This is a genomic window from Thalassotalea sp. G20_0 (genome assembly GCF_017744175.1).
Classification (GTDB): domain Bacteria; phylum Pseudomonadota; class Gammaproteobacteria; order Pseudomonadales; family Endozoicomonadaceae; genus Endozoicomonas.
Genome location: NZ_JAGHQV010000039.1, coordinates 1 through 51,937, shown reverse-complemented (window position 1 = coordinate 51,937; position 51,937 = coordinate 1). Strand labels below are relative to the sequence as shown.

Below are 51,937 nucleotides of genomic sequence, written 5' to 3'. Positions count from 1 at the left end.
CCTGCTCTCTCAGCTCCGGGGTGACCCAGATATGCTGAAAAGCCCGCAAGAGGCGGGGTATGTCGTCCCTGGATTTGGGGTTGAAGGTGATGGCAGAGATATCGACCTCGCCTAACTGCATTTGTGGTTTGATGGTTTGGCGCATGAGTGAGACAACAGCCTGTCAGTGGAAATCTTCAATGATTAAGTTAGGTCATAGACTGCTGTTTTCAAGGGCTGATGGGTTTTCGGACAAGCACTATTTACTGAACGGTAGATCCTTTAGACAATCAATGGTGTTGCATTCGATTCTGTCAGTCTCTTTCCGGTATGCCTTTTTATGGGGCTCACCAAACGAGCGAATAACAAGCTTACCCCTGTTTTCCACCAGCCTTGCCAGGGCAGACTGCATATCCGAGGGCTTGAGTTTGCGAATTTCATCCGCAATCTTCACTCGATTGTCAAAATCCAGCTCGCCACTGGCAATTCCCTGCCAGAAACGACCATTACGTTCATCCATATTGTCATCTTTCTTCAGCAGGTCACCGATCAACCCCTGGCGATACTGTTCCAGCTCCTGGTCTGTCAGTCCTGCCACCACCGCTTTCTGATCGTTCAAAAACTGATCTACACGACCTTCCAGGCCAATAGGGTCCAGCTTGGGCGATTGCACCACAAAAATAACACCGGGGTGTTTCTCAAAGGGACGAGGTCCGGCAAACACCACATACCCCAGCTGCTGCTCCGTCCGCAGGCTATTAAAAAACGGATTTGCCAGCAGGCGACCAAGCAATGCGTATTGAGCCCGTTCCCGGTTATCCGTCTCGGGAATCTGGTAATAACTGATCAACATCGAGTCATCATGCTCAATAGCCATATTCAGAACACGGTTGGTGCCGCCCAGAAGGTGGAAGGGCAGATCAAAACGGTCCCGACGGTTATGGTCATTCAGTAATGCCGACTCCACCATTGACGACAGTGTTAGTGCTTCCTGCTGACTGTGGTTGCCATACACCAGCATTTCTATATGAATCTGCTGGTAGAAGTCATGGGCATACTTGATCAATTGCTCATAAGTGACCTTTTCAGCAGCATTCAACAGAACATCATCCTCAGGATAGGATGGATAGGTTGCCTGGCTAAGCGCATCCATTCCCAATCGGTAAGGGGCATGGAACTTCTTGTTTTTCAGCCCTCTGACCAGTACTGCCTGTTCCTGTTCAAACGTGCTCTTCTCAGGCTTAAAGGTTGTGACTGCCTTGAGAATGTCTTCCAGCAGTACGGCCTGTTTGTCCTGATATCCGGCAAGGCTGATTAACAGCCCGCGTCGTCCGGCAGTGATACTGTAATTGAGGCCCGCCTCCCTGGCCGGATAGCCATATTCATTGAGACTTCTTGACAGCAGGGACTTGTATATCTGGATCAAGACATTATCGTCAGGTGTCGCTGAAGCAGCCGGTGTAGAGATCATCACCCGTACATTGCCACGGGGCATATTGAAGCTGGTATCGGTCAGGCTCCATACCCGTAATCCCGGCTGTTCAAGAATAACCGATGGCTCAGTGACCTGGCCGCTGTCATGCAGTTCAAGGTTACTGGCGATAAACGGGTTAGGGTCAGGAATAGTCAATGACTGTCGGGCAATGGGCGTCTTCAGCCGTGTGACCAGCTCATCGGCAAGGGGCTGAATGCTGTATTGCGTCTCAAAATACGGCTCGACCTTATCCGTAGGCAGGTTCTGGGCAATGACCACCTGACGTAGATTTTCCGGGGTCATTCTGGCCAGATAACCTGAGATCAGCTCAGGGTCGTAGGAGTCATAGAGGTAATTTGCTTCCAGCAAATGCTCCGGTGGCAGATAGTGCATTCTGGCCGCCAGCCCTGAGGCAGTCTGCTGCGGGTTACGGTCTTCCTGATAGCGAAAGGCCAGCTCTGCAATTTGTTTGCTCTCCTCATAGAGCCATGGCTCAAGGCCTTCCCTGCGAATCAGATCAAGATAGTCAAATACCATTGCCGTGATCTCATCCACCCGGGCTAACCCTTCAGGCGTCAGTTCCATGCGAACGGTAAACTCACTGTACTCATTGGGCAGGTCACTGTTGTAGGCTGCCAGTGAATCAATCAGGCCTCGCTCTTTCAACAAACTGTGCAAACTGCCTTTGCCTTCGTAGCCAATGATTCGGGCAAGATAGCCCAGTGGCTTGATATGGTAAAAAGGCTGTGCACTGGGCATGGGAAAACCCAGTGACAGAACCCGGGTATCTTTTAATGGCACAATATTGATACGGGCCTGCAATTCATTCCGGGTATACGGCTGTTTACCAATAATCAAATCGGGTTTTGCGCCCGGAGGAACCATCGAAAAAGAGGAATTGACCCACTGTTCAAGCCTGTCCAGTGGCTCTTTGCCATAGACAACCACGCCCATATTGGCAGCAACATAGTACCTGTCATGAAAATCCTTTAACGACTGCCAGAGCTGCCCGTCACGATCATGCAGCGTGTCAAGGCTGCCGATATTAAACCGGCTCTTCGGGTGCTCCGGGTTCGACGTTGCATTGAGCGCCATAAAGAGACGCCAGCCATCCTCTCTGGCGTGCAGGCGATACTCTGAATCGACCGCATTTTTTTCCCGCTCTACGTAGTTCGGGTCCAGCCTGGGCGCGATAAAAAACTGGGCAAGGCGATCCAGCGCTGGCTGCAGCTGGTCGCTGTTAATATCAAAGTAGTAATTGGTTCGTACATCCGTCGTATAGGCATTACTGCTGCCACCATTGGCACGGATAAATTCAGAATAACTGTCTACGTCCGGGTACTTTTCCGTCCCCATAAACAGCATGTGTTCGAGAAAGTGGGCAAGGCCAAGACGGTCGTCGGGATCCTGGTAACTACCAACATTCACATCCACCGCAGCTGCCGACTTGTCGGTATCCGGGTCCGAGATCAGTAGTACCTTGAGACCATTATCCAAAGTGATATAGCGATAATGCCGGTCATCAGCAGGGCTTTTTATTACGTCTCCCGGGGTCACAAGGGCTTCTCTCTCCGTCGTCATTGAACAACCTGCTATTGAAACCATGGTTAATACTCCAGCAACCATTGACACCAGTTTTTTTAACATATCAGCTTTCACTGTCCGGAACATCATACAATCTTTTGATCTATCCTGTTTTATTCGGCTTGCCGACAAATCACCAACTATCCGCATTTTCTTACATTACTAAATCAATGCACTGAATGTCAGCATGGCGCATCTTCGTTTGGACTACAACAGCAATGCACCGTTTTCAATGCAGTGGCTTTAAGAATCGTCGATCATGAACAACAGATGATACCTGTGACACTATTAATTGATCTCATAAAAAAACGGATATGAGTAACAATTTTAACTTGCTTTACGATCATGGATACTTGAAACATGTGGAACTTACCTCAAGATTTCCATAAACAGGGCAATAAATTCACCCGGTTACTTTGGCTTTCCCAAAGTGCTTTACCCGGTTTTATCAAGGAAGACTTTGCAGGATTGCACTGGTTTTTCATTGTTTTTTCATGAATAATCAGCATCCCTTCCTGATACTTCATTTTCTTTGCTTTCATGAAATTCCCCGGCCGACGAAAGATCAAGCATTACTTCCCGGTCAATACCCACAATCGCTTCGATATGGAAAGCTCAGTGTTTGGCCAGGCCAACACCTATATCTGTGGTATTGACCAGAACCTGGTGGATATTACTGCCCGAGTCGATGACTCAGTACTACGGGATTTTGGCCTCGATAAAGGTGCCTCTCAATGGATAGATAACGACCAGGCCAATCGTCTGTACTGTTTTCTTAACGAGCAGCAGCTTATTGAAGACCAGTTTGCCGGTGGCACCATCGGTAACACGCTTCATAATTATTCGGTGCTGGCAGATGATCGTTCCGTTCAATTTGGCGTTATGAGCAAGAACATCCAGGTGGGTGACTACGCGTATCGCTACCTCTGCAATACCAGCAGTAAAGTCGATCTTACCTGGCTTCAGCCGGTTGACGGCCCTATTGGCCGATGCTTTGCGCTGATTACGGAAGATGGTGAGCGTACCTTCGGTATCAGCCCCGGTTTTATGAATCAGCTCAGTCCCGAGTTTATCGATGAAACAATCATCGCCGAATCCTCAGGCCTGGCGCTAAGCGCTTACACGCTGGCGAATCCTTCCCTGCCAATTTATCACGCCATGGTAAAAGCAGCACAGCTGGCAAAAAAACATGAAGTACCGGTCATTTTGACATTGGGCACCCGTGGACTGGTCAATGCCATCAAGCAACCACTGATCGAGTTTCTTAACGAATATGTCACCATTGCCGCCATGAACGAAGAAGAAGCCGAGGCATTGACAGGAGAACCGGACCCCCTGTCAGCATCTGAGCATATGCTGCAATGGGTTGATATGGTGTTACTGACGGCTGGCGCTGAAGGTCTTTATTTAAGTGGTTATACTGAAACAGCGTTGGCCAGGGAAACTGACAATCCTATCCGTTCCGGAGCGATCAGTGATTTCAACAGGTATGAATTCAGCCGCCCTCTGCTTCGCGCTCACTGTGAAGAACCACTGAAAGTATACTCACACATCAGCCCCTATCTTGGTGGCCCCAAAAACATAAAAAACACGAACGGTGCAGGCGACGGTGCATTGGCAGCACTTATTCACGATATGGCTGCAAACTACTATCACCGTCAGGTATTACCCACCTCAAGCAAGCACAATAAGCCCTGGGTTACTTACTCATCCTTTGCCCAGGTTTGCAAGTACGCCAACCGGGTCAGTTTTGAAGTGCTGGCACAAAGCTCTCCCCGTCTGTCCAGGGCATTGCCGGAACGGGAGATGAGCCTGGAAGACAGCTACTGGGACCAGTAAACGACCATATCCTCTCCTTTTAACGGTGCCAGGATCAACGGCATCGTTATTCTACCTGGCTGTCAACTGTCAGCTGCTATAGTTGTTCGATCATCCTATGCCAGAGAAACCACAATGAAGGATTGTGTCGTCTTTTACGGTGCCAGTGTAACCAGTCGGTCAAAAACTCAGGCCCGGGAAATTATTGACCGTGCGATACATATCTGCGAGTTGCTCAGAAACTATGGTTATCAATGCCATGCAGATGTAGTTCTGGATGACAAGCTGCACAGTCGATCAGCAGCATCCATAACCAATATCCCTGAAAAGTTTCTCAAGCTGAGTACCGAAGAACAGGTCAATAAGCTATACCCTTTTCGTTCATCTGATCCCAATGAGCTGCATAAAGAGCTGGCCTGCTACTACTGGGGACTGGACAGTTTGAGAAATGCCCGGTTCTGCCTCTGGGATTTGACTTACCCGTCCACAGGTGCGGGCTTCGAACTGGCAACCGCTCTGACACTGGGTAAAAAGTGCTTTTGTTTTTCAGAAAACACCCGAATATCATCCACCGTGTGTGGCTATCCACTGAATTCACTGATGATTAGCAACTATGGTGACGGATTTGAGCAACAGTTACTTGAATTCATAAAAGCCAGTGACCGGCATTTCAATATAAACCCCGGGGAACAGCCGGACAGCCTCTAAGGAATTGTCCTGAAATACCTTCCACATTTCTACAGACGCTGAACACTGTAAAGAATACTGTGACGCGGTTAAAATAAAAAATCATTTAACAGTAAAGTGCCGCCATGGATATCAGCCATTTAAGAGAAGAGTACACTCAGGCAGGGCTCAGTCGGGACAACCTGAAAACCAGCCCCTTTGACCAGTTTGAGCTCTGGTTCAAGCAGGCTCAGCACGCTCAGCTGGCCGAACCCAATGCCATGAGCCTTGCCACCGTTTCGGCATCAGGTATGCCATCCCTGAGAACGGTACTCCTCAAGTATTTCGACCAATCGGGTTTTGTCTTTTTCACCAACTACAGCAGTAATAAAGCCAGGGATATTACCAGCAATCCCCACGTTGCCATTATGTTTCCCTGGGTGGCCCTTGAACGACAGGTGGTCATCCAGGGCAAGGCAGAAAAAATTTCCACGGCCGAATCACTGCGTTACTTTACCAGCCGCCCTCATGGCAGTCAGCTCGGTGCCTGGGTATCACAGCAAAGCTCAGTCATTACCGGACGCAAGGTTCTGGAGTTGAAACTGGAAGAGATGAAACGCAAATTCAGGGAAGGAAAAGTGCCTCTGCCCGATTTCTGGGGTGGCTATCGCGTCGTGCCGGAGAGCATTGAATTCTGGCAAGGTCGCCCGAACCGCCTGCACGATCGCTTCCAATACACCCGGTTGTCCGCAGAGAAGGGCTGTGACTGGCAAGTCGACCGCCTTTCTCCCTGAAATCCCGTCAGTATTTTATGGGCACGTTATGAGTAAAGAAACCGCAGCACGAATCGCCGTAAGGGATGCGCTTATTCAACTGGTTGAACTGAATCGCTTATTCCGGGAAGCCATTGAATCGGACCATGGCTTACCCATCTGGATCATGGAGACGGAATCCGAATCCACAAACCACCGTGCCCTGGCAGCAGGTATTGCCACCCGACTGACCTATATCGAAGAGCAGAACAAGCAGGAGACCGCCCGCTTAACCGGATTGGTCGGCGTTTCTGAGCAGACCTTACAACTGGGCGAAGAACTGAACCTCTGTCGTGATCAGTTTAAAACGGCGATGGCCAACTTTCGCAAGCTGTTTGGCGACAGCATCGAGGCCATTGAACAGGCATCCGATGATTTGCGGGATGGTTTACTGGGAGGGCTGCAGGTCAAACACCTGCACTTTGTGCAATGTTACCGGCAACTCAAGCTCTTTCCAGAGCCCCCCAGACGGGTTGGCTTCAGTTGGGCTGCAAGTCACAGTGGCACGGTCAGGCTGACCGCCGAAGAAGCGATTGACCATTTCAGGAAGAAATACATAGCCTCCGTCGCCGTTAATGAAGACATTGGCCTGCTGGAGAAAATGCCCGCCAAAGAAGTGGTGGTGATCAAGCGTATACTGGCTCCCCACCTGAGGGCCAATATTACCTGGCCAAAGGATATTCAGGCGCTCAGGCAGGCGGACCCGGCATTGAAAAAACAGTATCCGGCACAGATTAACTCGCCACTCCCCCTGTTCATTCAGCTGCAGCCGGGAGAGCCGTTACCGGAGTTTAACCGGATTCGCCCCTATGACCCGTCTGCCAGACAGGAAAGACTGCAGCGCAGTGATGCCCGCCTGGTTAAAATTAACGACAATCCCCATTCAAGAATTTACCGTTATGCCTAGCCGTCTTTTTCCCTGAGATAAGCTTCCAGGTCCGTATAACCGCCAACGTACTGCTGACCATGAAAAATCTGGGGAACCGTTTCCACTTCCTTGCCGACGGTCTTGGACAGGTCAGCCTTACTGATCCCCTCTTCGTAGATATCAACGTATTTGAAAGGCAAACCTTTCATCTCCAGCAGCTGCTTGGCACGTACACAGAATCCACAGCCAGGACGACCAAACACAGTAAACCGATCCATTATTTATGCTCCATCAGGTTCATGGGAAAGCACCCAGTTGGTGCAGATAAGTATTGAAGCAGGCACTATAAATGCTGCCTGCTGTTCACAGAAATCACCTCTCTCAAACGTTGCCGGGCCTGCTTTTCTCCGGAAAAACTGCAGGCTGCAACCACCTGATGCCAGGGGTGATTCTGGATCACTCGAGTGACCAGCAGCCTTGCATCCACAGCATCTATATCACCCGTCCCAAGTATTTGAAAGGTCACTCTTTTGATGACATCAATGCAATTCTCATATTGCCTCTGCCCCTCTGTAAAGGAAACCAGCTCACGCTGATTATCGCCGGACAAAGCATAATCATCACTGCCCCTGATTATCGGTGCCATCATGGCAAAGATGGTGGCAACCACCTCAAAATCAAGCCCTTTGAGTTCATCCATCAATAACCACCGCAGCTGAGCCAGGCATTTCTTATGGGCCTGATCAACCAAGTGTTTTGCAGTGTGCGATAATGGCTTGAGCATCATGGCAGAATGGGTACCACTGGCGGCATCCCTGGACAAACCAACCCGCACAGGTACATAGCAAGAGTCCCCCCAGAACTTCAGAAGGTCATCAGTGGCACCAAACAGTGTGCCCAGGTAATCAATAGGCTTTTTTGCGGCATCCTGCTGGAGTTTATTAAGCAGCATTTTGCCCAGCCCTGTTCTCTGGCAATCAGGGTGAACCGCTATTCTGATGACCCGGAGTCCTTTCAGGAAGATAGCTTCCGGTAAGCCCAGATGATTACTCAGTGACTGCGGCAGCAAATGTCCGCGAACCCTGCGCCTGCCCAGCCAGATATCATCAGCCAGAATCGGGTCAATACCTCCTTCTCTGGCTGCCAGAAGCACGGCGATCAACCATTGCTGTCGATCAAAAAGACCGTAGACCTCCATGTTCCCACCATCCAGCAGATGCCGAAGGTCAAATGGCCGTGTCTGATAATGAGCGAGAACCAGCAAACCAAATAGCTGAGTTAACAAGTCTTCATTGAACAGTAATTCTTCAGATGATATCCGCCTGAAAGTGCACTGCTGCGAACGGATACTGTCCGGCTTATCAATGGCAGCGGGCACTGCATTGAGCAGCAGCGCCCTGAAGACAAAGTCTTCCAGGGGGTCTTCCGGCTGCCAGCGAATCGGCTCCGCCATTCTCAGCTCGTGCCACTGAGGTGTTTTGCTATCCAGAACCTTCCTGAAGCGTATGGCAAAACCCCGACCGGTTCCTTCGTAACCATGAATGGTTGTAGCATAGACAATCCGGCTATAGTGAGTCAGCATTTTTTCCAGCAAGGGTGTGGGAATGGCAGCGGCCTCATCAACCAGTAGTAACTGGGTTGCGGGCAGTGCCTGAACCAGATCGTCCGGAGGGATAAACTGAAGTCTGCCTGAAAGAGCAGCACGATCCTCACCCAGCACTTTCCCGGCATGGTGAAAGAACACCTCTGCGGCATTTCTTGACGGAGCAGTTATGATTATCTGCTCAACACCTTCCAGCAACAACTGTGCTGCTGCGATGCCCAGAGATGCACTTTTACCTCTGCCCCGATCGGCCGTCAGAACCAACGGGCGACGGCGATGCCCACGAAACACCTTGTGTATTCCCCGGACCGCCCGCATTTGTGAACGGGTTTTACAGGGGGCGGTGACCGTCTCGTCCTTGTCACCCGGTGTTTTTTTATCAGGCTTATTTTTAGCCTCCTGAATCCGTAATACCCCACCCTGAGTCAAGAGAGATAGCTGATTGGAGGCTTGAATAATTTGCGACAAGCGCTGCAAATATCGTCCGGAGATATCCTCAAATTGTTGAGGATAAACCTGCATCCGGCGATGTTCAGGGTCGTGGAAATATTGCCATTGGTCCAATGGCGGTATTAACAGTACCATAATGCCACCGGCACTTAACGTTCCACTAATGGCACCAAACGCATCGACATCAAAGCCTGCATGGGCATTAAAGATAATGTTCTGATGCTCCCTGCCTAACCGGGACAGACACTGTTTTGCCGCAATAACTTCTGAATTTGAGACTGCAAGCTCAGGCAAATCTGCTCCAATCAGAAGAACAGACTCCCCTGTCAGGGCTGGTACCATTTCCACCACTTGAGCCTTACACCAGTCTGCATTGCCTGCACATACCAGTAGACGCCGATGACCAGACAGCCTGCCGACTGATTTTAGCGCTCGAACAAGTTCAGAAGCGCTAGAAATGGCCTGTTTACTCATGGATATCAGGAAGCCCCAGGCTCGGCTTTCACCGACCTGCCACCCTCTTTCACGACATATGCTTTGTTGATAATAACGGAGTCAACGGGTACATCACCGTGTGGGCCTCGATAACCCGTCTTTACTCTGGCAATACTGTCTACCACATCCATGCCTTTGATGACATGGCCAAAAACGGCATAACCCGGCTTATAAGGTTTACCATTGAGAAATTCATTGTCTTTGAGATTGATGAAAAACTGTGAGGTTGCACTATCAGCGATCTGGGTTCTGGCCATGGCGATAGAGCCACGACTGTTTTCCAGACGCTGATTCAGCAGCGACTCATTTTTGATCGGAGCACGGGTGGCCCGCTGGCTCATATCCGCGGCAAAGCCTCCCCCCTGAATCATGAAGTTATTAATCACCCGGTGGAATACCAGGCCGTTGTAGAAGCCACTTTCAACATACTCGATAAAGTTGTTGACGGTGACGGGAGCCTCTTCGGGTGCCAACATTAAAACAATATCTCCTTTGCTGGTTTCCAGAACCACCTGAAACGCTTCGATCTTCTTCTCTGCAGCTTCAGCTGACTCTGTCGCTGCACCATTCGCCAGGGTAGTCAAAAAAAGGATAGTGCTTCCCAGCAGCCAGTTTCGCATCAAACGCATTGATTCTCTCCAAAGCAGAAAAAGTTAAAACCACTTTATGCAATACATACGGATAGACAGTAAAGGCTCTGAAGGAAGAAAAAAAGCCTATTCAGCATCATAGTATTTTCGATAGAGAAAAAAGCAAAAGAAATGCGCGAGGGCTTGCAAATAGTGTTTTTTAGGGTAATATACCCAGCGCCTGAAGGAGCAAAAGAAACACAATTTTTACCCTTCTTGTGTCGGAGCGTAGCGCAGCCTGGTAGCGCACCACAATGGGGTTGTGGGGGTCGGAGGTTCAAATCCTCTCGCTCCGACCAGACACTTTTTTACCTCAACTTTCTAACCCTACCTGAAAGCCCATTCCATCAGTTTACCCGATTACCTGACAAGCAAGCTCAAATCAGAAAATCCGGTTTTCTACCCTTTCATACCATCAAATATATCTTCAGGATCAATCTGAAAGATGCAAAGAACATCCCAATCGATCATGCTGCACTCTGAATAAAAGGATTTAATGCACCTGGGCTGGTCTTGCTTAATCTACCAAAGAGAGAAGCGGTAGAGTTTGAATAATGCCACTCGTCTAACAACGAGTGACATTTGTGCCAGGAAGGGATTTTATCGCAAATAACAGCTAATCACTTATCGGAAAGCGCTGCCTTCGGTGTTTCAGAATTTTCGTAAATCAACAGCGGCTCAGAGTCACCATTGATAACCGAGGCATCAATCACCACCTTGGAAATGCTCTTATCGGAAGGAATTTCATACATTGAGTCAAGCAGTACCGCCTCCAGTATCGAGCGCAAACCTCGAGCACCGGTTTTGCGCTCCATGGCTTTTTTGGCAACCGCACGCAGAGCATCCTGACGGAAATCCACTTCCACCTCTTCCATATCGAAGAGCTTGCTGTACTGCTTGGTCAGTGCATTCTTAGGCTCAACGAGGATGCGCACCAGCGCCTCTTCATCCAGCTCTTCAAGCGTTGCAATCACAGGCAGACGACCAACAAACTCAGGGATAAGGCCGAATTTCACCAGATCTTCCGGCTCAACTTCTTTAAAGGTTTCACCCAGATCTTTTTTATCATCCTTGCTGCTGACTTGTGCAGAGAAGCCAATACCAGACTTGTCAGTACGGCCACGAATCACTTTATCCAAACCGGCAAAAGCACCGCCACAGATAAAGAGAATATTGGAAGTATCAACCTGCAGAAACTCCTGCTGCGGATGCTTGCGCCCACCCTGAGGCGGAACCGATGCAACCGTACCCTCAATCAGCTTGAGCAGAGCCTGCTGAACACCCTCACCGGAAACGTCGCGGGTGATGGACGGGTTATCAGACTTGCGGGAGATCTTGTCAATTTCATCAATGTAGACGATGCCCATCTGAGCTTTTTCTACATCGTAATCGCACTTCTGCAGCAGTTTCTGAATGATATTTTCAACGTCTTCACCAACATAACCTGCTTCCGTCAGGGTCGTGGCGTCAGCAATGGTGAATGGTACGTTGAGCATACGCGCCAGCGTTTCAGCAAGCAGCGTCTTACCACTTCCGGTGGGACCAATCAGCAGAATATTGCTTTTACCCAGCTCGACTTCATCTTTCTTTTTGTCGCCCTTGGCATCGCCAAAGCGCAGACGCTTATAGTGGTTGTATACCGCTACAGATAAGACTTTCTTGGCCCGGGGCTGGCCAATTACATACTCGTCGAGAGTTTCCTTGATCTCGCGAGGGATTGGCAGCTTATCTGAAGACTCTTCGCCACTGCTGTCCTGAATTTCTTCACGGATGATGTCGTTGCATAGATCAACACATTCATCGCATATAAATACGGAAGGGCCGGCAATCAGCTTGCGCACTTCATGCTGACTCTTTCCGCAGAAAGAGCAGTACAACAACTTGCTGTCTTCACCCTTGCCGCTTGTTTCGTCGGTCATTCGATTACCCTGTTATACGGACAATGCCTGCCCTGCACTCTCCAGTGAAAATAGACAATGAAAATAGACCTGACAGTCAAACTAATCAAAGCCCATTTCATGATTCACGATTACATGCCTGATAAGATGCAGGCATCGAGGCATGTTTTCAAGTGCTTGATCCGCTTGATACCAGAATTCATGTCCTGACCATCCGGGACCATGCATGTTTCTGGAAAGCTATTCTGATAGAGTCCTCCATATCAAGAGAACCCATCCAATGAGTTAGTGTTCAACGACTTTGGATAAAAATCAACCTGCATGCGCTATAAATAATGAAAATAGCACACTGCACAGGGGCTATTTTCATTGATTGCGGAGCATATCGCCGGAGATCACAAAAGAGCCATCAGCTCAACCGCCCAGCTTATTTTTTGTCTTTATTGCCGCCTTCACCACGACGATTCATAACCTGGTCGATCAGGCCATACTCAACCGCCTCATCGCCATTCATAAAGTTATCACGGTCAGTATCACGCTCAATGACTTCAAGAGGCTGGCCGGTATGGTGAGCCAGAACATGGTTCAGCTTACTGCGAATACTCAGAATCTCACGGGCATGAATTTCGATATCTGACGCCTGGCCCTGGAATCCACCCAACGGCTGGTGAATCATTACCCTGGAGTGTGGCAGACAATAACGTTTTCCAGCAGCACCACCAGCCAGCAGCAAAGCACCCATGCTCGCAGCCTGACCAATGCACATGGTGGAAACATCCGGCTTGATAAACTGCATGGTGTCATAAATAGACATCCCTGCAGTTACCGATCCACCCGGTGAGTTGATGTACAGGTGAATATCCTTGTCCGGATTTTCCGATTCAAGGAACAGCAGCTGAGCAACCACCAGATTTGCCATGTGATCTTCAACCTGGCCCACCAGGAAGATCACTCGCTCTTTTAGGAGGCGGGAATAGATATCGTAAGAGCGCTCACCTCTGGCTGATTGTTCAACAACAATAGGTACCAGTCCTGAGTTGGTGATCGCAACGGCGTGCGGGTCTATCAGATTGGACATATCCTGTCTTAACTCCTTGCCAAGTCGAAGAAAAGCGACTGACCTGTCAGTCATATAAACTGAAAGATTAGTCGCTTGCATACCAGATTAAAACGACCAGAGCCGGTAAAACCTTAGCTGCTTGTCAGGGGAACCGGCCAATCAGCCAGCAACTCCCCTCGCTCTTCATAAAATGCTCTTCTACAAGCGGTATCAGGCAGACTCTTCCTGCTCTGCCTCTTCAGTTTCAGCGACACGCTCAGCAGGCTTGATAGCGTCCTGATAGCTGCATGTCAGTTCTGAAACCTGGGCTGCTTCCAGAATAGTATCTACTACCTGCTCTTCCAGAACAACATACTTGATCTGAGACAACTGCTCATCATTGCTGTAGTACCAGTCGATAACCTGCTGAGGCTCCTGGTAAGCGGAAGCCATCTCTTCAATCATGGCACGCACACGCTCATCATCAACCTTGACTTCACGCTGCTTAACCACTTCACCAATCAACAGACCCAGGGCAACACGCTTTTTGGCATCGGCTTCAAACAGCTCTGCTGGCAGCTGCTTTGAATCAAAACCACCTTTCATGCCGCCGAACTGCTGTACCGCCTGTTCGCGCATACGGTCGATTTCCTGAGAAGTCAGGGCAGAAGGCACTTCCACTTCATGAATCTTCAACAGGCCATCCATTACCTGATTCTTGACTTTGTTTTTAACCGCCTGACGTAGTTCACGCTCCATATTTCTGGACACTTCCGTACGGAAACCTTCCAGACCACCTTCACTTACGCCAAAGCGAGCAAAAAACTCGTCATTCAGTTCAGGCAGTGTGGGTGCAGCCACCTTGTGGACCTTGCAGGCAAACTCAACAGACTGACCTGCCAGATCTTTCGCCTGATAATCTTCAGGGAAAGTCAGGGACAGCACTTTCTCTTCACCGGCAGACACACCCACCAGGCCATCTTCAAAGCCCGGAATCATGCGGCCAGAGCCCAGCTCCAGAGTTGAGTTCTCTGCACTGCCACCTTCGAAAGCTTCCCCATCTTTGGTGCCAACATAGTCAAAGGTAATGCGGTCACCCAGTTCAGCAGCACGCTCAACGTCAGCAAACGTTGTGCTCTGCTTGCGCAGGGTTTCGATCATCTCGTCAACATCAGACTCCTGAACCTCGGCAATCGGACGCTCAACAGCAATACCACTGAAATCATTCAGAGCAATTTCAGGGTAGACTTCAAAGGTAGCAACAAAGGTAAATCCTTCGTCGTTATCAGACAGGGCTTCAACAGATGGCGCACCGGCAGGGTTCAGATCCTGCTCCTGGATAGCTTCAATGAAGGAAGACTGCATCATCTCACCGAGCACTTCCTGTCTGGCACCGGCACCGTAACGACGCTTGACCACTTTCATTGGAACCTTGCCGGGGCGGAAGCCATCAAGACGAACACGTCGGGACAGGTCCTGCAGACGCTTATTCACTTCACTATCAATATCAGCAACCGGGATAGTGATAGTCAGCTTGCGCTCAATACCGGAAGTCATTTCAAGGGAGACTTGCATTTTTGTTCCTCAACACCAAAACCTGTGTAAACAATGGGCCAAAAGGCGAATAGACTAGCAAATGCTTCCGGAAAATGCACAAACACGGTCTGTCACACTGGATCCGGGCAAGGTAAAGGAACACTTTTTATTAAAACATTCCCGTTCCCTACAGGATTTGCACCACTCTCACTTCTCAACGGTATAAACCAACGAATAAAGCAGACTTTGCCTGAAAAGCGTATTTAAAGACCCAAAACACAGCAGCCCTGGCTCAGCCTTTCCTATCTGCACTATTCATATACGTTTCCCCGAAGCTAAGGACTAGTGGGTCCATACACCCCCCATCAGGGCAGTTTCTTTGGATGAAACATACAAAAACGGGGATAAGCATACTTATCCCCGTTAATGACTGGTGCGGAAGGAGAGACTCGAACTCTCACACCTTGCGGCACTGGAACCTAAATCCAGCGTGTCTACCAATTTCACCACTTCCGCTCACAGCGTTTCCACGAAGCACGCAAAACACTGTATTTTTCAGGCCGCCCGAAATAACAGGACAAACCGTTAACTGGGGTGGGCGAAGGGGCTCGAACCCTCGACCGCCGGAATCACAATCCGGAGCTCTGCCAACTGAGCTACGCCCACCAACAACTGACCGAAAGACTATTCAAATTGAACCAAAGAATCAAGCATAAGGCAGGATAAATGGCCATCTGAAAAATGGCGCACCCGGCAGGATTCGAACCTGCGACCATCCGCTTAGAAGGCGGATGCTCTATCCAACTGAGCTACGGGCGCTTAATCATCTTTCTGACTGGTCGGGGTAGAGAGATTCGAACTCCCGACATCCTGCTCCCAAAGCAGGCGCGCTACCAGACTGCGCTATACCCCGAAGCTTTCCAGCTACTTTCAGGAAATCCCGAAAAGTTCCGCTGGTCAACGGCGACGAATACTACTCACAAGCATGGCGGTCGTCAATTGCCATAAGCATTTTTTGATCCACATAGCCGTTCAGATAATGCGGAAAACTTATTCGTCTTAATGACCATACCAATCTGTCTGAAAAAAAACCACCATGCTCACCCTTTATATCGAACAGATTTCATATAGGTTGAACCAGTAGCTTTATCAGCAGGCTGTTGTGTCAACAGAGCCAGAGCACTGTTAAACTAACGGTCATTTTCAATATTCGCCAATCAACCAATATTGTCAGCAACAGGCTTCAGCACATATGACAGCAAAAATTATTGATGGCAAAGCCATTGCCCTGCAACTGACCGACGCCATCGCCGAACAGGTTAAAAAAAGAACTTCACAGGGTCTCAGGGCTCCTGGGCTGGCGGTTATTCTGATTGGCGATGACCCGGCTTCCAGAGTTTATGTCGGCAAGAAAAGACAGGACTGTGAAAGGGTGGGTTTCAAATCCATATCCCACGACCTGCCAGCCTCCACCAGCGAACAGTATCTGCTGGAGTTAATTGACAACCTCAATGATGACCCGGCGATTGATGGCATTCTTGTACAATTACCCCTGCCTGAACACATCAACTGCGAACTGGTGATTGAACGCATCCGTCCGGATAAAGACGTCGATGGCTTTCACCCCTACAACATTGGCAGACTGGTTCAGCGTATCCCACTGCTGCGACCCTGCACACCAAAAGGTGTGATGACACTGCTGGAAAGCACAGGTCAGCCCATTCGTGGCAAGAATGCCGTTATTGTCGGTGCCTCCAATATTGTCGGTCGCCCAATGACCATGGAACTGTTACTGGCCGGCTGCACCACAACCACCACGCATCGCTTTACTGAGGACCTGGCCGCTGAAGTGGCCCGGGCAGACATCCTGGTGGTTGGCGCAGGCAAGCCCGGACTGGTTAAAGGTGCCTGGGTAAAGCCCGGTGCCGTGGTGATTGATATTGGCATCAACCGTATGGATGATGGCCGACTGGTGGGTGATGTGGAGTTTGATGTTGCCAGAGAAAGAGCCTCATGGATTACTCCGGTTCCCGGCGGTGTTGGCCCGATGACCGTGGCGACACTTCTGGAAAACACACTGTATGCTGCAGACCATCTGCACCACTGAGCCGAGAGAAAAGTGTTCAAGGTGTAAACCGGCAGTTTCACTGCCGGACCCATCTTATGAATTCAGACTGGCCAGGCACTCCAGAAAGATTTCATCTTCCCATTCAGAGCAATCAATAAGGTATATGTTACCCGACTCCTCCCACACATAATCCTGCCCATTGATTCGAACCTCCAGAATCGGATACTCACTGTAAATTAACAGCCTGCCTCCCTGCCTGATTCGGCTTTCAAGGCGAACACCACTGTCTTTCCAGCACACCACCTGATCAACAATGGCACAGGCTGGCAGAATCTTATCTTCCAGTCCAAGACAGACCAATGGCTCTTCAGGATAAAACAGCATCAGATCTGCCCCATTCTGCCCAAGCCGTATTTCCGGCAGCTCAGAATGGCTGAAACATTGCCGTCGGGTCGGCCAGTATACCAACCATTCCCCACTGTCATTTTCCAGGGGTGACGCAGTGACACGTTCAGCAACCGGTTGGTGATCTTCAGCAATATTGAATAAGGCAAGGACTCCCACAGCCCCAATCCGATTGGTCACTTTGAGTAACTTCCCGGAATAGAGGGGGTTTTCAAATAACTGTTCCCGAGCCACCTTTCCCTGCTGGTCACAACAAACCACCCGACCATCATTAAACACCAGCTTCATCAGTTGCTCTGCATCAGTCTGCCCAACCGGATCGCTGGTATAAATGGGCCCGCCACTCACCGCCCTGAGCAGCGCATGGGCATCAGAGTCTTCGTGAATGGTCCACCACATATCCCAGTCACCTATAAAAAAGGCATCATGAAACACCGCGTTATAGGCATTCTGCAGTGCATGCTCCTGGAGATTACCGCTTTTTTTTGGAAAAAAATCATCACTATTACGCGCAAGAGCTGATGACGGTCGGTTCCACAACTGATCGCTGGCCATCCCCATGCAGTTGATCAGTTGTCCGTTAAAATGCAGCCCCGCTGACGCTTCAAGGGCCTGATGCGCTACCCGGGATACTTTTCCGGGAAAATCCCGGTATCTATAGTGGTTGGCAAGATTGCTCTGAACATCGACTTTGATGAAATCAACGCCCTGCCGGGCCAGATAGTCGTGCCAGCCGTGCCAGAAGCGAAATGCATCCCCTTCTGAGGTTGGGGGCAGCCTTCTTGATGAATCCAGCTCATCCAAAGGAACAGGAAAGCTGGCTTCTGCATCGATCCCTTCCCACTGCCCGGTCAGAGCATGCCACACCCCCATCCAGGGAATACCGTAGTCATCCTGAAGCGTCTGCTTTAAACCGGCAAGTCCGGCCGGAAACTTCTGCCGATCTTCCTTCCAGGACAACAGCCGACGATCTTTTTCTTCCGACCAGCCATCATCCACCAGCATCCATTTTACCGGAACCCTTTTGGAGTAAAACTCCTGCGCTTTAGCAGCAACAGCCTCCTCAGTCACATCCAGATAACAGGCATCCCAACTGCACCAGCCGAGATAGTTAAACACCTCAGGCAAGGTACGCTGCTCTCTTGGTCTGGAATAGTACGATAGATGGTGACGCCCCAACTGCACATTATTATTGATCAATGAAAATGGATCTGCACTGACACCATAAATGGCAATCAGGCCCGAAAAATCTCTAACACCCGACTTTGAAGGACCCGCCACCAACTCAATGCCAGCGACGTCCCCACCCTGAAATTCACAGCGAACCTGCTCATCACATACGGCCAGCAGGTGGTGATACTCTTCCCCCAGACCGTACAGCAAAGACTGTGTTTTCTCTGGCAGATTGTTAAGGGCGCAATCAAAATGTGGCCGTGTCCACCAACTGTTATAAAGATAATGGGCACACAAACCGGAAATGTCGCCCAGAGAGGCGATATTGATTCTGACGGCGCAACGGGGATGCCAACTGCGCCCTGGCCAGCTGACTCCCTTGCTAATCTCAGCATTCAGAGATAACAACAGCTGTCTTTCTTTGGTCTCCAGAGACAACCTGACAGACAACCAGTCATCGTGAAAAAATATCCCCGATTGCCCTGACCATGTCAGGGGGTATTCCTCCTCATTATCCAAACGGACATAAACAGTGATCCCCTGACATACTACTGCCTGGTCATAATACAAATTTACCAGCTGGTCTTTTTCACGAAGAGAGTACATAACTGCCTCAACTGCATCTTGGAAAGAACAATTTCATCCTTTGCCTACAGTATTTCTCAAAATCGGATATACGGCAGTGAAAATCTAATAAATTGCTTATCCGTGATATAAAACCACAGCCCGATAAGCTGATTAGCACGCAAATTTTACAATATGAAAACCGCTGAAAATGTTACCCACGCAAGGAAAACCAACCGAAAAGTAACACCTTTCACCAATAGCACACACCAAAAATCACAAACTGAGCTTTAGAGTGAAGAGAGTCTAAGTCATTCAACCCTGAACAACTGAAGCAAAAAACAGCGAAAGTACAATACATCAGGCATGTAGAACAAAGCAGAAAACCACGCCGTCAAAAAAATGGCATGCAGCATGCATACCATTTAGCGTTCCATGTCAGCATCCGGTTTAATGGAATAAGCCCAACTGCCGACATCTTTTGTCTTCGTTACTTTATGTCAGAATCATGCAGGACTCTTCAATGAACAAACCATCACTCAGTAGCATGGAAGCCTATCTCAGACAGATGGGTATGGTGCCCATTCCCGAAACCCCTGGCGACCTTGAAAAAGAGTACTACCGACAGATTTACCGGGTACTGCCCAGAGAGCAGGCTCTATCACTCCCGGTCAGGAAAGCCCGCTCAAAAACCTCTATCAAAAAAGATAAAGAAAAAAGACACTCCTGATAGACAATAAACCAGATCTACTCAGCGTGAGGGACTTCCAACCGTTCACGCTGCCGCTTATGTCTAAACAGGCCATCCAGCGTAAAAATGGCCAGTGCGAGCCATATCAAAGCGAAAGTAGCCATCTGCACCACACCCAGCGGCTCATTATAAATCGTCACTCCAACCAGAAATGAAATGGATGGTGCCAGATACTGCATGATTCCCAATACAGTCAACGACAACTTTTGAGCCGCCATATTGAACAGCACCAGAGGTATGGTTGTCACAAATCCGGACAGGGCAAGGAGAAGGCTGGTATCTGGATCGGAAAAGCGAAAAGCATGCAAATCATTATTTATCAGCCACAGGAAATAGAAAGCGGCGGGAGGCATCAACAGCAATGTCTCAATAGCCAGTCCAGAGGTTGCATCGACATTAATCCTTTTCCGGATCAAGCCATAAAACCCGAAACACACAGCCAGTACAAAAGCGACCCAGGGCAGTTTACCCAACAAAAACATCTGCATTGATACCGCCGCTGCTGCTATAAACACCGCCAGCATCTGGTATCGGGTCAGGCGCTCCCCCAGAAAGCAATAGCCGAAAAAAACACTGATCAATGGGTTAATGTAATAACCGAGGCTGGTTTCCAGAATCCTGTCATTGGTCACTCCCCAGATAAAACAGAGCCAGTTTCCAGCAATAAACAGCGACGACAAAACCAACCAGCCCAGTATCCGGGGTGATTTTATTATCTCAAGAATCCCTTTCAGTTTATGGCGAAAAGATAAAAAACAAACCAGCAATAGTGATGACCAGAAAACCCGATGAGCAAGCACTTCCAAAGGAGACACCTGTTCAACAATCTTGAAATAGATGGGGATCAGCCCCCACAAAGCAAATGCCCCAACGGCGAACGTCAGGCCAGACTGTACTCCTGCGTTTCTCACAAATCCCCCACATCAGACCCATAGCATCCACGGGATGCCAGAGAAAATAACAGCCCATTCAGATTTTGCATTGTAGAAGCAACGAAACCCGAGATAAAACATTACCTGAAGAAGCCTGAACTTATCCAGGCTTCCTGGCCAGACAGATCAGTCAAAAACTATACGATTTTTATTTTTATCCAGCATTCTGCTGCCAACATATTTAACCTTATCCAAATCATCAAAGCTCTGATAAGGGCCATGCTGATCACGATACTTGACAATTTCCATTGCGATACGGGGGCCAACCCCGAGAAGTCCTTTATCCAGCTGCTCCATGTTTGCCTGATTCACATTAACTTTCTGATCACCAGACCGGACTTTCTGGTCAGCCCCAAAGACAGAGATACTGAAAAAAGATGCACCTAAAAATACGAGGGTTTTGATATCCATATCAATGACTCCTTAAAATTGATAGATAATCCGCTATTGATAGAATGTCTATAAAACAGCTTTGTTGAATAAACCATCCTTAAGAACATTCAAGGCAATGCCTGAGGTAACTGCAAGACAAAAAATCCCGGGCAGATAAGCGGATCAAATTATCACGCAGCCGGAGTAACCCCCAAAACCTGCTCTTTAAAAGGCTTACTGGGTGGTGTCTCACCAATCCACACTCGCAGAAACAGATTGAACAACTCTTTATTGGCAGGAACGATACCTTTCTCATCACCGGCAATCTCAATCCGCAATCCTCTACCCGGAAGATACTCAAACACAGCCTGTTCACCTTTTTTCATTGAACCATCAACCAGCGCAAAGATTTTCTCAAGGTCCTCTTTCACCGCTTCCTGCTCATCGGGCGGGCTGTTCAATTGGATGGATTCATAAAAGGCATTGGCTATCCGTCGGGCGCTCATTTTTGACACCAGCATAACAAATGCCATTCGTTGATGCGTGTCAGAGGCATAAATCTCTTCAGGGCTACTGGTCGGCTCTTCCAGATAAAGAGCACCGATATACCCTTTAACCATCAGATACCATGACCTCACTGCCGCACCCTGCAATGTAAGCTCTGGTTTATCGCCCTCGGCTGCAATAGTGTCAGGCAGGTCGTACTTATTAATGACAAGCGCATTAACAGGCAATGACAGCAACATAAGCAAGGCAGTTAAAAGAGGAATACGACAAAGAAAGTCATAGTTTTGCATACTACACACCTTATTATTATTGTCAGGAAATACTATCCCACTTAATTGGCAGCTTCCAGCATACTGAGCTGTAACCACTTCAAAATTCCATAGCCTGGCCGCCATCGCAGCGGGTCAGGCAATCATACTATGCACACGGTTTAAGCTGCCATGATCTTTACCTGTTTTCTCACTCCAGAAGCTGCTTGCCGTCATTAAATTGTCACCATTTCATCAGCCATAACTTTCATGAACAGTGGATAAAACCCTACCCATTACCACTGGTCAGCAGCCCAATATTCCCGTTACCAATCCTGACTATCTAAACCATACTTAAGTGCACTGACTATTGAAATTACTGGATAAGCCTCAAAATAGATTATCCAGAACACAAGGTTGAAACACTGAGTAATGGGTTAGCCCAAGCTTCCATAAAGCCCGCTACACCATGCCTTTGCAACAGAATATCAACCAGACTTTCCTGTTAAACCAGCTTTTGCAGACAGACTATGACAGATCAGGATCCAAACAACCCCGAAGTGCTTGACGGGAACGAAGACAGCCAAAAAAGCAGTACCGGACTTGTACTTCCACACCAGTCGCTACCAGACAAACTCTATCTGATCCCCGTTTCGAACCGCCCTTTCTTTCCTGCACAGGTACAACCGTTAGTATTCAGCAATGAGGAGTGGGGAGAAACACTACAGCGTGTTGGCCAGAGCACTCATAAAGCGGTTGGTCTCAGCTTTGTTGGCCGGATGCCCGGCATAGACGTTGTGCCGGAAGATTTTCCCCAGGTAGGTTGCGTTGTCAAAATCCATAATATTGTTTCAGACAATGACCAGGTTCAGTTTATTGCCCTGGGAATGCAACGTTTCAGAATACGACAGTGGTTACGTCGTCGGCCTCCTTACCTGGTTCAGGTCGACTATATCGACACCCCTGAAGACGACAGTGATGAAGTAAAAGCCTATGCGCTGGCACTGATCCAGGCGATCAAAGAGCTTATCCCACTGAATCCTCTGTACAGCGAGGAGCTGAAAAATTACCTGAACCGCTTCAGTCCCAAAGACCCCTCCCCCCTTGCAGATTTTGCAGCAGCTATTACCACCGCTCCCGGACAGGAGCTTCAGGAGGTGCTGGAAACCATCCCTGTTCAACGCAGGATGGAAAAGGTACTGGTGCTGATTCGCAAAGAGCAGGAGGTCGCCCGTCTCCAGAGTGAAATCAATGCGGAAGTTAACCGGAAAATCAGTAATCATCAGCGCGAGTTCTTCCTGAAGGAACAGCTTAAAGTCATTCAAAAAGAGCTGGGCATATCGAAAGATGACCGAACTGCCGAGATTGAACAGTTCGAGCAGAGACTGGCAAAGCTGACCGTCCCTGAAAGTGCCAGGAGTAAAATCGATGATGAGCTGAAAAAGCTTTCTATTCTGGAAACTGGCTCCCCGGAATATGCCGTTTGCAGAAATTACCTCGATTGGGCGACATCTGTCCCCTTTGGCCTGTACTCTGAAGATAATCTCGACCTTCATCACGCAAGAAACGTGCTCAGTTCCGACCATGACGGCCTTGAGGATGTTAAAGAGCGCATTGTTGAGTTTCTGGCAGTGGGAGCATACCGGAAAGAAGTATCCGGCTCCATTATGTTGCTGGTAGGCCCCCCGGGTGTGGGCAAAACCTCTATTGGCAAGTCTGTCGCCAAAGCTCTGGACCGCAAATTTTACCGTTTCAGCCTCGGCGGCATGAGAGATGAAGCTGAGATTAAAGGGCATCGTCGTACTTATATTGGAGCGATGCCCGGAAAGCTGATTCAGGCACTGAAAGAAGTAGAAGTCTCCAATCCGGTCATCATGCTTGATGAGATTGATAAAATTGGTGCGTCCTTCCGCGGTGATCCCGCATCTGCACTGCTGGAGGTATTGGATCCTGAGCAGAATAGCGAGTTTCTTGACCACTACCTGGACATGAGAATTGATCTGTCAAAAGTCCTGTTCATTTGCACAGCCAATCAGTTAGATACTATCCCGGGTCCACTGCTTGATCGAATGGATGTAATCAGGCTGTCCGGCTATATCACCGAAGAGAAGGTGGCGATTGCCAAGAATCACTTATGGCCCAAACAACTGAACAAAGCTGGACTGAAAAAGAGCCAGCTTAAAATCTCAGATACAACCTTCCGTAAAATCATTGATGGTTATGCCCGGGAAGCAGGGGTTCGTCACTTTGAGAAATTGTTGCAAAAAATCATTCGCAAAGTCGTGGTCAAATTCCTGGAAAATGATGAAAACAAGCTGACGGTTTCGGCTAAAAACCTGGAAGACTTTCTCGGAGCCCCCTACTTCCGCAAAGAAAAAACCATGGAAGGTCTTGGCATAGTCACCGGTCTTGCCTGGACCGCAATGGGGGGTGCCACACTCCCTGTTGAAGCCTGCCTGATACATCAGCAAAGAGCCGGTTTTAAACTGACTGGCAAGCTGGGTGAGGTGATGAAAGAGTCGGCTGAAATCTCCTACAGCTATACCACCAGTCACGCCAAAAAGCTGGGTATTCAGGAAGACTTTCTGAAAACTGCATTTATTCACCTCCATGTTCCGGAAGGTGCCACCCCGAAAGATGGTCCCAGTGCTGGTGTCACCATGACAACCGCTTTAATCTCTCTGACCAAAGGCATTAAACCCCTGAAAAATCTGGCGATGACCGGAGAGCTGACCCTGACAGGCAAAGTATTGGCTGTGGGCGGTATCAGAGAAAAGGTGATTGCTGCCCGACGGCAGGGAATTATGAATCTGGTTCTTCCGGAAGATAACCGCAGAGACTTTGATGAGCTACCGGATTACATCCGTGAAGGCATCTCTGTACATTTTGCCAGCCAGTACGATGACGTCTATAAAGTTGCATTTCCAGCGACCAGCAAAAGCAAAGGAAAAAAGTAAGTAGGACAAACCGTACACTGCTGTGAATAAAAAACGCCACCCGGTCAGGTGGCGCTTTCTTAATCACTCTTACAATAGCAGCGGGATCTAATCCCGTTTGGACACGCTAGTGAGCATTTATATTCTGGGCCGTGCAGCAAAATTTTTCAAATGATATATAAGACGTAATAAGCATATTAAGGTTTTTTTAAATAGCAGAAAAATAATGAAGAAACAGATACCGGAACGACACAGGGTTGTATCTCAGGAATTTGCAACCCTGCGACAGCATGAAAAAGTTCAGAAAACTATATCACGACACATATCATAACCTGTTTGATTCCAGATAACTTTTCACCGTAGTGACAATCGCCTGAGTCTGGCTGTCTATTTCCAGGTTAACTCTATCGCCAACTTCCGCAGTACCAAATGACGTCATTCTTAAGGTTTCTGGAATAAGATGGATACAAAAGCGCCCTCCCTCAACCTTCTCACCAATAGTCAGACTACAGCCATTTAGAGACACATAGCCTTTAGGCAGAATATAGTCTTGCCATTCAGAAGCAAATTGAAAGAATACTGTCACATTGTTTTCTTCCTGCTTAATATCACAAATCTCAACAGTATCGTGAATATGACCAGAGAGCAGATGCCCGCCAATTTCATCACCAAAGCGTGCAGCTCTTTCAATATTGACTTTATCACCTTCTCCCAGCGCCCCAAGGTTGGTAACCCTCAGGGTCTCTTTCATCACATCGAAAGTGGCACTTTCCCGGTCAAAAGCAGTAACCGTCAAACAGCATCCATTCACTGCAATACTGGCCCCGGTTTCCAGGCCTTCCAGCAATGTGGACGGCAACAGCACAGTAATACGGTTCAGTTCGTTGAACGTTTCAATTCGACCAACCGGAAAAAATCCCTTCACAATTCCTGTAAACATACACTACCTATCGTCGCCAAACACGTTGGCCTACATCAGAATGTTTTGAGACAGTGAACCAGTCTCTCAAGAGCAACCAGACTGTCTGGCGTATAATTTCGGTGGTTGCGGTTCGCCAGCACCTCGTCCGGTGATTCCAGCACCACACTGGCAACCTCTTCTTCCTGCAGGGTCAAAGGACCATCATAATAACAGCTGTAGACCCTGCCCCAGACCTGACAATCATCATTATGGAAAAAAAAGTGAAAATGCGAAGTGATGGGCACATTCTCGATACCAAGCTCCTCAGCCAACTCACGTTCAGCCGCCTGATCGTAGCTTTCACCTTCGGTAACCACACCCCCTGTAGCGGGATCAAAGTATCCCGGATAAATATCCTTATTCAGGGTCCTCTCCTGAACATACAGCTGCCCTGTTGAATTAAAGACAAAAATATAGGTTGCCCTGTGGCAGAGTGCTTCTTCTCGCATCTTCCCCCTGGGAACTGACCCGAGCACAAAATTATGGTCATCAACCACCACCACACTTTCCACAGACGCTTCCACCTCTTGCTGGCCAGGCATCGAGATCTCCTGTTATCTGTCATTCATTTATTATTGTGGCAACATCTTATATCAAGCTATTGGTAATCGAAAACAGAAAAATACCAGTCAATATTCAACAAAAAGGCAAAGGAGCTTGTGGCATCTGAGCCAATTTGTCAGAGCGGCATCATTTCGTCAAGACTGATCATAAGCGACCAAAACCGTTATAATTTCTTATGGCAATAGGAATTTTAATTTCACCAATACAGTAAAAACTGTAATTTTCACTCGATTTCAACCCACAGGATCCGATAGTTAGTTAAATATATTTTTGTCCTGACCAGCATCCATTACTGCCATAACCATCGAAACAATGCTGTCAGACACCGAACACCATCCTTTAAGGGGGCATAATGAGTAAACCTAATGTAGTCTCCGCCATTGTTAACCCGGTTGGCTCCATGCGAGTACTGTCCAGCCGGGAAGTCAATATTCTTCAGGATAATACCAAAGCTGGCTTGCATCGCCTGTTCCGTCAGTGCGCCCTGGCTGTGTTAAGTGATGAGATGGAAGGTGACAGCGCAGAAGAGCTGTTACAAACCTATTCCGAATTTGATATCCGCATTGTCCAGGAACACCGTGGACTGAAACTTGAACTGATCAATGCACCCGCGTCTGCTTTTGTTGATAAAAAACTGATCCGGGGCGTAAGGGAAAACCTGTTTTCCGTGCTCAGGGATATTCTCTATGTTTCGTCCCTGATCACCAGCGACAAGCGTTTCGATCACGGAAGTTCATCCGACATCACTCACCTGGTGTTTGAGGTGCTCAGAAATGCCAACGCCTTTATCACCAAACAGACGCCCAATATCGTGGTCTGCTGGGGTGGACACTCCATTGGCCGTGATGAATATGAATACACGAAACTGGTCGGTTATCAGCTGGGCCTCAGAAGAATGAATATCTGCACCGGCTGCGGCCCCGGTGCGATGAAGGGGCCGATGAAAGGTGCTTACATTGGCCATGCCAAGCAACGGATCAGTCATGGTCGTTTTATTGGCCTGACCGAGCCTGGCATTATCGCTGCCGAGTCTCCTAACCCGATTGTCAATGAGCTGGTTATCCTGCCGGATATCGAAAAACGCCTGGAAGCCTTTGTTCGCCTGGGGCATGGCATCATTGTGTTTCCGGGTGGACCGGGAACCTGTGAAGAGATTCTTTACCTGATCGGTATTCTCCTGCACCCGGACAATAAAGATATTCCCCTGACCATGATCCTGACAGGACCCGCCGGGTCGGAAGCTTACTTTGAACAGATTGACAACTTCATTGGCAATACACTGGGCAAAGAGGCGCAGGAAAAGTACCAGATCATCGTCAATGATCCAGCCAGGGTTGCCACGATCATGGCCCGTGGCTTGGAAAAAGTAACCCGCTTCCGTCGTCGACATGGGGATGCGTACTACTTTAACTGGCTGTTAAAGATTGACCAGGAGTTCCAGCAGCCTTTCGAGCCGACCCATGAAAATATGGCCAACCAGGAACTGCACAGCAATCTCCCGGCCCACCAGCTGGCAGCCAACCTCCGCCGTGTTATGTCGGGCATTGTTGCCGGGAATATCAAGGAAGACGGTGTTAACCTGATTCGTGAGCATGGCCCTTATAAGCTCAGTGGTGAACCGGGCCTGATGAAACAGATGGACACCCTTCTGCAATCGTTTGTTGATCAGCACCGGATGAAACTGCCCGGAAGCCATTACCAACCCTGCTACGAAATCATTGAATCCTGACTTTTTATCAATCCCACCTGAAGAGGCCGCTTCGGCTTCTTCAGATGCTGCCTACGTAAATCACAAATACCGAAACTGCCATTCACAGAAAAAATAGTGGCTATTACGGTCTTTACTTAACTTGACAGGCACCTTTCGCTATACTGCCCGCGCCACCAGTGCTACTGGTAAAGATTTCCTTGGAACGTCTGACGGACCCATAAGATCATAAAGGTTTGTCGAAGGATCGCCCAAGAGCCTGCCACAGATGATGAGGGTAGAACTCGTGTTAGAAGCCTACAGAAAACACGTCGAAGAGCGTGCCCAAGAAGGTGTCCCACCGAAGCCGCTGAATGCAGAACAGGTGTCAGGCCTGATTGAACTGCTGAAAAATCCACCAGCCGGTGAAGAACAATATATTCTGGACCTCCTTGAAAATCGTATTCCTCCCGGTGTTGACGAAGCCGCCTATGTAAAAGCCGGATTCCTTTCCGCCATCGTCAAGGGCGAAGCTGAATCACCGCTGGTTGACAACAAGAAAGCCGTTGAACTGCTGGGCATGATGCTCGGTGGTTACAATATCGAAACCCTGATTGCCCTTCTGGACAGCACCGAGCTGGGTGAACTTGCCGCTGAGCAGCTGAAAAAAACCCTGCTGGTGTTCGACTCTTTCCACGACGTGGAAGAGAAAGCCAAGGAAGGCAACGCCAATGCCCAGGCCGTTCTAAAATCCTGGGCTGAAGCGGAATGGTTCACCGGGCGTGATGCCGTGCCTGAAAGCATCAAGGTGGCGGTATTCAAGGTGACCGGTGAAACCAATACCGATGATCTGTCCCCTGCCCCTGATGCCTGGTCCCGCCCGGATATTCCACTGCACGCTCGTGCTGCCTACAAGATGACCCGTGATGGTCTGGAACCTGAAGAGCACGGCGTTACCGGCCCGCTTGAGCAAATTGAAGCCATCAAGAGCAAAGGCCTGCCGGTTGCATTTGTGGGTGACGTTGTCGGTACCGGGTCTTCCCGTAAGTCTGCCACCAACTCGGTACTCTGGTTCTTTGGTGATGATATTCCGGGTGTCCCCAACAAGCGTGCTGGCGGTATCTGTATAGGCAGCAAGGTAGCGCCTATTTTCTTCAATACCATGGAAGATGCCGGTGCCCTGGTGTTTGAAGCCCCGGTGGATAAGTTAAACATGGGTGATGTTATTGAAATTCGCCCATACGATGGCAAGATCCTCTCTGAGTCCGGGGAAGTCCTGTCTGAGTTCACCTTCAAATCCGACGTTATTCTTGACGAAGTACAGGCCGGTGGCCGTATTAACCTGATCATCGGCCGTGGACTCACTGACAAGGCCCGTGAGGCACTGGATCTGGGCCATTCCGACATATTCCGCCGCCCACAACCCCCTAAAGAATCAACCCATGGCTTCACGCTGGCCCAGAAAATGGTCGGCAAAGCCTGCGGTGTTCCCGGTGTCCGTCCTGGTCAGTACTGTGAACCAAAAATGACCACTGTCGGCTCCCAGGACACCACCGGGCCAATGACCCGTGATGAATTGAAAGATCTGGCCTGTCTGGGCTTCTCTTCTGATCTGGTTATGCAGTCTTTCTGCCACACTGCGGCCTATCCAAAGCCGGTAGACGTGGAAACTCACCACACCCTGCCGGACTTCATTATGAACCGAGGCGGTGTCGCCCTGCGTCCTGGTGACGGCATCATCCATAGCTGGCTGAACCGTATGCTGTTGCCAGATACCGTGGGTACCGGTGGTGACTCCCACACCCGCTTCCCGCTGGGTATCTCTTTTCCTGCAGGCTCCGGCCTCGTGGCATTTGCTGCAGCAACCGGTGTTATGCCATTGGATATGCCAGAGTCTGTTCTGGTTCGCTTCAAAGGGGAAATGCAGCCGGGCATTACCCTCCGTGATCTGGTGCACGCCATTCCACTCTACGGCATCAAGCAAGGCCTCTTGACCGTCGAGAAGAAAGGTAAGAAGAATGCCTTCTCCGGCCGTGTACTGGAAATTGAAGGTCTGGAAAACCTCACTGTTGAACAGGCCTTTGAGCTGTCCGATGCTTCGGCTGAGCGCTCTGCTGCCGGCTGTACCATCACCCTGTCTGAAGAGTCCATCACTGAATATCTGAAGTCCAACATCACCATGCTGCGCTGGATGATCAGTGAAGGTTATGGTGATGCCCGCACTCTGGAACGTCGTGCCCGTAAGATGGAAGAGTGGCTGGCCAACCCAACCATGATGCGAGCGGATGCCGATGCGGAATACGCTGAGGTGATTGAAATCGATCTGGCGGAGATCAAAGAGCCTATTCTCTGTGCGCCAAACGATCCGGACGATGCCCGTACACTGTCTGATGTTGCCGGTGACAAGGTCGATGAAGTGTTCCTGGGCTCCTGTATGACCAATATTGGTCACTTCCGTGCTGCCGGAAAACTGCTGGAACAGAACCATGATCCGCTGAAAACCCGCTTCTGGATGTCGCCTCCCACCAAAATGGACAAGGCACAGCTGGAAGAAGAAGGCTATTACAACATCTATAACGACAACGGTGTGCGAACCGAAATCCCCGGCTGTTCACTCTGCATGGGTAACCAGGCAAGGGTAGAGCCAGGCGCAACAGTACTCTCTACCTCTACCCGTAACTTCCCTAACCGTCTGGGGGATGGCGCTAACGTATACCTCTGTTCTGCTGAGCTGGCATCTGTCGGAGCCATTCTTGGCAAAATTCCGACCGTGGCAGAGTATATGGCATACGCCAGCAACCTGGATGCTATGGCGGGTGACGTCTATCGCTACCTCAATTTTGACCAGGTAGAGTCTTATCAGAAGGCTGCTGACGATATCATCGCTAAAGCCAGCTGATACATTGCTGCGTTAATCGACACAAAAGCCCCTGTTTTCAGGGGCTTTTTATTCTTATCTGCCTCTCACCACCCCAATTTATATTTCTTTTTGTTGTCAAAGGGCTAAAGCAGACTTCAGGAATACCAAAATGCCACCAGTGCAATACCTGATCACCCTTCGATTGCTGGCGGCTCATTCAGGGTGAGATGGGTTCGATCGGGATTGTAAATATTCATCAAACTCGGATTGAGATATCTCAGAAAACTCAGTTCCTAGATAGGCTTCCAGATAGGCATCTGAGAGATATGCAGCACCATATTCATGCAATGGATTAAAAGTGCCAGCGTTATTCTGATTTATAGCTGATTCACTAGTGTAAGCAGGAAAAGAAGAGGCAATCTTCTGAACAGGAATGCCTCGAAACGTTGGCTGCTCGCTCTCATGAAGCTGATATGATTGTTCTATTAAATCTAATGAATTGAAATAAAGACCAGAAAATACAGCTTCGAATAAAGGTAAGTTATTGGAGCGATCCATTGAGTTACAAGAAGTATTGAATTATATCTTAAGACCACGCCTTTTTATAAAAAGTTCCTTCCTTTCACAACTTATTCACTATACGACCAATACCTTCTTACTTTTCGATTGCTGACTGTTCACTCAGGTTGAGACAGGCCAAATCGAGCCGGTAAAAATCCCTTCAGTTTGAAGACTGAAAAGCGGGTGGGGGAGTGCCATCTGAATTTTTACTGGAACTCTGGTTTGTTTCAAGTGAATTAGAAGTCAGTGTTAATTCACTGGAGTTTCCAGCTGAATGGATTGACCGGAGATACTGTTCTTTTGCGATTTTCGCTTGCTTTGAAGCTTCTTCCTTGTTGGCGGTTTGTCTTTTGATTCTGTTGTAAGTATTCATATAGATTCTTTGCCCCTCTGCGAAGACGGGGTCTTTGCGACGCTCCCTTCCGCGCTCCCTTTGGCGCTCTGCGAAAGCGGGATCATTCTTGTAGCGCTCCCTTTTGCGCTCCCTTTTGCGCTCTGCGTAAACGGGATCATTCTGGTAGCGCTCCCTTTGGCGGTCTGCGTAAGCGGGATCTTTGCGACGCTTCCTTACGCGCTCCCTTTGGCGCTCTGCGAAAGCGGGATCATTCTGGTAGCGCTCCCTTTGGCGCTTCCTTTGGCGCTCCAATCGAGAGGCTTTGTTGTCAGTTATTTTTTCTGATGGGTTTGAAACATACTTATTACTCAAGTTATCAGCATGAATTATCGGACAGAGTTGCTCCATCACGTTAGAATACTGATGGCAGTTATTAACAGAGTGAGAACCGTCTTCACCAGCCATACTCCTAACTCGCACAATTTTTGTTTCTGTTTCAGTGCCACTATCAGCTTTCTGAATTATTTCTGGCCTTACGAATAATTCAAAGGGCTCGTCCAGGCAGATCTCTTTAGAATCAAGAATAGTGATTGACATTTGTTTAAGTCTTGAATCACCGAATCGGTTATGGAATCCATCCCCATCGGGTATTGAGGTGTTATTGATTGGGGAAGTTTGTTTCACTTTCTGACCGAATGCTGTAACATTTTTATGTGTACAGCCATGCGAAAGCGACTTACCACCGGACATAATAGCGTCATATGCAGTTAGAAAATTCGAATAACAGTCTTGTAAGTTAAAATCTGGATCAGTCATTAATTCATTAATTTACTAAGTTATTGAATCAATGCTTAAGACTCCCACTTCAAACACAAGTTCCTTCCTAACAAAACCCATTTACTGTTTATATCAATAAAACATAAGGATACAAGACAACATCGCTCTGCTGAATAATATGGAAGTCAGTTTTGATCAGTTCAGGGAGGGAGAATTAGTGATCAGCTGCCCACTGGTACCCAATATTAACGATAAAGGAACCGCTTTTGGTGGCAGTATTGCCGCACTGGCCACCATCTATGGGTGGCTGTTTACCACACTTCACGCCAGAACACGTGTAAAGGACTGCGCTGCCGTTATCGCTGATTCCCAACTCACCTACCATGCCCCCGGCAAAGGCCGTATATCAGCTCACTGCAGCGCCACTGTTCCAGCCAAGTTTTTTGATCGTTTAAATGAGTGTCGCAATGCCAAACTGGAATTAACGGTTGAGTTATTTTCAACAGGAAAAGAAGATAAGTCATCCATCAACATCGCAACCTACAAAGGCATTTATGTGGCGATGCCAGAATAACTTACAGTTGCTTGATCATTTTGCTCAACTGATCAAGCAACGGTTTGTCCACTTTCACTCGTCCCGAGTATGCCGACCGAATATAGAGATCCACAATCGATAACAGTTGCGCACCCAAGGCATCATTTTCAGCGTTTACTCTCAATGCAAAATCTTTTGGCCCTTCCCCTACCTGGCGCTCAAAGCCCCTGGCAACCAGCTTACGTTCCAGTCGTAACCAGAGCTTTTGATAAGGATTGAGCGCTGGCCTATGAAAGAGAGCAAAGACCCCAAAGAGCATAAGAAACAGCGCTAACAATGCACCAAGCACACCGATCTGCTGCCAGTAAAAGGATGAAGTACCAAACAACTCCCTCATAAAAGACTGCTGTTTTTCCTGCTGGTACTGTACCACGGTCTTCTGCCAGCGGTATTCAAGTCGCTCCCAGCCCTGTCGAACCGACTTGAAAAAGCCTGTTTGACCCAAACGATAAGCCAAAGGGATCTGCCCCTGCAGCAATCCACCCTGCTCAATCATGTGATCAATGCCAAGATCAATGCGCTCCGGCGCTACCGCTGCGGTGGGGTCAAATCGAATCCACCCCTGCCCTTCAACCCAAATCTCCGCCCAGGCATGGGCATCTCGCTGAAGGACTCTGATCACCTTTTCTTCGGGTAAATACTCCCCTCCGAGATAACCGGTCACGATGCGTGCTGGTATCCCCACCGAGCGCATCATAAACACAAAACTGCTGGCATAGTGCTCGCAAAACCCTCTGCGGTGGACAAACAGGAATTGATCGACCTCATTCTGCTCCATCAACGGTGGCGACAGTGTGTAGTAAAAAGGCTCCTGATTGAAATAGTCCATTACCCGCCGTCCCATGGTAACCGGATCCCGACCAGACTCAGCAAACAACTGTTGCGCCAAAATACGACTCTGGGCGTTGCCATTGTCAGGCAATGACTTATTGAGAGCCAGCAACCAGGAAGGCATGGTAATCGTCTGTGCAACCACGCTCTGTTGTGCAGGCTGATACAAGCGTCGTTCAAAAACAGGCTTATCTGCTTCCAGTCGTAAGGTTCTCAAAACCGTAGTTTCCGGCACCGATAAAGCGGCCATCCCGAGAACAGGAAGCCACTGTCGACCATTGGGCTCCAATAACACCTCATAGTTATACTGCCCTGGCTGAACCTGCCACCAGCCATCAATCACTGGCAATCTACCCTGCCAGTCTCGCTCATCATCGATTTCTCCCGGAAACTGGTTCAATAAACGTATCAGGTCACTTTGCCACCACCGCTCACCATCGTATTGATCAAGAACCAGCGTTCTCCAATAACGTTCACTGGCCGGTGGTACAGAACCGGTAAACTGAGCCCGAAAAGCCAACTCATAAGACTGGCTGAGCCTTGCCACATCACCTGGCTGCATCGTGTCAGACAATCCGGTTTTAGCCTCTCCTTCAGGCCAGGGCACTGCCCATAATGGACCAAGACGGGGAACAAAAATAAACAGAGCCAACGTTAAAGGCAGGGCTTGCAGCAGAATAAGGCCGGTAAAACGAAGACTGCCTTTTATGGATAAACTTGCCGAAGCGCTTTGTGTTGGCGAATACATCGCATGAATCGCTGCGACTAACACACCCAGGCACAGTAACTGATATAATGCCTGCATCAGGGACTGGGAATAAATCACCCCGGCCCCCACCACAAAAAAGCCGATATAGGCGATCACCAACGCATCCCTGCGGGTTTTCATCTCCAGCATTTTCAACGCGTAACCGGTCACCAGAAAGGTCACGGCCAATTCCAGTGAAAATTGCCAACCAGAGGACGTGATGATGAGGACCAGTGAAAGAGCGACCAAAAGACGTCTTAACAGATCTGAGGGCCAGGAGCCTCTGCCAAACCAGATCAGTGCACGCCACATCAGGGTAAGCACCAGTAAAGGAAGCACCACAATGGGCAGAACCTCAAGCACCGGCAATGCCACCATAACCTGTGCCACCAGAAGCCAGAGCGTGGCATAACGGGAAACAGCCGGGCTATCCATTTACTCCTCCAGCCATACCCTGATCCAGCTCATACAACGCCAGCATTTCCAGGCACTGCTTTAAATGCACCTCACCGGTTGATGGTGCCAGTTGCTGCCCTGCCAGTGCCAGACCATAGGCATATTGTTGCCTATCACACTGCAGGCACCAGGCAGTCAGAACCGAAAGTCTTTGCTCAAGATCTCCTTCCGGCACCTGGTCCAGGGAAAACCAGAGTTCACGGCCTGATGGTTGATCAAACTGCTTGGTCAGCAGCTCTCCTGTTCGTGCATAGCCTTTCCAGAAAACATGGGCAGGGGTATCTGTCTGCTGATAAGTTCTGAATCCGGCAAACTCTTCAAAACCTGACGTCGTCAATGACCGCTCACCATCGTCTATAGTCTCATTCTCCGGTAACGGGTATCGGTCATCCGGAGCCGGATAAACCAACGAGTTAAAATCCAGACGAACCCAGCTCCATGCCCGACATAATCCCAAAGGGTAAATACTTTCTATACGCAGTCGCCCGGGCCGAAACCATCCCCGTGATCCAGCCTGAGCAAGCAAACCCTGCTCACGATCGCTGTCAAAACTAACGACAATGGATTCGGTATCTGGCCAGCCAATGGCAATAGAATAACGCGGCCGCCGTTCACTGAGATATTCTATCGATACCGGTATCAGCTCACCGGCAAATCCGGATTCTGCCCTCTTGGCCACCAGGGTAATGCCGGCCAGATTACGCCACGTATGAATAATGGCCAATAAAAACAGGCTCAGCATAAAGAAGCAGAGACCATAAGCCAGAGAATTACGGTAATTAACCGCCACCAGAAAAATCACCAGCACCATGGAAAGCCAGAAAAATCCCGAGCCTGTCGGTACAATATAAATACGACGCTGGTTAAGCTGAATTCTGGTTGCTCTGGGTGTGCGCTGATCAGCCCACTGCTGAAAACGCTGGTTCAGCCAACGCCGGGATGCAGTAACAAGTGAGTCTTTCATTGACGAACCACTCAAGCCATGGCATTAATGCGGGCAAGGAGTTCACCGGGCGATATACCCTGTTTCTGCATGGTCAGCCGGTGCGTGGCAACCGGAACAAACACGGCCTGAATATCTTCCGGAATCAGGTAGTCCCTGCCGTCTATATAGGCCCAGGCCCGGGCTGCCTGCAACAGTGCCAAACCCGCCCTTGGCGATAAACCAACGGCAAAATACCCCTCTTCACGGGTGGCCTTCAGTAATCGAAGTACATAATCCAGTAAGAGATCACTGGCGTGGACGTTATTGACTTGCTGCTGCATCAACAAAAATTGTTTCGGTGTCACTGACTGCCCCAGCTGGCTGACAAGAAATCGCCCGGCTTCGCCCCGGAGAATGACTTTTTCTGAGTCGGTATCCGGATACCCCATGGGAATACACATCAAAAAGCGATCCATCTGCGATTCAGGCAGTGGAAATGTTCCCTGTTGTGTCAACGGATTCTGAGTGGCAATCACCACAAACGGCTCAGGCAGCGATCTGCCCTGCCCTTCTATGGTCACCTGTCGTTCTTCCATAGCTTCCAGAAGTGCGCTCTGGGTTCGGGGTGAAGCGCGGTTAATTTCATCCGCCAGCAGCAGCTGGGAAAACACTGGACCTGGCTTGAACTGGAATTCAGATGATGCCCGATCAAAAATAGAAACGCCCAGAATATCGGCCGGCAACAGGTCACTGGTAAACTGGATTCGTTGATACTCCAACCCCAGCAATCGGGCCAGTGACAATGCCAGTGCGGTTTTCCCCATACCAGGCAAATCTTCGATTAACAGATGCCCCCGGGCTAACATGCAGCATAATGCCAACCGAAGTTCCCGATCTTTCCCCCGAATAACACCAGACAGCGCGTCCAGAGAGTTCTGCAGCGTTGAGTTCATAAATCATGATTCCAGCTTTGTTCTTATTAAGAGCGCCATCCCTGGACAGCAACACTGGGCTTACCACAACTGCCTGAGTCCCTTTTCCAGATCAGTTTTCAGGTCGTCAATATTCTCAAGACCAACGGCAATACGAACCAGACTTTCTGTAATACCTGACTTTATTTTGTCTTCATCGGACAAACGACAGTGTGTTGTTGTTGCCGGATGGGTGATGGTGGTCCGGGTATCCCCCAAATTGGCAGTACGGGACATAATCTGAACACTGTCAATCACTTTCCAGGCGGACTCCCGACCACCTCTCACTTCAAAGGCCAGCACACCACCAAAACCTTTCTGCTGTTTTTTCGCCAGCTCATGGCCAGGGTGGCAACTCAACCCTGAATAATGGACACGCTCCACAGCTGGATGCTGACTGAGCCAGGACGCCAATTCCGAAGCGTTTCGACAGTGCGCGTCCATACGCACAGAGAGCGTCTCCAACCCTTTATAAAACACCCAGGCATTGAACGGACTCATGGTTGCCCCTGCTGACCGCTGCCATAAGTGAACTTCATCCACAAGCTGTTTCCTGCCAACCACCATGCCTCCAAGGCAACGTCCCTGACCATCAATGTATTTTGTGGCCGAATGCACCACCAGATCCGCACCAAAAGAGAGTGGACGTTGCAGGGCTGGAGTACAGAAGCAGTTATCCACCATAAGCAGGGCGTCGTTACTGTGGGCAATATCCGCCAGCCGTTCAAGATCAGCCACATCACTCAATGGATTAGAAGGGGTTTCCAGAAATAGAAGACGGGTTTGTGGTGTCATCGCCTCTTGCCACTGTTGATAGTCCACCAGATCAACAAATGTAGTTCTCACACCGAACTTGGCAAAATACCGGGCAAAGACAGTGAATGTTGTGCCAAATACATTGCGGGAACAAACGACATGATCACCACTTTTCAGCAGCGACATACAGGTGCCAAGAATAGCGGCCATGCCAGAAGCCGTAGCACAGGCGGTAATGTCGTCTTCAATCCCACTGCCTTCCAGCACCGCCATGCGCTCTTCCAGCATCTGGACTGAAGGGTTGGTATAGCGGGAATAGACGTTACCCGGTTCATCCCCGGCAAAAACTGCCTTAGCATGGGCAGCACTGTCATAAACAAAACTTGAACTCAGATAGATGGCTTCACTGTGCTCACGCTGATCACTGCGAAACGAACCTGCCCGGATGGACTGAGTTGCAAATGCCAAAGTCTCAGTCAAATCATGATCATTCATGGAACTTCCTGAATTACCGCGTATTTTTTGTAATTTATACCTGTGCCAGTACGTTAACATACCAGAACACAGAACAAATCCACAGCCTGCTTTGAGCAAATTTCCGTTATCATTGTCAAACGTAAATACTCACCGCTGGAATCAACCGATAATATGGCACCAACACTGCTTCTGATTGATGCTCTGAACCTGATACGTCGCATCCATGCGGCCATCCCATCAAGGGAGCCTCAGGCCGATGAAAACCAACAGGTGGATGGGGCATTATCTGCAACACTGTCATCCGTGCAAAGAGCCATCAAAGAGTGCAACCCAAGCCATATTCTGATGGTCTTTGATGGCGACCCTCCTACCTGGCGACATCAGCTTCTGCCAGGGTATAAAGCGCAGCGCAAGCCGATGCCGATGGTCTTACGACAGAGGCTGGTTGAATTCAATAATGCTTTTCGCGAGATGGGATTAATGACGTTTCGTCGTAACGGTATAGAAGCTGACGATGTGATTGGTGCCATTACCCACAAGGCCATTGCCGCCAATGTTAAAACGGTGATTCTGTCAACGGATAAGGCATACCGCCAGCTGCTCCATTCGTCACTGGTCATACAGCGGGATCATTTCCAGAAAGAGAATTTTGACAGAGCCTCTGTGTGCACAGAGTATGGAATACCCCCTGAACAGTTACTGGACTACTGGGGTATTGCAGGCGTTGGAGATGTTCCCGGTGTGGAAGGCGTAGGAAAGAAAGGTGCGACGGAGCTACTTAACCGGTTTGGCAGTTTACGAGCGATATTCGAACCTGAAGTGGCACATGGGGAAAAGGTGAAAGGAGCTTTGAAAAAGGTGTTGGCGCAGAGGGAACAAGCGGAGCTATCGGTACGTTTGGCAACGTTACAATATGATGTGGCGTTAGGGTTGAGCTTAAAAGACCTTCGATACCAGGAGAAAACCCAGGGTTAGGCGACCACACCGGGTCCCGACGCTGTCGCGAAACCCGGAAAAACGGAATTGGAGAGACGAAGGGTTATATTTTTTAGATTAACTGGCTGGCGAAAAGTTCCGTCAGGTTGCTGCTGTCTGAAGTTGCATTTCATAGCCAGATCAAAGGATTTTACAGGCCCACTCTGCCGACGCGCTCTGAGCATCAGGCTTCGCTATCTTCTTTGGCACCAGCATTTCCCGTTCTCTCGGGAGGTCATCGTTGGTGAAGTAGCGACGCTTCTCCCTGACCACGGCAATACCCTGCTGTTTCAGCACTTTTCGGGCTTCCTTCGAAGCCAGTGTTTCCTGCTTCAAGGTGCCCGTATTCATCCGTATACCTTTGCTCTTCAGTCGCTGCACCTCTTGCTTCAGTGCCTGTTCTGTTGCCGGGCTCAGCAGCGATGGGTCATGTTGGTACTGCATCTTTTCCAGCAGTGTCATTCCGGTTGGAATCGCCACCTGCGCCAGATCATACCAGCTGTTATGAATACCATAAGTGATCCCTTTGTTCTGATCAGCCTTGCAGGTTTTGTGACTGGGGTCTGAACAGACAATAATTCCGGCCTCCTGAGCCATTTTGCGGCGAACATTGTCGTCAATAAACTGGTTCATTCTCCGCACCGGCTCAGTTGTCCATTCAAAGTTTTCAGAGATCTTTGCGCCATTGTCGTTGAGACCGTAGATCAGGGCGTAGTTTTTTTTGCGCTGATCCTGAAGTTGCCCGGTTATCCGCGACAGATCAGCTGCACCGTGCATGGCGGCTTCCAGATGACGTTGGAATTCAGTCTGGTTGCCAGAGCCTGAGCGAAAATCCCAGGGTAACTGCGTTGGCAGGTCAAGACGTGTAGCATCAAAACCCCAGGGTTGAGTCTCCATCATCCTGGGAAAATCAGCCCCAACCCCGCAGCAACGGATAATATCCATTCGATCCGCAAAGCGTAATATGCGCAGATACCAGCGCACAGACTCAGACAGGTTCGGCTCATCGCTACCATTCACATCTTTTTCCTTGTTGATCATTGCCAATGCCATATCTTCCAGCAGCTGTTCGGGGTAGTATCCTGCCAAGTCTCTTTTGAAATAATCAGCCGATCTTGTTTCTTCCTCTGATTTGTCGACATCTTCGGCAGCCGCATCATGGTAGATAATCGCCAGAGACAGGAGTTCTTTTTCTTTTTTGCTCAGGGAACACTGCTTAAATTTCTCCAGCAATTCCATATACCAGTGTCCGTTATTCCTGGCCCGCAGGACATGACTGCAGCTGTGTTGCAGTTTCCATTGTGTTGGCATGGTTTGTCTGCCAAGACTCTTGATCACCCGTTCCGGCCCCGGACGGCGGTAATAATGCTGCAATACCTTCAGGATGGTTTTTTCATTATCGCCGGCATTATCAGGCAGGACCGGGGGTTTGCTGAAGGCGTCCACCAGAAACTGCAACGCCGTTGGTGTTCCGGCTGCCAGGGGTGTCGCCAATGTGACAGAATCGTCCACACCGAGAGATTGTTTCAGTTCTGTTATTTCCTGCTGAGCCTGACGGACATGTTCTGGCCAATTCTGGTAGAAAGGATGCGTTTTTCGTTGCTTGTACAGTTCTTCAAGCCAGTGAATATAATCATCTACGGAGAGATCATCAATGACCTTTTTGCCATTCCGGCAATGATACCTCTTCAGGCGGAACTCAAGACTATCCAGAACGTCTTTTTCCAGGGAAACCTGGTAATGAAAAAGAGCCAATAAGTTGGACTGAATATGTTCGAGGGTTGGATTCGGCAGAGTGACCACATAATGTAGTATCCCTTTCAGACATTCCTGCTGTTGCACTGGACTGTTGCTCCGGCAGACACGGTCAAATTCAAAGACGCTTCCCGGGCAGCCGGTCAAAGGTAGTTGTCTGAGATGTTGCAGGGTCAGAAACTCAAATGGAGCAGAGGCAGCCACTAAACAATTGAATATGCCCACTGGCAATACATATTGGAAAAACCGTTCCATACCGTCGATGCGGCTCAGGCCCCATTGAGTCAGCCTTGCCCCGCTTTGCAAAAGCAGCTGAAATAATCGGTAAGCTTCTTCCCCCTGCTGAACCCGAATTGGCTGTCCCTTAAGCAAATCCTCTCTCGTACTTCCAAAATCCAGGGACCCGTTGTGTCTGAATACTTCGGTATCCAGGAGAATATCAAGCAAAGATTTAACAGCCACGTTATGAAAAAAACGCTGGTCAATGGGCAATCCACCCTGTTTCAACTTCAGAAGCCTTTCATAGCTGTAACAACAGGGATCACTCACCAGCTCTATAGCCTGTTGCAATTTGTGCATAACCTGGGGTGGGATGGTTAATTTTGAACTCAGCGCCTGGGCCCGTAAAGGCATTGGCAGCATGTTTAACAGGGCTCTGAAATTGTCCAGGTCTATGCTCTGTGAGAACGCAAACTCATCCAGAGAACGCTCATTATTGGCCAGGTGTTCACTGTCCAGCTCATCATCAAAACAGACCTCCACAGAGCCTGTGCGATGGCAATAAACAACCAAAGGTAAGGATTCACGATTCAATACCTCTTCACAACGGTGCTTATACTGCAGGATATCGGAAATATTGGTCTCTTTATCCTTGTATACAAAGAAACATAGGATGTCTTTCTTGCTGTAGTTAATGAGCACCAGTTCCGGGAAATCATATATGGGATTATATTCGCCGTTTTTCAATTTAGGTAAACTGAACGTCCCATCTTCTCGAAGGTGTCCAGAGGTGAAACAATCAGGATAGAGTCTCCAGTTGACTCGATTGGCATTCTCGCGACGTTTGTCGTGCAATAACTGCAGATCTGATAGTAGTTTTTTTGGCAGTGTATCAGGAGTCATGTCTGACTCCTCCAGCAAACGCTCAGTCCGTGGATCACGTTTGTAGACGAACAGGCATTGCGGATCGCTGATACCTACTATGTACCTGCCTAACGCTTCTGGCACTGGCTTGACGGGTATCATCTCCCCCGGCAGAGCCAGACTGAAAGGTCTTGGTGCACGTTTGGTAGTGAAGTAATCTTCTTCTACATGCACTTCAATTCGCCGAAACGCCAGGTGCCCACTCTCAGCGACCCGAAGTAGCTCTTGTCGCTCAGACTCTCTGGGGTGAGGAGACAGCAGCTTGCTGGTCGATTCGCAGACTGTCCGATGGCCAAAAGCCGTTACCGGCTGGGTGTCAAACTTTATTGTTGAAGCTGACCAACTATAGCTATTAGATTTGAAACTGGTTTTTGTTGACGAAGAGCTATCAGTTTTGGGACGAATATCGCCTTTGTTTCCAACACTATTCAACTTTAACCCCTTTCTATATGATTTTTCTATTACTCGCTAAGTGCTATATCCCTTTTTAAATCAGTACATCACTCAGGATAGGCTTATTGCGAATCGCCTCAATAGTCAGTTCTGTTGTTTTCATGGCCAGACTGTCAATATTTTCAGCTGCGAACCTTGCCTGCACGTTTGACATAATTAATTCGCTGGGTTTTGAGGCAGCCACTCCCGATGATTACACACGACAATTTCTATAGCAGATACATAGAAGCACTCATAATATTCCCAGAAAAAGAAAGCCTTCAGCTACTTTAGCTGGAGGAAAACCTCTATCTCTAACCCTGAAACCTTGGCTATCTTTTAATGTTATGAAGTATCAAATTCCAGTTTCTGGGCTTTGGATCCGTGCGCAATTGCTTTAAACAAAGCATCCCAACTACCAATCATCAAGGTAAGAAACAAACTGGGTATTTTTTCCATAATCGCTTTCGTGTTGGCTTTGCTGGTTTATTTAAAGCTTTTTGAAATTTAGGGTTACATTGTTAGCATAACGAAATCTATGAGTTGTATTTTTCTCTTTATCAACGATGGTATGGTGCTTAACTTCACCCTGATCATAAAGCTCATTCATGGTCTCAATAAGCGACTCATGGTTACCATCTTTTGCAACGATCATATAGTGCCAGCCATACTTCTTGATCAGAGCAACGGTGGGGTTATCAGCGTATAAGCCGTCAAGAAGAATGACCAGATGTAGTTGCTGATGGACGTGTTTTGCCTGAGCCAAAAAACGTCGCATAGCCGCTTTTTCACAATCATTTTTCCCGTGCCATCTTGTTTGCAAATGGCTTCGGGTGCTAAAGGAAGCACCGTTTTCTGGTTTGGGTGGACAATACACCCACCCATAATATTGTGATAATAAGCTTCATTCTTTTTGCCTTCATTCATGATGCAACAGTCATTACAACGACAGGTTCCTGAATAAAAAAGACCGGTACCATCAACAGGAAGGAGATAATGGTCTTTTAGCTTGCCGCATTTAAATTGAAAACCTTTCAGGGCACCATTACGCTGAACAATATTGAGTAGTTTCTTGAAGGATGTCTTATACTCGGCAGGATCAACAACTTCCCTCATTCTTGTGTCAGAAGGTACAATACCATCCTTGACATGATAAAGTTTTTCGAGATTATGACAGCATACTTCGTCTAGATCGAATGCTAACAGCGAATCACACTTTTGATGCATCATGGCAAAAGCAGATTTAGGAAAATTGGCAAATGGAAGTTACCAAAATCATTTATATAGAGTTGATTCAACTGATCGTTATTGTCAACACAATGGGTGGGGTAACGCTATTTATAGAATCCGCTAATACCCGTATGGTTACCAAGGCAACCACCGCACGAAATCCGGCAGGTTAAGTTCCCAGCCGGTAAAACTGGTTCTTCTTCCATAGCGGGTCTTTCACCCGCAAGATATACACCGCTGATCCCACGCACTATGCATTCCCACGCAGAGCATGGGAACGAGTCCTCCAAGGCTTTAGAACAACCCCGGGAGATAAGCATAACAAGTCAGAGCTCCCCTTCGTTATGAAGATCAATAATATCACTCTCAGCCTGACGACTATCATCATTCCGGCTGGAAGCCAGCTGCTCCAGATAATCATCATCAATATTACCGGCCACATAACGACCATCAAACACGGAGCAATCGAAATCGTCAATGGCCTGGTTGAGAGAAGATACCGCCTTCTTCAGATCATCCAGATCCTGGAAAATCAGCTTATCGGCACCGATCAGTTCACAAACCTCCTGATCCGTACGACCATGGGCAATCAGTTCTTCCCGGGTTGGCATATCAATGCCGTATACATTGGGATAACGAATGGCAGGAGCCGCTGAACAGAAATACACCTTTTTGGCCCCGGCATCCCTGGCCATCTCAATAATCTGCTCACAGGTGGTGCCACGGACAATGGAATCATCCACCAGCAGCACATTCTTACCGGCAAACTCCTGATGAATGGCATTCAGCTTCTGCCGCACAGACTTCTTGCGAATGGCCTGACCGGGCATAATAAAGGTCCGGCCAATATAACGATTCTTAACAAAACCTTCCCGATAAGGCAGGCCCAGGCGAGTCGCCATCTCCAGGGCAGAGTTTCGACTGGTATCCGGAATGGGCATCACCACATCAATATCATGATCAGGCCAGTCCCGGAGGATTTTATTGGCCAGCGTCTGCCCCATACGCAGGCGGGACTGATAGACAAAAATACCATCCAGGCTGGAATCCGGGCGGGCCAGATACACGTACTCAAACATGCAGGGAGTGAGTTTACCGGGCACACACTGGAAAGTATGGAGCTGACGCTGCTCATCAATATAAATGGCTTCCCCCGGAGCAACATCCCCCACCAGCTCAAAGTCGAGGGCATCAAGGGCCACCGATTCTGAGGCCAGCATATACTCAGTACCGTTCCCGGTTTCCCGCTTACCATAGACCAGCGGCCGAATGCCATGGGGGTCCCGGAAACCGACCATGCCATGACCATTAATCAGGGCCACTACAGCAAAGCCACCTTCACAGCGCTGGTAAACACCGGTTACTGCGTTAAAAATATCTTCTGCCAGCGGTTTATGCTTACCCTCTTTTGCCAGTTCATGGGCAAAAACATTCAGCAGGATTTCAGAGTCGGAGTGGGTATTAATGTGGCGGAGGTCACTTTCAAACAACGACTGTTTGATATCATCCGCATTGGTCAGATTGCCGTTATGGGCTAAAGCGATGCCATAAGGCGAGTTAACATAAAATGGCTGGGCTTCTGCTGAACTGGAAGTGCCCGCCGTCGGGTATCGAACATGCCCAAGGCCGGAGCAGCCGTTAAGCCGCTTCATATGACGGGTACGAAATACATCCTTCACCAGCCCGTTATCTTTACGCAGGAAAAAGCGAGCTTCATCAAGAGTCACCATCCCCGCAGCGTCCTGCCCCCTGTGTTGCAGCACAGTCAGCGCATCGAACAACAGCTGGTTAACATTCACCGTTGCCGAAATACCGACAATTCCACACATGCACTCATCCTCAGGATTGATCAGCTAATATCGTTATCGGAACTAATGATTAAAATTGCCTGTTCAATCACTTTAAACCCGTTTATCCCTGATAACGGAGAGCCTGAGATAATACGCTAAATCAGTGGATTACGAAAACCACAACTTACCTTAAGATCAGCAAACTGCGAAAAAGTTTTTGCACAATACGGGTCAAGTAACTATGTTTAAACTAGTTTAATTAGCTAGAAATACTCACCATGACGAAAGAATCAAACCAGGTAACCGTTGGTATGCATGAAGCGAAAACCAGGCTCTCGGAATTAGTGCGCCTGGCTCTGGAAGAAAATGCCGACATTATCATTACCCAGCGTAAAAAGCCGGTCATGCGGCTGGTGCCTTATACAACAGCTGGAGATAACAAGGGGCATGGTTTATTAAAGGGGAAGGTAGCTTACGATAAGAGCATTACCGATACCTTTGCCGAAGTTAATGACAGCTCTTATTCAGGAATCTCAGAGCCATGCAACAGGGCATCAAAAACACCCATGGAAACCCTGCAAGGATCGGTACTTTTCTATGATGACCCAACCGCCCCCGTTGCCGATGAAGACTGGGAGGCCAACCATTGATTGTCCTTGACACCCATATCCTGATCTGGTGGCTGTCCGGCTGCCATAAACTCAGTACAGCCGCACGCAATGCCATTGAACAGGAACAGAAAAACAACGGTTGCCTGATAGTATCCACCATCACCAGCTGGGAGATCGCCATGCTGGTCAACAGAGGTCGTCTGAATCTGACCATGGACCTGGACTCCTGGCTGGGATTTGCGCAGCAAGTGGATTCACTGCATTTCGAACCCTTAAGCAATAAGGTGGCCATTGAATCCACTCGATTACCTGGCCAGTTCCATAAAGACCCGGCAGACCGGATTATTGTCGCGCTATCCAGATCATTAGCCGCACCACTGGTCACTGCCGATGAGAAGATACTGACTTATTCTCATGTAAAAACCATCAGCCAGGAGGCTGACCGAGAATAGCGCCCGTAGCGAGGATGGCAGAAAATTGAGGATAAAAATTTCTGATTCTGAGGAGAATAGCGGGGCTATTTGACGAAGAAGCAAGAATTTTTAGACCAATTTATCGCAACCGCACGACTGCATGGATGCAGGAGCTAGAGCAACGCAGGAGCAGTTGCCGCGTAGGGTAGTCTATTCTCGGACAGCCTCCTGGCGTCAGCTTTGCATCAACGGCCCCATAACATCAACAACCGTCTGCTTGGACCAGTCAGCCAGCAGCATAAAATGGGGTAAAAGCACCGACTGCTGCCAGGCCTGATCCTGCTCCAGGGGAGCCAGCGTCAGCAGGCCAACGAGAATCGTCACCAGCAAACAGCCTCGCAAACCACCAAACGCCATGCCCAGAATACGGTCAGTACCCGACAGCCCCGTCGCCTGAACCAGTTCAGCAATAATACGATTAACCAGCGCACCCACCATCAGTGTTGCCACAAACAGCAAGGCACAGGCTGCCATTACCCGAACGGATGGAGTGGCTATGTAATCAGTCAATCGCTCTGACAGGGCACCACCAAACGACCAGGCAACAAAAATAGCGGCAAGCCAGGTCAACAGGGAGAGAACCTCTTTAAAAAAACCGCGTTTTAAACTGATAAGCGCAGAGATGATAACAATACCGGCGATCAGCCAGTCGATCCAGGTGAAAGTCAATACCCAACTCCTTAACAAATAATGGAACCATGCTATGCTGGAAAATGTCTAAAATATGCCAATTCTGCAGCTAATCAATCACAGAGCAAATACTTTCTTTAACAACAGTAAGATAGCGCAGCAGCCAGTTGCAAGAAAAAATAGAGCCCACCCCATGAAGGATTTATACCAGACAGACTTTTACAGCTGGACTCAGCAACAGGCAGAACTGATACGCAGTGGCCGGATAGCCGAACTGGATCTTCATAACATTCTTGAGGAAAAAGAGGTGGTCGATGCCGATTTCAAACCCTGACCACCATTAAGGGCAATGACTAAGCTGAGGGTTACTCATGCAATGAAATCACCTCAAACTCTTCCGCAGGTATCCTCAAAACGTACAATATCATCTTCACCAAGATACCCGCCACTTTGCACTTCGATCAATTCAAGGTCAAATTTCCCCGGGTTCTCCAGTCGATGCACCGCTCCAACAGGAATATAAGTGGACTGATGAATGCTTCCCGCCTTTGAGAGGCGCATTTTGGTACTGGGTACCCCGATTGCCCTGACCTGTGACCGGCTGCATATCCCAAGCCCGAAGTCTGAGCGGGACGCAATGATTGCCGCCACCGCTATCATGCATCAAATGACCGTTGTTACCAGGAACATCAGGGACTTTGAACAGTCAGGGGCAAAACTGTTCAATCCCTGGGAGTTTTGAGCTGGGAATTGGAAACAGTTTTTCCTGTGGAGGTCATGTTTCCCGGGAATGGTTATCTTGTATAAGCGACAATCACGCCCTACCGTAGGAATCCTCAAACCGGACAATATCATCCTCACCCAGATACCCCCCGCTCTGTACCTCTATCAGCTCAAGGTCAAACTTGCCCGGGTTTTCCAGCCGATGCACCACGCCAATGGGGATATAGGTGGACTGGTTTTCGGTCAGCAGAATTTCCTGATCACCATTGGTGACCAAAGCGGTACCTTTGACCACAATCCAGTGTTCGGCACGGTGATGGTGCATCTGCAAAGAGAGCTGTGCCCCCGGCTTAACGGTAATGCGCTTAACCTGGAAGCGGTCGCCCATATCGATGGAGTCATAAGCCCCCCAGGGGCGGTAAACTTTCCGATGCAGTTTTGCCTCAATCCGGTTTTCTGCCTTCAGTCGGTCAACGATCTTTTTAACATCCTGCACCCGATCCTTATGGGCCACCAGAATGGCATCATCGCTTTCGGTGATGATCAGATCCTCAACACCCACGGTAGCAATCAGTTTTTTCTCACTGCGCACATAGGTGTTGCGGGTATCCTGCAACAGAACGTCACCCTGAAAAGCGTTACCGGACTCATCTTTTTCACAGATATCTGCCAACGATGTCCAGGAGCCTACATCGGTCCAACCCGCATCAAGAGGAACGACAACGGAGTCAGTGGTTTTTTCCATCACGGCATAATCGATAGATTCATCCGGGCAAGTATGAAATGCGGCTTCATCCAATCGAACAAAATCCAGATCAGTGCTCTCAACTGCCATCGCCTTTTCACAGGCTTGCAGAATATCGGGGCGGAACTTGTTCAGCTCTTCCATGTAGCGGGAGGCCTTAAACAGGAACATGCCGGAGTTCCAATAATAGTCACCTGAGGCCAGATAACCCTGAGCGGTTTCCAGATCGGGCTTTTCAACAAATTGCTCAACAGGCATACAAGACGATTGTTGGCCACGGAGACACGGAGACACGGAGTTTTCTTTTAAAAGCTTTTCTTCTTTTCTCCGTGCCTCCGTGCGACCGCCAGGGATGGCGGAAGTGCCGATGTTGTCGGGAACATTCATCGGCTCTCCGTGGCTAACAGAGGCTTTTATATACCCGTAGCCCGTTTCCGGATGAGTAGGCACAATCCCAAAGGTCACCAGCTTGCCATCTCTTGCCGCCGGTAATGCAGCTTCAATAGCCTGATGAAATGCCTGAACATTCTGAATCACATGGTCTGCCGCCAATACCAGCAGTAATGGGTCTTTTTCTTCAGACAGGGATTGAGCTTTCAGGGCCGCCAGAGCCACTGCCGGTGCCGTGTTTTTACCGACAGGTTCAAGAATAATGCCTGCAGCCTGCCGACCCATCTGGCGGATTTGCTCTGCCACCAGGAAGCGGTGTTCTTCATTGGCAATGACCAAAGGAGCAGAAACCGAATCCAGGCCATCTAATCGGGAGACGGTGTTCTGCAACATGGTTTGCTCATTAACCAGCGGCAGAAACTGTTTTGGGTATAAAGAACGGGACTGGGGCCAGAGGCGACTGCCGGAGCCGCCCGACATAATGACAGGTATTAAATTCATAGAGGTTATTTGCCACGGAGGCACGGAGTCACAGAGTTTCGATGGAGTCATAAGCACCCCATGGGCGATAAACCTTCCGATGCAATTTGTTTAAGAACGGTTTTCTGCTTTCAGCCGGTCATTGATTTTTTAAGATTCTGTATGGTGTGGTGTCGAAGAATTTTAATACTGACTCGCGTTGACACAAATCAGCTTTGAGCACTTTTCAATAGCATCAAAATCGCGATCTCTGTGCAAGAGAGGGAGAGTATAATGAATCGCGGTGACAGCAATAAGACAATCCACACTTTTACGAACAGTAATACCTCTCTTTCTGGCACTTCTATACAGCATGGCAGAATCAATAAACAGCTGATATGATATCGAGTAACTGGCAAGTGGCGAAAGATAACTTTCCGTTTTTTTGCATTCATCGTCTGCCCGAATACCCTGGAGCACTTCCATAAGTATCACCGGACAGGTGGCAACCCGACCTTCTTGTAACAACTTCACAAGATAGTGCACTTGCGGGTTTTCAACATCATTGAAAAAATCACCCCAGACACTGGTATCAACCAAAATATCCATTCAGCGGGTTTCTCTCATATCATCAAGATTCCCAACCCAGGCGACCTTCCCTTTTAACGACAGGATTTGTTTCTGCTTTTCTCTGCGCACCAGCTCCTGTAAGGCATAGTTCACAAGCTCACGCCGCGAGCCAAGGCCTGAAAGCTCGAGGGCTTCACGCATCAAATCCTGATCAATGACGATATTAGTTCTTGCATGGGAGGACATAAATACACCTTTTTTGAGAATTATGGTGTATTCATAATAGTCCGCAAAAAAATAACAAGCAACTATGTCCCTCAAACCTCACAACCCATCACGCCCACCCACAAGTATCCTCACCGCGCACACAGGTATTTCATGAAAACGACGGTGGTTATGCATAATGAAAGACCCGACTCCGGTTTGTGCGACCCCGGTTTGTAGGCACCATGTGATAATTGTGGAAAGATGAGGCAAGCGTTTGGCTCGTTTCAAACTGGCATTTACGGAAACGTCATCAAATATCCGCACCTTATACTGAGTTAAATCTTACACCTTCCGGGCAATCATCTTGCTTACGAATAATGCAGGCCAAAAAAATCAGCAATAGCCTTTTAAGTATAACCGCCGGAAGCAAAAACCGCGCAAACCGCAGCCTCGATGGAATCATAACTCGCCAGGTAAAATTCTAGCGCTTGAGCTGGTTTGCGCCGTTGCTTATGGGGTACTTCAGAGAGCGCCTTACCTTTCACCGGTTTTTCAATATATTGCTGCTGATTTGAAACAAACTGATCATCACCCAGATAGATCTGCTGTTTGAGATGCACCCAGATATTAATACCCACACCGGCCAGTACAAAAGCAACAAAACGTTCACAGGCTCGCTCCCGAACATCTGAAAACAACAGCAACATCGCATCTGTCGCCAACCACTCTGGCGAAGGCAGCTCACCGAGGGTATATCGATAACTGCTCCACAACCAGTCAGCGGGGTGATCCACCATACGGGCCCGAACCGGATTGAGCACCACATAGCGGCTTAACTCCAGAAGGTACGCCGATTTATCAACAAGGATCGCTTTATAGCGCCCCTGAAACAAATGCCCAACACGGCCATAGCGACGATTAAAGCGTGTGGTATAAACACCATTCAACTGTCGCATACCCGCCGACAAATTACCGTCTGGCGTTTCCAGCACCAAATGATAATGGTTGGTCATCAAACACCAGGAATGAATCACCCAGTTAAAGCGGTCACAAACCTCGGCCAGCGTATCAAGGAACAGATAGAAGTCAGACTCTTCTCGCTAAATAGCCTTACGTTCATTCCCCCGGGAAGTCACATGGTACAGCGCAGCTGCGTACTCGATTCTCAATGGCCTGCTCACTTCTTATGCCCCCAGCTTATAATCAAGGAACTCTAAAAGTAGAACAGGATTAAGCGGCGTCAAGAATCAAGACCTAATGGAATGGTCCGCCCCGCTCCCAAAACGGCTTCAAATGAGCCAAAATAGAATGAGTTTGGTAGGACATCATTCAAAATAAGAAACGGAGCGAACCATCCATGGGAAAGATTAACAAATCAGGAACTAATCAAAAAGGCCAGGTTGCTTTTCTCGGAATTGATCTGAGCAAAAAGAGTTTCCAGCTACATGGTGTTGATGCCAAAGGTCATGTGGTTATCAAAAAGAAACTTAATCG

Annotated in this window: 44 protein-coding genes, 5 tRNA genes and 3 pseudogenes; 16 read left to right on the top strand and 36 right to left on the bottom strand. The window is 48.8% G+C overall.

Translation table 11 applies throughout. From position 1 onward, the window contains the following. The 3 genes and pseudogenes from J7438_RS27880 to J7438_RS19300 all read right to left on the bottom strand — a co-directional run. Positions 1-145, bottom strand: a pseudogene (locus J7438_RS27880) (ISNCY family transposase); the annotation flags it as partial. Between the two features lie 93 nt (positions 146-238). Beyond that, the gene (locus J7438_RS19305) at positions 239-3,034 is read right to left on the bottom strand and encodes an insulinase family protein (RefSeq protein ID WP_209277844.1); all 2,796 of its coding nucleotides are present in this window, start codon (positions 3,032-3,034) and stop codon (positions 239-241) included. Positions 3,035-3,411: 377 nt separating this feature from the next. Further along, entirely contained in the window at positions 3,412-3,579 is a 168-nt protein-coding gene (locus tag J7438_RS19300; protein ID WP_209277843.1) for a hypothetical protein, read from the bottom strand. On the opposite strand from J7438_RS19300, the gene J7438_RS19295 reads away from it, so the two are divergent. The 4 genes from J7438_RS19295 (at position 3,578) to J7438_RS19280 (ending at position 7,240) form a co-directional block, all read left to right on the top strand. Then, positions 3,578-4,876 carry an inosine/guanosine kinase gene (locus J7438_RS19295; protein ID WP_209277842.1) on the top strand — a complete coding sequence of 433 codons (1,299 nt, stop codon included), beginning with the start codon at positions 3,578-3,580 and terminating at the stop codon, positions 4,874-4,876. The two genes, J7438_RS19300 and J7438_RS19295, sit on opposite strands and share 2 nt — an antisense overlap. A 114-nt stretch (positions 4,877-4,990) precedes the next feature. Further along, positions 4,991-5,563: a TIR domain-containing protein gene (locus tag J7438_RS19290; protein ID WP_209277841.1), complete on the top strand. Its 573-nt coding sequence runs from the start codon at positions 4,991-4,993 to the stop codon at positions 5,561-5,563. A gap of 104 nt (positions 5,564-5,667) precedes the next feature. Beyond that, entirely contained in the window at positions 5,668-6,315 is a 648-nt protein-coding gene (pdxH, locus tag J7438_RS19285; protein ID WP_209277840.1) for a pyridoxamine 5'-phosphate oxidase, read from the top strand. A gap of 28 nt (positions 6,316-6,343) precedes the next feature. Next, positions 6,344-7,240: a DNA replication terminus site-binding protein gene (locus J7438_RS19280; RefSeq protein WP_209277839.1), complete on the top strand. Its 897-nt coding sequence runs from the start codon at positions 6,344-6,346 to the stop codon at positions 7,238-7,240. On the opposite strand, the gene J7438_RS19275 is transcribed toward J7438_RS19280, so the two are convergent. From J7438_RS19275 to J7438_RS19265, 3 genes are all read right to left on the bottom strand, one after another. Continuing rightward, a complete protein-coding gene (locus J7438_RS19275; RefSeq protein ID WP_209203767.1) occupies positions 7,237-7,479 on the bottom strand; it encodes a GrxA family glutaredoxin in 243 nt (80 codons plus the stop codon). The two genes, J7438_RS19280 and J7438_RS19275, sit on opposite strands and share 4 nt — an antisense overlap. Positions 7,480-7,544: 65 nt before the next feature. Beyond that, positions 7,545-9,728 (bottom strand): tRNA(Met) cytidine acetyltransferase TmcA, encoded by a 2,184-nt coding sequence (locus J7438_RS19270; RefSeq protein ID WP_209277838.1) that lies wholly within the window; start codon positions 9,726-9,728, stop codon positions 7,545-7,547. 5 nt (positions 9,729-9,733) lie between these two features. After that, positions 9,734-10,369, bottom strand: a complete 636-nt coding sequence (locus J7438_RS19265; protein WP_286196722.1) for a peptidylprolyl isomerase — start codon at positions 10,367-10,369, stop codon at positions 9,734-9,736. A gap of 231 nt (positions 10,370-10,600) precedes the next feature. On the opposite strand from J7438_RS19265, the gene J7438_RS19260 reads away from it, so the two are divergent. Then, positions 10,601-10,677: transfer RNA gene (locus J7438_RS19260), tRNA-Pro, on the top strand. A 321-nt stretch (positions 10,678-10,998) separates the two neighbouring features. On the opposite strand, the gene clpX is transcribed toward J7438_RS19260, so the two are convergent. The 7 genes from clpX to J7438_RS19225 all read right to left on the bottom strand — a co-directional run bounded on the left by clpX (position 10,999) and on the right by J7438_RS19225 (position 15,764). Then, positions 10,999-12,297 (bottom strand): ATP-dependent Clp protease ATP-binding subunit ClpX, encoded by a 1,299-nt coding sequence (gene clpX / locus J7438_RS19255; RefSeq protein ID WP_101747730.1) that lies wholly within the window; start codon positions 12,295-12,297, stop codon positions 10,999-11,001. 406 nt (positions 12,298-12,703) lie between these two features. Continuing rightward, positions 12,704-13,354: an ATP-dependent Clp endopeptidase proteolytic subunit ClpP gene (clpP, locus tag J7438_RS19250; RefSeq protein ID WP_209203761.1), complete on the bottom strand. Its 651-nt coding sequence runs from the start codon at positions 13,352-13,354 to the stop codon at positions 12,704-12,706. Between the two features lie 192 nt (positions 13,355-13,546). Beyond that, positions 13,547-14,890, bottom strand: a complete 1,344-nt coding sequence (gene tig / locus J7438_RS19245) for a trigger factor (RefSeq protein WP_209277837.1) — start codon at positions 14,888-14,890, stop codon at positions 13,547-13,549. Positions 14,891-15,282: 392 nt separating this feature from the next. Beyond that, positions 15,283-15,367 (bottom strand) — tRNA-Leu (locus tag J7438_RS19240). A 74-nt stretch (positions 15,368-15,441) separates the two neighbouring features. Next, a tRNA-His gene (locus J7438_RS19235) sits at positions 15,442-15,517 on the bottom strand. Positions 15,518-15,593: 76 nt separating this feature from the next. Continuing rightward, positions 15,594-15,670, bottom strand: a tRNA-Arg gene (locus J7438_RS19230). Positions 15,671-15,687: 17 nt separating this feature from the next. Then, a tRNA-Pro gene (locus J7438_RS19225) sits at positions 15,688-15,764 on the bottom strand. 339 nt (positions 15,765-16,103) lie between these two features. Between J7438_RS19225 and folD the strand changes: the two genes are divergently transcribed. After that, entirely contained in the window at positions 16,104-16,958 is an 855-nt protein-coding gene (folD, locus tag J7438_RS19220; RefSeq protein ID WP_209277836.1) for a bifunctional methylenetetrahydrofolate dehydrogenase/methenyltetrahydrofolate cyclohydrolase FolD, read from the top strand. A 54-nt stretch (positions 16,959-17,012) separates the two neighbouring features. Here folD and J7438_RS19215 read toward each other — a convergent pair whose 3' ends face one another. Beyond that, positions 17,013-19,103, bottom strand: coding sequence for a Sip1-related alpha-galactosidase (locus J7438_RS19215; RefSeq protein ID WP_209277835.1), 2,091 nt, complete (start codon positions 19,101-19,103; stop codon positions 17,013-17,015). 481 nt (positions 19,104-19,584) lie between these two features. Between J7438_RS19215 and J7438_RS19210 the strand changes: the two genes are divergently transcribed. Then, positions 19,585-19,791, top strand: coding sequence for a hypothetical protein (locus tag J7438_RS19210; protein ID WP_209277834.1), 207 nt, complete (start codon positions 19,585-19,587; stop codon positions 19,789-19,791). Between the two features lie 17 nt (positions 19,792-19,808). On the opposite strand, the gene rarD is transcribed toward J7438_RS19210, so the two are convergent. The 3 genes from rarD to J7438_RS19195 all read right to left on the bottom strand — a co-directional run bounded on the left by rarD (position 19,809) and on the right by J7438_RS19195 (position 21,913). Then, complete coding sequence (rarD, locus tag J7438_RS19205) at positions 19,809-20,723, bottom strand: EamA family transporter RarD (protein ID WP_209277833.1); 915 nt, start codon at positions 20,721-20,723, stop codon at positions 19,809-19,811. 147 nt (positions 20,724-20,870) lie between these two features. Beyond that, a complete protein-coding gene (locus J7438_RS19200) occupies positions 20,871-21,155 on the bottom strand; it encodes a ComEA family DNA-binding protein (protein ID WP_209277832.1) in 285 nt (94 codons plus the stop codon). A 152-nt stretch (positions 21,156-21,307) separates the two neighbouring features. Further along, positions 21,308-21,913 (bottom strand): chalcone isomerase family protein, encoded by a 606-nt coding sequence (locus J7438_RS19195; protein WP_209277831.1) that lies wholly within the window; start codon positions 21,911-21,913, stop codon positions 21,308-21,310. 488 nt (positions 21,914-22,401) lie between these two features. Between J7438_RS19195 and lon the strand changes: the two genes are divergently transcribed. After that, positions 22,402-24,828, top strand: a complete 2,427-nt coding sequence (gene lon / locus J7438_RS19190) for an endopeptidase La (protein WP_209277830.1) — start codon at positions 22,402-22,404, stop codon at positions 24,826-24,828. A gap of 304 nt (positions 24,829-25,132) precedes the next feature. On the opposite strand, the gene J7438_RS19185 is transcribed toward lon, so the two are convergent. Further along, the gene (locus tag J7438_RS19185; RefSeq protein WP_209277829.1) at positions 25,133-25,747 is read right to left on the bottom strand and encodes a riboflavin synthase subunit alpha; all 615 of its coding nucleotides are present in this window, start codon (positions 25,745-25,747) and stop codon (positions 25,133-25,135) included. Positions 25,748-25,782: 35 nt separating this feature from the next. After that, positions 25,783-26,310 (bottom strand): NUDIX hydrolase YfcD, encoded by a 528-nt coding sequence (yfcD, locus tag J7438_RS19180; RefSeq protein ID WP_209277828.1) that lies wholly within the window; start codon positions 26,308-26,310, stop codon positions 25,783-25,785. A 374-nt stretch (positions 26,311-26,684) separates the two neighbouring features. Between yfcD and ppnN the strand changes: the two genes are divergently transcribed. Together ppnN and acnB are read left to right on the top strand one after the other, a co-directional pair. Next, positions 26,685-28,061, top strand: a complete 1,377-nt coding sequence (gene ppnN / locus J7438_RS19175; RefSeq protein WP_209277827.1) for a nucleotide 5'-monophosphate nucleosidase PpnN — start codon at positions 26,685-26,687, stop codon at positions 28,059-28,061. A 265-nt stretch (positions 28,062-28,326) separates the two neighbouring features. Then, positions 28,327-30,918, top strand: a complete 2,592-nt coding sequence (gene acnB, locus J7438_RS19170) for a bifunctional aconitate hydratase 2/2-methylisocitrate dehydratase (protein ID WP_209277826.1) — start codon at positions 28,327-28,329, stop codon at positions 30,916-30,918. Between the two features lie 174 nt (positions 30,919-31,092). Here the strand turns inward: acnB and J7438_RS19165 are convergent, their stop codons facing one another. Together J7438_RS19165 and J7438_RS19160 are read right to left on the bottom strand one after the other, a co-directional pair. Continuing rightward, on the bottom strand, positions 31,093-31,437 hold the full coding sequence (locus J7438_RS19165; protein WP_209277825.1) for a hypothetical protein: 345 nt from the start codon (positions 31,435-31,437) through the stop codon (positions 31,093-31,095). Between the two features lie 163 nt (positions 31,438-31,600). After that, positions 31,601-32,371: a hypothetical protein gene (locus J7438_RS19160; protein WP_209277824.1), complete on the bottom strand. Its 771-nt coding sequence runs from the start codon at positions 32,369-32,371 to the stop codon at positions 31,601-31,603. Positions 32,372-32,693: 322 nt separating this feature from the next. On the opposite strand from J7438_RS19160, the gene J7438_RS19155 reads away from it, so the two are divergent. Next, positions 32,694-33,125, top strand: coding sequence for a YiiD C-terminal domain-containing protein (locus tag J7438_RS19155; protein ID WP_353620164.1), 432 nt, complete (start codon positions 32,694-32,696; stop codon positions 33,123-33,125). 1 nt (position 33,126) lies between these two features. Here J7438_RS19155 and J7438_RS19150 read toward each other — a convergent pair whose 3' ends face one another. Genes J7438_RS19150 through J7438_RS19135 form a run of 4 tightly spaced genes read right to left on the bottom strand, consistent with a single transcriptional unit; the run spans position 33,127 to position 38,328 of the window. Then, positions 33,127-35,160, bottom strand: a complete 2,034-nt coding sequence (locus tag J7438_RS19150; protein ID WP_209277822.1) for a transglutaminase TgpA family protein — start codon at positions 35,158-35,160, stop codon at positions 33,127-33,129. Beyond that, positions 35,153-36,145 (bottom strand): DUF58 domain-containing protein, encoded by a 993-nt coding sequence (locus tag J7438_RS19145; protein WP_209277821.1) that lies wholly within the window; start codon positions 36,143-36,145, stop codon positions 35,153-35,155. The genes J7438_RS19150 and J7438_RS19145 overlap by 8 nt, the downstream gene beginning before the upstream one ends. Before the next feature lie 11 nt (positions 36,146-36,156). Next, positions 36,157-37,059: an AAA family ATPase gene (locus J7438_RS19140; protein WP_209277820.1), complete on the bottom strand. Its 903-nt coding sequence runs from the start codon at positions 37,057-37,059 to the stop codon at positions 36,157-36,159. A 60-nt stretch (positions 37,060-37,119) separates the two neighbouring features. Then, positions 37,120-38,328, bottom strand: a complete 1,209-nt coding sequence (locus J7438_RS19135; RefSeq protein ID WP_209277819.1) for an O-succinylhomoserine sulfhydrylase — start codon at positions 38,326-38,328, stop codon at positions 37,120-37,122. A gap of 153 nt (positions 38,329-38,481) precedes the next feature. On the opposite strand from J7438_RS19135, the gene J7438_RS19130 reads away from it, so the two are divergent. Further along, a complete protein-coding gene (locus J7438_RS19130) occupies positions 38,482-39,285 on the top strand; it encodes a 5'-3' exonuclease H3TH domain-containing protein (protein WP_209277818.1) in 804 nt (267 codons plus the stop codon). A 141-nt stretch (positions 39,286-39,426) separates the two neighbouring features. Here J7438_RS19130 and J7438_RS19125 read toward each other — a convergent pair whose 3' ends face one another. From J7438_RS19125 to purF, 4 genes are all read right to left on the bottom strand, one after another. Further along, complete coding sequence (locus J7438_RS19125; protein ID WP_209277817.1) at positions 39,427-42,615, bottom strand: hypothetical protein; 3,189 nt, start codon at positions 42,613-42,615, stop codon at positions 39,427-39,429. Between the two features lie 490 nt (positions 42,616-43,105). Beyond that, the gene (locus tag J7438_RS19120) at positions 43,106-43,270 is read right to left on the bottom strand and encodes a hypothetical protein (RefSeq protein ID WP_209277816.1); all 165 of its coding nucleotides are present in this window, start codon (positions 43,268-43,270) and stop codon (positions 43,106-43,108) included. Positions 43,271-43,293: 23 nt separating this feature from the next. Beyond that, positions 43,294-43,845: a hypothetical protein gene (locus J7438_RS19115; RefSeq protein WP_209277815.1), complete on the bottom strand. Its 552-nt coding sequence runs from the start codon at positions 43,843-43,845 to the stop codon at positions 43,294-43,296. A 326-nt stretch (positions 43,846-44,171) separates the two neighbouring features. Next, entirely contained in the window at positions 44,172-45,674 is a 1,503-nt protein-coding gene (purF, locus tag J7438_RS19110; RefSeq protein WP_209277814.1) for an amidophosphoribosyltransferase, read from the bottom strand. Between the two features lie 239 nt (positions 45,675-45,913). Here purF and J7438_RS19105 point away from each other — a divergent pair, with 239 nt between their 5' ends. Together J7438_RS19105 and J7438_RS19100 are read left to right on the top strand one after the other, a co-directional pair. Then, positions 45,914-46,285 (top strand): type II toxin-antitoxin system Phd/YefM family antitoxin, encoded by a 372-nt coding sequence (locus J7438_RS19105; RefSeq protein ID WP_209203723.1) that lies wholly within the window; start codon positions 45,914-45,916, stop codon positions 46,283-46,285. Next, the gene (locus J7438_RS19100; RefSeq protein ID WP_209277813.1) at positions 46,282-46,698 is read left to right on the top strand and encodes a type II toxin-antitoxin system VapC family toxin; all 417 of its coding nucleotides are present in this window, start codon (positions 46,282-46,284) and stop codon (positions 46,696-46,698) included. The genes J7438_RS19105 and J7438_RS19100 overlap by 4 nt, the downstream gene beginning before the upstream one ends. Before the next feature lie 195 nt (positions 46,699-46,893). Here the strand turns inward: J7438_RS19100 and J7438_RS19095 are convergent, their stop codons facing one another. Further along, positions 46,894-47,388 (bottom strand): CvpA family protein, encoded by a 495-nt coding sequence (locus J7438_RS19095; protein ID WP_209277812.1) that lies wholly within the window; start codon positions 47,386-47,388, stop codon positions 46,894-46,896. Positions 47,389-47,542: 154 nt separating this feature from the next. On the opposite strand from J7438_RS19095, the gene J7438_RS19090 reads away from it, so the two are divergent. Beyond that, positions 47,543-47,683 (top strand): DUF29 family protein, encoded by a 141-nt coding sequence (locus J7438_RS19090; protein WP_209277811.1) that lies wholly within the window; start codon positions 47,543-47,545, stop codon positions 47,681-47,683. A 53-nt stretch (positions 47,684-47,736) separates the two neighbouring features. On the opposite strand, the pseudogene cpsB reads toward J7438_RS19090, so the two are convergent. Then, positions 47,737-47,883, bottom strand: a pseudogene (cpsB, locus tag J7438_RS19085) (mannose-1-phosphate guanylyltransferase/mannose-6-phosphate isomerase); the annotation flags it as partial. 1 nt (position 47,884) lies between these two features. Between cpsB and J7438_RS19080 the strand changes: the two are divergent. Beyond that, complete coding sequence (locus tag J7438_RS19080) at positions 47,885-48,091, top strand: PIN domain-containing protein (protein WP_209277847.1); 207 nt, start codon at positions 47,885-47,887, stop codon at positions 48,089-48,091. Between the two features lie 72 nt (positions 48,092-48,163). Here J7438_RS19080 and J7438_RS19075 read toward each other — a convergent pair whose 3' ends face one another. From J7438_RS19075 to J7438_RS19055, 5 genes and pseudogenes are all read right to left on the bottom strand, one after another. Continuing rightward, positions 48,164-49,687: a mannose-1-phosphate guanylyltransferase/mannose-6-phosphate isomerase gene (locus tag J7438_RS19075; protein WP_286196720.1), complete on the bottom strand. Its 1,524-nt coding sequence runs from the start codon at positions 49,685-49,687 to the stop codon at positions 48,164-48,166. A 49-nt stretch (positions 49,688-49,736) separates the two neighbouring features. After that, positions 49,737-49,799: pseudogene (locus tag J7438_RS28420) on the bottom strand (hypothetical protein); the annotation flags it as partial. A gap of 71 nt (positions 49,800-49,870) precedes the next feature. Then, a complete protein-coding gene (gene vapC / locus J7438_RS19065) occupies positions 49,871-50,275 on the bottom strand; it encodes a type II toxin-antitoxin system VapC family toxin (RefSeq protein ID WP_209277810.1) in 405 nt (134 codons plus the stop codon). Further along, positions 50,276-50,482: a type II toxin-antitoxin system VapB family antitoxin gene (locus J7438_RS19060; protein ID WP_209204489.1), complete on the bottom strand. Its 207-nt coding sequence runs from the start codon at positions 50,480-50,482 to the stop codon at positions 50,276-50,278. Between the two features lie 368 nt (positions 50,483-50,850). Beyond that, entirely contained in the window at positions 50,851-51,507 is a 657-nt protein-coding gene (locus tag J7438_RS19055; protein WP_209277845.1) for a transposase, read from the bottom strand. Positions 51,508-51,937 lie beyond the last annotated feature (430 nt).

What these genes read in the sequence shown, in the direction of transcription:
- pdxH (WP_209277840.1), top strand. Translation starts at nt 5,668, where the DNA reads ATGGATATCAGCCATTTAAGAGAAGAGTACACTCAGGCAGGGCTCAGT.
- J7438_RS19105 (WP_209203723.1), top strand. Translation starts at nt 45,914, where the DNA reads ATGACGAAAGAATCAAACCAGGTAACCGTTGGTATGCATGAAGCGAAA.
- purF (WP_209277814.1), bottom strand. Translation starts at nt 45,674, where the DNA reads ATGTGTGGAATTGTCGGTATTTCGGCAACGGTGAATGTTAACCAGCTG.
- J7438_RS19185 (WP_209277829.1), bottom strand. Translation starts at nt 25,747, where the DNA reads ATGTTTACAGGAATTGTGAAGGGATTTTTTCCGGTTGGTCGAATTGAA.
- J7438_RS19160 (WP_209277824.1), bottom strand. Translation starts at nt 32,371, where the DNA reads ATGTCAATCACTATTCTTGATTCTAAAGAGATCTGCCTGGACGAGCCC.
- J7438_RS19145 (WP_209277821.1), bottom strand. Translation starts at nt 36,145, where the DNA reads ATGAAAGACTCACTTGTTACTGCATCCCGGCGTTGGCTGAACCAGCGT.
- J7438_RS19200 (WP_209277832.1), bottom strand. Translation starts at nt 21,155, where the DNA reads ATGGATATCAAAACCCTCGTATTTTTAGGTGCATCTTTTTTCAGTATC.
- J7438_RS19115 (WP_209277815.1), bottom strand. Translation starts at nt 43,845, where the DNA reads ATGATGCATCAAAAGTGTGATTCGCTGTTAGCATTCGATCTAGACGAA.
- J7438_RS19300 (WP_209277843.1), bottom strand. Translation starts at nt 3,579, where the DNA reads ATGAAAGCAAAGAAAATGAAGTATCAGGAAGGGATGCTGATTATTCAT.
- J7438_RS19135 (WP_209277819.1), bottom strand. Translation starts at nt 38,328, where the DNA reads ATGAATGATCATGATTTGACTGAGACTTTGGCATTTGCAACTCAGTCC.
- J7438_RS19060 (WP_209204489.1), bottom strand. Translation starts at nt 50,482, where the DNA reads ATGTCCTCCCATGCAAGAACTAATATCGTCATTGATCAGGATTTGATG.
- J7438_RS19080 (WP_209277847.1), top strand. Translation starts at nt 47,885, where the DNA reads ATGCTTCCCGCCTTTGAGAGGCGCATTTTGGTACTGGGTACCCCGATT.
- J7438_RS19265 (WP_286196722.1), bottom strand. Translation starts at nt 10,369, where the DNA reads ATGCGAAACTGGCTGCTGGGAAGCACTATCCTTTTTTTGACTACCCTG.
- J7438_RS19090 (WP_209277811.1), top strand. Translation starts at nt 47,543, where the DNA reads ATGAAGGATTTATACCAGACAGACTTTTACAGCTGGACTCAGCAACAG.
- vapC (WP_209277810.1), bottom strand. Translation starts at nt 50,275, where the DNA reads ATGGATATTTTGGTTGATACCAGTGTCTGGGGTGATTTTTTCAATGAT.
- J7438_RS19270 (WP_209277838.1), bottom strand. Translation starts at nt 9,728, where the DNA reads ATGAGTAAACAGGCCATTTCTAGCGCTTCTGAACTTGTTCGAGCGCTA.
- J7438_RS19280 (WP_209277839.1), top strand. Translation starts at nt 6,344, where the DNA reads ATGAGTAAAGAAACCGCAGCACGAATCGCCGTAAGGGATGCGCTTATT.
- ppnN (WP_209277827.1), top strand. Translation starts at nt 26,685, where the DNA reads ATGAGTAAACCTAATGTAGTCTCCGCCATTGTTAACCCGGTTGGCTCC.
- J7438_RS19130 (WP_209277818.1), top strand. Translation starts at nt 38,482, where the DNA reads ATGGCACCAACACTGCTTCTGATTGATGCTCTGAACCTGATACGTCGC.
- J7438_RS19305 (WP_209277844.1), bottom strand. Translation starts at nt 3,034, where the DNA reads ATGACGACGGAGAGAGAAGCCCTTGTGACCCCGGGAGACGTAATAAAA.
- J7438_RS19210 (WP_209277834.1), top strand. Translation starts at nt 19,585, where the DNA reads ATGAACAAACCATCACTCAGTAGCATGGAAGCCTATCTCAGACAGATG.
- clpP (WP_209203761.1), bottom strand. Translation starts at nt 13,354, where the DNA reads ATGTCCAATCTGATAGACCCGCACGCCGTTGCGATCACCAACTCAGGA.
- tig (WP_209277837.1), bottom strand. Translation starts at nt 14,890, where the DNA reads ATGCAAGTCTCCCTTGAAATGACTTCCGGTATTGAGCGCAAGCTGACT.
- J7438_RS19140 (WP_209277820.1), bottom strand. Translation starts at nt 37,059, where the DNA reads ATGAACTCAACGCTGCAGAACTCTCTGGACGCGCTGTCTGGTGTTATT.
- J7438_RS19195 (WP_209277831.1), bottom strand. Translation starts at nt 21,913, where the DNA reads ATGCAAAACTATGACTTTCTTTGTCGTATTCCTCTTTTAACTGCCTTG.
- J7438_RS19290 (WP_209277841.1), top strand. Translation starts at nt 4,991, where the DNA reads ATGAAGGATTGTGTCGTCTTTTACGGTGCCAGTGTAACCAGTCGGTCA.
- J7438_RS19295 (WP_209277842.1), top strand. Translation starts at nt 3,578, where the DNA reads ATGAAATTCCCCGGCCGACGAAAGATCAAGCATTACTTCCCGGTCAAT.
- J7438_RS19165 (WP_209277825.1), bottom strand. Translation starts at nt 31,437, where the DNA reads ATGGATCGCTCCAATAACTTACCTTTATTCGAAGCTGTATTTTCTGGT.
- J7438_RS19150 (WP_209277822.1), bottom strand. Translation starts at nt 35,160, where the DNA reads ATGGATAGCCCGGCTGTTTCCCGTTATGCCACGCTCTGGCTTCTGGTG.
- J7438_RS19075 (WP_286196720.1), bottom strand. Translation starts at nt 49,687, where the DNA reads ATGTCGGGCGGCTCCGGCAGTCGCCTCTGGCCCCAGTCCCGTTCTTTA.
- J7438_RS19120 (WP_209277816.1), bottom strand. Translation starts at nt 43,270, where the DNA reads ATGATCGTTGCAAAAGATGGTAACCATGAGTCGCTTATTGAGACCATG.
- J7438_RS19275 (WP_209203767.1), bottom strand. Translation starts at nt 7,479, where the DNA reads ATGGATCGGTTTACTGTGTTTGGTCGTCCTGGCTGTGGATTCTGTGTA.
- clpX (WP_101747730.1), bottom strand. Translation starts at nt 12,297, where the DNA reads ATGACCGACGAAACAAGCGGCAAGGGTGAAGACAGCAAGTTGTTGTAC.
- lon (WP_209277830.1), top strand. Translation starts at nt 22,402, where the DNA reads ATGACAGATCAGGATCCAAACAACCCCGAAGTGCTTGACGGGAACGAA.
- folD (WP_209277836.1), top strand. Translation starts at nt 16,104, where the DNA reads ATGACAGCAAAAATTATTGATGGCAAAGCCATTGCCCTGCAACTGACC.
- yfcD (WP_209277828.1), bottom strand. Translation starts at nt 26,310, where the DNA reads ATGCCTGGCCAGCAAGAGGTGGAAGCGTCTGTGGAAAGTGTGGTGGTG.
- J7438_RS19215 (WP_209277835.1), bottom strand. Translation starts at nt 19,103, where the DNA reads ATGTACTCTCTTCGTGAAAAAGACCAGCTGGTAAATTTGTATTATGAC.